39 protein-coding genes are annotated in these 42,941 nt (G+C 72.8%); 18 read left to right on the forward strand and 21 right to left on the reverse strand.

Annotated features, from left to right (window positions below; all coding sequences use genetic code 11):
* Positions 1–126: 126 nt before the first annotated feature.
* The gene (locus EF918_RS05370) at positions 127–801 is read left to right on the forward strand and encodes a hypothetical protein (protein ID WP_125641565.1); all 675 of its coding nucleotides are present in this window, start codon (positions 127–129) and stop codon (positions 799–801) included.
* Positions 802–882: 81 nt separating this feature from the next.
* Here EF918_RS05370 and nucS read toward each other — a convergent pair whose 3' ends face one another.
* Positions 883–1,554, reverse strand: a complete 672-nt coding sequence (nucS, locus tag EF918_RS05375) for an endonuclease NucS (protein ID WP_125641568.1) — start codon at positions 1,552–1,554, stop codon at positions 883–885.
* 233 nt (positions 1,555–1,787) lie between these two features.
* On the opposite strand from nucS, the gene EF918_RS05380 reads away from it, so the two are divergent.
* Positions 1,788–2,180, forward strand: coding sequence for an SCO5389 family protein (locus tag EF918_RS05380; RefSeq protein ID WP_125641572.1), 393 nt, complete (start codon positions 1,788–1,790; stop codon positions 2,178–2,180).
* A 138-nt stretch (positions 2,181–2,318) separates the two neighbouring features.
* Here the strand turns inward: EF918_RS05380 and EF918_RS05385 are convergent, their stop codons facing one another.
* Complete coding sequence (locus EF918_RS05385; RefSeq protein WP_125641575.1) at positions 2,319–3,350, reverse strand: LLM class flavin-dependent oxidoreductase; 1,032 nt, start codon at positions 3,348–3,350, stop codon at positions 2,319–2,321.
* A gap of 244 nt (positions 3,351–3,594) precedes the next feature.
* Between EF918_RS05385 and EF918_RS05390 the strand changes: the two genes are divergently transcribed.
* The gene (locus tag EF918_RS05390) at positions 3,595–3,924 is read left to right on the forward strand and encodes an ATP/GTP-binding protein (protein WP_125641578.1); all 330 of its coding nucleotides are present in this window, start codon (positions 3,595–3,597) and stop codon (positions 3,922–3,924) included.
* A 28-nt stretch (positions 3,925–3,952) separates the two neighbouring features.
* Here EF918_RS05390 and EF918_RS05395 read toward each other — a convergent pair whose 3' ends face one another.
* From EF918_RS05395 to mce, 7 genes are all read right to left on the reverse strand, one after another.
* A complete protein-coding gene (locus EF918_RS05395) occupies positions 3,953–4,831 on the reverse strand; it encodes an ABC transporter permease (RefSeq protein WP_260609831.1) in 879 nt (292 codons plus the stop codon).
* On the reverse strand, positions 4,828–5,943 hold the full coding sequence (locus EF918_RS05400; protein WP_125641581.1) for an ABC transporter ATP-binding protein: 1,116 nt from the start codon (positions 5,941–5,943) through the stop codon (positions 4,828–4,830). The genes EF918_RS05395 and EF918_RS05400 overlap by 4 nt, the downstream gene beginning before the upstream one ends.
* Positions 5,944–6,078: 135 nt before the next feature.
* Positions 6,079–6,858, reverse strand: a complete 780-nt coding sequence (locus tag EF918_RS05405; protein ID WP_125641584.1) for an ABC transporter permease subunit — start codon at positions 6,856–6,858, stop codon at positions 6,079–6,081.
* Between the two features lie 2 nt (positions 6,859–6,860).
* A complete protein-coding gene (locus EF918_RS05410; RefSeq protein ID WP_125641587.1) occupies positions 6,861–7,862 on the reverse strand; it encodes an ABC transporter ATP-binding protein in 1,002 nt (333 codons plus the stop codon).
* A gap of 104 nt (positions 7,863–7,966) precedes the next feature.
* Positions 7,967–8,905: a cellulose-binding protein gene (locus EF918_RS05415; RefSeq protein ID WP_125641590.1), complete on the reverse strand. Its 939-nt coding sequence runs from the start codon at positions 8,903–8,905 to the stop codon at positions 7,967–7,969.
* A 196-nt stretch (positions 8,906–9,101) separates the two neighbouring features.
* Complete coding sequence (gene scy / locus EF918_RS05420; RefSeq protein ID WP_125641593.1) at positions 9,102–13,451, reverse strand: polarized growth protein Scy; 4,350 nt, start codon at positions 13,449–13,451, stop codon at positions 9,102–9,104.
* A 182-nt stretch (positions 13,452–13,633) separates the two neighbouring features.
* Positions 13,634–14,062 carry a methylmalonyl-CoA epimerase gene (gene mce / locus EF918_RS05425; protein WP_125641596.1) on the reverse strand — a complete coding sequence of 143 codons (429 nt, stop codon included), beginning with the start codon at positions 14,060–14,062 and terminating at the stop codon, positions 13,634–13,636.
* 135 nt (positions 14,063–14,197) lie between these two features.
* Here mce and EF918_RS05430 point away from each other — a divergent pair, with 135 nt between their 5' ends.
* Both EF918_RS05430 and meaB read left to right on the forward strand, forming a co-directional pair.
* Positions 14,198–15,400, forward strand: coding sequence for an acetyl-CoA C-acetyltransferase (locus tag EF918_RS05430; protein ID WP_125641599.1), 1,203 nt, complete (start codon positions 14,198–14,200; stop codon positions 15,398–15,400).
* 58 nt (positions 15,401–15,458) lie between these two features.
* Positions 15,459–16,418: a methylmalonyl Co-A mutase-associated GTPase MeaB gene (meaB, locus tag EF918_RS05435; RefSeq protein WP_125641602.1), complete on the forward strand. Its 960-nt coding sequence runs from the start codon at positions 15,459–15,461 to the stop codon at positions 16,416–16,418.
* 308 nt (positions 16,419–16,726) lie between these two features.
* Here the strand turns inward: meaB and EF918_RS05440 are convergent, their stop codons facing one another.
* The 4 genes from EF918_RS05440 to EF918_RS05455 are packed head-to-tail and all read right to left on the reverse strand — an operon-like array spanning position 16,727 to position 19,392.
* Entirely contained in the window at positions 16,727–17,230 is a 504-nt protein-coding gene (locus EF918_RS05440; protein ID WP_125641682.1) for a MarR family winged helix-turn-helix transcriptional regulator, read from the reverse strand.
* A gap of 49 nt (positions 17,231–17,279) precedes the next feature.
* Positions 17,280–18,107, reverse strand: coding sequence for an AIM24 family protein (locus EF918_RS05445; protein ID WP_125641605.1), 828 nt, complete (start codon positions 18,105–18,107; stop codon positions 17,280–17,282).
* Positions 18,104–18,754, reverse strand: coding sequence for an AIM24 family protein (locus EF918_RS05450; protein ID WP_125641608.1), 651 nt, complete (start codon positions 18,752–18,754; stop codon positions 18,104–18,106). Before EF918_RS05450 ends, EF918_RS05445 begins: the two co-directional genes overlap by 4 nt.
* Positions 18,754–19,392, reverse strand: a complete 639-nt coding sequence (locus EF918_RS05455) for an AIM24 family protein (protein ID WP_125641611.1) — start codon at positions 19,390–19,392, stop codon at positions 18,754–18,756. Before EF918_RS05455 ends, EF918_RS05450 begins: the two co-directional genes overlap by 1 nt.
* A gap of 137 nt (positions 19,393–19,529) precedes the next feature.
* Here EF918_RS05455 and EF918_RS05460 point away from each other — a divergent pair, with 137 nt between their 5' ends.
* The gene (locus tag EF918_RS05460) at positions 19,530–19,874 is read left to right on the forward strand and encodes a DUF3817 domain-containing protein (protein ID WP_125641614.1); all 345 of its coding nucleotides are present in this window, start codon (positions 19,530–19,532) and stop codon (positions 19,872–19,874) included.
* 143 nt (positions 19,875–20,017) lie between these two features.
* Positions 20,018–21,358, forward strand: coding sequence for a hypothetical protein (locus EF918_RS05465; RefSeq protein ID WP_260609832.1), 1,341 nt, complete (start codon positions 20,018–20,020; stop codon positions 21,356–21,358).
* Positions 21,359–21,384: 26 nt separating this feature from the next.
* Here the strand turns inward: EF918_RS05465 and EF918_RS05470 are convergent, their stop codons facing one another.
* Complete coding sequence (locus EF918_RS05470; protein WP_260609833.1) at positions 21,385–22,419, reverse strand: glycoside hydrolase family 6 protein; 1,035 nt, start codon at positions 22,417–22,419, stop codon at positions 21,385–21,387.
* A gap of 58 nt (positions 22,420–22,477) precedes the next feature.
* Positions 22,478–23,476 (reverse strand): DUF5937 family protein, encoded by a 999-nt coding sequence (locus EF918_RS05475; RefSeq protein ID WP_125641621.1) that lies wholly within the window; start codon positions 23,474–23,476, stop codon positions 22,478–22,480.
* Positions 23,477–23,558: 82 nt separating this feature from the next.
* On the opposite strand from EF918_RS05475, the gene EF918_RS05480 reads away from it, so the two are divergent.
* The 4 genes from EF918_RS05480 to EF918_RS05495 all read left to right on the forward strand — a co-directional run bounded on the left by EF918_RS05480 (position 23,559) and on the right by EF918_RS05495 (position 27,495).
* Positions 23,559–24,791: an MFS transporter gene (locus EF918_RS05480; protein ID WP_125641624.1), complete on the forward strand. Its 1,233-nt coding sequence runs from the start codon at positions 23,559–23,561 to the stop codon at positions 24,789–24,791.
* A 21-nt stretch (positions 24,792–24,812) separates the two neighbouring features.
* Entirely contained in the window at positions 24,813–25,322 is a 510-nt protein-coding gene (locus EF918_RS05485) for a MarR family winged helix-turn-helix transcriptional regulator (RefSeq protein WP_125641628.1), read from the forward strand.
* Between the two features lie 43 nt (positions 25,323–25,365).
* On the forward strand, positions 25,366–25,698 hold the full coding sequence (locus tag EF918_RS05490) for a DUF3817 domain-containing protein (RefSeq protein WP_125641631.1): 333 nt from the start codon (positions 25,366–25,368) through the stop codon (positions 25,696–25,698).
* 96 nt (positions 25,699–25,794) lie between these two features.
* Positions 25,795–27,495: a methylmalonyl-CoA mutase gene (locus EF918_RS05495; protein WP_125641635.1), complete on the forward strand. Its 1,701-nt coding sequence runs from the start codon at positions 25,795–25,797 to the stop codon at positions 27,493–27,495.
* Positions 27,496–27,573: 78 nt separating this feature from the next.
* Here the strand turns inward: EF918_RS05495 and EF918_RS05500 are convergent, their stop codons facing one another.
* Positions 27,574–28,212, reverse strand: a complete 639-nt coding sequence (locus EF918_RS05500; RefSeq protein WP_125641638.1) for a TetR/AcrR family transcriptional regulator — start codon at positions 28,210–28,212, stop codon at positions 27,574–27,576.
* A 250-nt stretch (positions 28,213–28,462) separates the two neighbouring features.
* On the opposite strand from EF918_RS05500, the gene EF918_RS05505 reads away from it, so the two are divergent.
* The 4 genes from EF918_RS05505 (at position 28,463) to EF918_RS05525 (ending at position 32,608) form a co-directional block, all read left to right on the forward strand.
* A complete protein-coding gene (locus tag EF918_RS05505) occupies positions 28,463–29,434 on the forward strand; it encodes a tetratricopeptide repeat protein (protein WP_125641641.1) in 972 nt (323 codons plus the stop codon).
* Positions 29,435–30,013: 579 nt separating this feature from the next.
* Complete coding sequence (locus EF918_RS05515) at positions 30,014–30,655, forward strand: DUF6230 family protein (RefSeq protein WP_125641644.1); 642 nt, start codon at positions 30,014–30,016, stop codon at positions 30,653–30,655.
* 110 nt (positions 30,656–30,765) lie between these two features.
* Complete coding sequence (locus EF918_RS05520) at positions 30,766–31,299, forward strand: DUF6114 domain-containing protein (RefSeq protein WP_125641647.1); 534 nt, start codon at positions 30,766–30,768, stop codon at positions 31,297–31,299.
* Entirely contained in the window at positions 31,289–32,608 is a 1,320-nt protein-coding gene (locus tag EF918_RS05525; RefSeq protein WP_125641650.1) for a hypothetical protein, read from the forward strand. The genes EF918_RS05520 and EF918_RS05525 overlap by 11 nt, the downstream gene beginning before the upstream one ends.
* Positions 32,609–32,680: 72 nt before the next feature.
* Here the strand turns inward: EF918_RS05525 and pyk are convergent, their stop codons facing one another.
* The 3 genes from pyk to pta all read right to left on the reverse strand — a co-directional run bounded on the left by pyk (position 32,681) and on the right by pta (position 37,494).
* Complete coding sequence (gene pyk, locus EF918_RS05530) at positions 32,681–34,111, reverse strand: pyruvate kinase (protein WP_125641653.1); 1,431 nt, start codon at positions 34,109–34,111, stop codon at positions 32,681–32,683.
* A 62-nt stretch (positions 34,112–34,173) separates the two neighbouring features.
* Positions 34,174–35,379, reverse strand: coding sequence for an acetate kinase (locus EF918_RS05535; protein ID WP_125641656.1), 1,206 nt, complete (start codon positions 35,377–35,379; stop codon positions 34,174–34,176).
* Between the two features lie 33 nt (positions 35,380–35,412).
* The gene (pta, locus tag EF918_RS05540) at positions 35,413–37,494 is read right to left on the reverse strand and encodes a phosphate acetyltransferase (protein ID WP_125641659.1); all 2,082 of its coding nucleotides are present in this window, start codon (positions 37,492–37,494) and stop codon (positions 35,413–35,415) included.
* 280 nt (positions 37,495–37,774) lie between these two features.
* Here pta and EF918_RS05545 point away from each other — a divergent pair, with 280 nt between their 5' ends.
* Positions 37,775–38,800, forward strand: a complete 1,026-nt coding sequence (locus EF918_RS05545; protein ID WP_125641662.1) for an ATP-dependent 6-phosphofructokinase — start codon at positions 37,775–37,777, stop codon at positions 38,798–38,800.
* Positions 38,801–38,888: 88 nt separating this feature from the next.
* Here the strand turns inward: EF918_RS05545 and EF918_RS05550 are convergent, their stop codons facing one another.
* Entirely contained in the window at positions 38,889–39,584 is a 696-nt protein-coding gene (locus tag EF918_RS05550) for a helix-turn-helix domain-containing protein (protein WP_125641665.1), read from the reverse strand.
* A 308-nt stretch (positions 39,585–39,892) separates the two neighbouring features.
* Between EF918_RS05550 and EF918_RS05555 the strand changes: the two genes are divergently transcribed.
* Entirely contained in the window at positions 39,893–40,285 is a 393-nt protein-coding gene (locus EF918_RS05555; RefSeq protein ID WP_125641668.1) for a MerR family transcriptional regulator, read from the forward strand.
* Between the two features lie 21 nt (positions 40,286–40,306).
* Entirely contained in the window at positions 40,307–40,651 is a 345-nt protein-coding gene (locus EF918_RS05560; RefSeq protein WP_125641671.1) for a co-chaperone YbbN, read from the forward strand.
* On the opposite strand, the gene glgB is transcribed toward EF918_RS05560, so the two are convergent.
* The gene (glgB, locus tag EF918_RS05565; protein WP_125641674.1) at positions 40,641–42,917 is read right to left on the reverse strand and encodes a 1,4-alpha-glucan branching enzyme; all 2,277 of its coding nucleotides are present in this window, start codon (positions 42,915–42,917) and stop codon (positions 40,641–40,643) included. The genes EF918_RS05560 and glgB overlap by 11 nt on opposite strands.
* Between the last annotated feature and the right edge of the window lie 24 nt (positions 42,918–42,941).

Consider the following 42,941-nt stretch of genomic DNA (forward strand, 5'->3'; position numbering starts at 1 on the left):
GGCCCCCACGGGCCGAATCACCTGAGTAACAGCCTCCCCGGCCTGCCCGCCCCCGGCCGCGCTGCCTCCGGCAGCGCGGCCGGGGGCGGGCAGGCCGGGGAGGCTGTTACTCAGGTGATTCGGCCCGTGGGGGCCGGCGGCACCGATCCGCAGACCTTGTCCCAGGTGTTCGAGGACGTGTTCCCGGCGGCCGGGACGCCCGCGCCGCGTGCAGCGGCGCCGGCCGCGGCCCCGGCTTCGGCCGACGGGCACGGTGGCCGGTCGGTGGCGGCGGCGTGGGCCGCGGGGCGCCGGCGCCCCGCCCTGCTGGCCGCCGGCGGAGCCCTGGTGGCCGTCGTGCTCGGCACGGTGGCCGCCCTGGCCATGTCCTCCGACGACGACCCCGGCGCCCCGGCCACCTCCCCGACCCCCGGCTCCTCCCGCCCGGACGCGGTCCCCGGAGGGAACGATCCTGCACAGGACCCGGCCACCCCGCCGGGCACCGGCGGCGCCACGGCCCCGCCCGAGGGCGACCGGCCCTCCGGCCCCGGCGGCACGGCCACGGCCCCGACGTCCACGGCCGGCAGCCCCGGTGCGGGCGCCGGCCCCGGCACCGGCGGCCCCACCCGGCGCCCGACGACGAAGCCCGCGTCCCCGGGCACGTCCCCGTCGGCCCCGAAGCCCTCGGAGTCCTCGGCCGACCCCGGCCCGAGCCCGAGCCCGACCCAGAGCCAGGGGGGCTCGCCCTCGCAGTCCCCGGGCACGCCGACCGTCTCCGCGGGGCAGCCGCAGGGCCCGTCCGGCACCGCCACCAGCGGCTGAACGCACGCGGGGCCGGCCCCTGGGAAAGGGACCGGCCCCGTCATGCGTCACGGCCGCGCACGGCCGCAGCGAACGCTCGGCCTAGAACAGCCTCAGCTTGTCGTCCTCGATGCCGCGCAGCGCGTCGTAGTCCAGGACCACGCACTCCATGCCCCGGTCCGTCGCCAGCACCCGCGCCTGCGGCTTGATCTCCTGGGCCGCGAACACGCCCTTGACCGGCGCCAGGTGCGGATCGCGGTTGAGCAGCTCCAGGTACCGGGTCAGCTGCTCCACGCCGTCGATCTCACCGCGCCGCTTGATCTCGACGGCCACGGTCCCGCCGTCGGCGTCGCGGCACAGGATGTCGACCGGGCCGATCGCCGTCATGTACTCGCGGCGGATCAGCGTGTACCCCTCACCGAGCGTCTCGATGCGGTCGGCCAGCAGTTCCTGCAGGTGCGCCTCGACGCCGTCCTTGATCAGGCCGGGGTCGACGCCCAGCTCGTGGGAGGAGTCGTGGAGCACTTCCTCCATCGTGATGATGAGCTTCTCGCCCGCCTTGTTGACGACCGTCCACACCCCGGCCTCGTCCCCGGCCCCCTCCTTGAGGGTGCACGGCGGGGACATCCAGTTGAGGGGCTTGTACGCCCGGTCGTCCGCGTGGATCGAGACACTGCCGTCGGCCTTCACGAGGATCAGACGGGGTGCGGAGGGCAGATGGGCGGTGAGCCGGCCCGCGTAGTCGACGGAGCAGCGGGCGATGACGAGACGCATGGTCGGCAACGCTACTCGACCGACCCCCCTCCACGCGATTCGCCCCCGAAAGCCCCGTTCGCCGATGGCGCGTTGTATGCGCATTCTCCTGGTGCCGTACCCATGGGGCGCCTACCGTGTTAGCAGGAGGTTGTCGAACGCGCACACTGCGTTGCCGCGTGTGGTGCGGCCTCCTTCCCTGCCCGTAAGACTCCGGCAACCCAAAAGCCGCCGGGGTCGCGAGAGGAGAACCCATGTCGCTCGACGTCTCACCGGCCCTACTCGAACAGGCCGAGCGAGGCGAGGTCGACGAAGCCGCCTTCGTCGACTGCGTCCGGACCTCCCTGCCTTACGCCTGGGAGATGATCAGCTCGTTGGTGGCCCAGCTCAAGGTCGACGGCGGAGAGTTCGCCGACAACCAGACGCCGCCCCCCAACGAGCAGGCGCGCGGCCAGCTGCTGCGTGCACTGGCGAGTGACGCCATCCGCGGTGCCCTCCAGCGGCACTTCGGCGTCCGGCTCGCCTTCCAGAACTGCCACCGCGTCGCGGTGTTCCCGCTGGACCCGTCCGCCGACGACCGGCTCGCCAAGTTCACCTCGATCCGGGGACAGCTGCTCAACCAGTCCCCGGAACTGCGGGACTGCTGACCCCCGCTGCCCGCCGGGGCTCTGCTGCCGCTCCGCGTCGCGCGAGGTGCGACGGGACACCGGAGCGGCGGCCAGCGGCGGGCACGGCCAGGCTCCCGGCCGGGCGCCGGCCGCGGCCGGGGCGTCGGCGCCAGGGCGTCAGCCGAGGCGGGGCAGGACCTCGGCGCCCAGCCGTCGTACGTTCTCCTCGGTCGCCGCGAGGTCGCCGGAGCCCTCGGTCAGCAGCGCGAAGCGGGTGATCCCGGTCCGCTCGGCCGTGACCGCCAGCCGGTCCGCGGCCAGCCGGGGGGTGCCCACCGGGTGCAGCGAGCACAGCAGTTCGGTGTACGCGACCGGGTCCCGCATCGCACGGTGCCGGCCGTCCACCGTCACATGGGCGTCCAGCCCCTGTTTCAGCCAGCCGGGGAGCGCCTTCAGGAGGGATTCGCGGGCGTCGGCCGTGCGGTCGGCGAGCTGGCAGACGCCCGCGGAGACATGACCGGCCTCCGCCACCAGGGACGGCGGATGGCCGGCCGCCCGCGCGGTCTCCCGCCACAGCGCGACCATCGAGGCCTTCTCCTCGTCCCCGCAGTGCATGCCCAGCAGCATCGGCAGCCCGCGCTCGGCCGCCAGCCGCACCGACGTCGGGGTGGTGCACGCCACCACCACCTCGGGGGCCGCCGCGTCCGCGTCCAGCGCCTCCGAGGCACGCGGTACGACGGCCACCTCGCGGAAGGCGAAGTGCTCCCCGGCGGCCCCCACCCGGGGCTCGGACAGCCAGCGCGTGATCAGCTCCAGGGCCTCGGGGAAGGAGTGCTCGTACGCCTCCAGCCCGCCGCCGAACACCTCCAGGTCCACCCAGGGCCCGCCCCGCCCCACCCCGAGGGTGAACCGGCCGCCGGAGGTCAGGTGCAGCAGCGCCGCCTGCTCCGCCAGGGCCACCGGGTGGGTGTTGGGCACCACGCTCACGGCCGTGCCCACCCGCAGCCGCCGGGTCCGCCCCAGCAGCAGGGCGGCCAGGGTCACCGCCGACGGGCAGACCCCGTACGGCACGAAGTGGTGCTCGGCCAGCCAGACCGAGTCCAGCCCGGACTCCTCGGCCACCTCGGCGGTCCGTACCGCCCGGTGCAGTGCCTCCCCGGCACCCTGGCCCGGGAACTGGGCCGCCAGTACAAACGCTCCTACGCGCATCGCTCCTCGCCTCCTCGCGGCTGACGCGGCCTCCCCCAGGTGGACCGATGTGTCCTGAGTCCGATCGTCGGGTCTTCTGCTGGCAACAACGTCTGACACGTGCCAAAGGCACGGCCTGATATGAAAGTTATTGAGATTGTCGGGGAATCCGTCGCGGCCACCTGTGACCACCCTGCGGGTACCCAGGTGTGCGGCGCGTAGTCTGGGAGAAAATTCCTTGCCCCCGCCGATCCGTGAGGTATACGTGTCCCCGCGTCACAACCGCCCCAAGGGCGGCGACCACCCGGCCGACCGCCGAGGCGACGGCGGGCCGGACCGCTACGGCCTGGAACGCACCGAGGAGTACCTCGGCGAGGAGTGGACGGTCCGGCACGTCTCCGGCGCCGGCGCGGCCGGCAAGCGCTACCGCTGCCCCGGCTGCGACCAGGAGATCCCGCCGGCCACCCCGCACGTGGTGGCCTGGCCCCAGTACGGCGGCGTGGACGACCGCCGGCACTGGCACAAGGCCTGCTGGAACGCCAAGGACCGCCGCACCACGCGGGTGCAGCGGTCCCGTAACGCGCCCCGGCACTAGGAGTCCCGAGTCCCGGGGGAGGGGCCGGTCAGACGTCGCGGCGGCCCACCGCCAGGTACGAGCCCGCCACCGCCGCGCCCGTCACGAGGAACAGCAGGGCGAAGTGGACCCAGGCCGGGGGGATGCTGCCGGTGTCGGCGTCGGGCAGACCGAAGAGCTGCATCAGCGCCACGGGGGAGTTGTACCGGATCAGGGCCGAGCCGACCGGCTGGGTGGCCTCCCACATGGAGAGCATCCCGCCGGTGAACGGCGGCACGGTGACGACGCCGATCATCACCGCGATCCCGCCCGCGGAGTGCCGTACGAGGGCCCCGACCGCCAGCGCCAGAACGCCGAGCAGGGTGACGTAGAAGCTGCCGGCGAGTCCGCCGAGCAGCTCGCGGGGGATGTCGTGCGGGCCGGCGTCGGGCCGGTGGTGCACGATCGCCCCGGCCAGCGCGACGAAGGTCACGGAGGCCGCGATCGCGACGAAGCTGACCCCGGCGACCACCAGGTACTTCGCGGTCAGCACCCGGTGGCGGTCGGGGGCGGCGGTGAAGGTGGTGCGGATCAGCCCGGTGCCGTGCTCCGACGTCATGGTCAGCACGCCCAGGACCATCACCGCGAGCTGCCCGACCAGCAGCCCGAACAGCGCGGGCGCGGTGTAGGGGGTCCCGCGGAAGTTCTCCCCGGAGGTCTGCGAGACGGCGGCCAGCCCGATCCCGACCACCAGCAGCACCAGCGAGCCGAGGGTCAGCACGGTCGAGCGCACCGAAGCCATCTTGGTCCACTCGGAGGCGATGGCGTGGCCCAGGTGCGGCCGCGGGGTCGGCAGCGGCGAGGTGTACGCCACCGGGGCGGCTGCGGACGGCGTGGCCCCGGACGACGCGGCCGCGGTGCGCGCGGGCTGCGGGGTCGGTGCGGTCATCGGGCGTCCTCGGAGTCGTTCGCGGGACCGGCCAGGTCGGCCGGGCGGCTGGGCATCAGGAAGGGGCGGTCGGCGCCCGGGGGCGGGGGAGCGTAGAAGGCGGCGGCGGTCGGGCCCGACACCGCGTGCGCGCTCTCGTCCTCCCAGGCGGGGACGGTCAGCGGCTCGGGTGCGAACAGTTCGGCGCGGGGGTCGTCGGTGGAGGTGTACTCGACCGAGCTCTGGGTGAGCCGCATGTACGCCTCCTCCAGCGAGGCCCGGTGCGGGGAGAGCTCCCACAGCCGGACGCCGGCCTCGTGGGCGAGGTCCGAGACCTGCGGCAGGGTGAGGCCCGTCACCCGCAGGGCGCCGTCGGGCTCCTTGAGCACCCGGCCCCCAGCCTTCACGAGGGTCTCACCCAGCGCTTGTGCGCCATGACGATCGGTGTCGGCCACGCGGACCCGAGCGAATCCGGCCGAGTTGTGGGCGATGAACTCCTGCACGCCCATGTCGGCCAGCAGCCGGCCCCGCCCGATCACGATCAGGTGGTCGGCGGTCAGGGCCATCTCGCTCATCAGGTGCGAGGAGACGAACACGGTCCGGCCCTCGGAGGCCAGCCGGCGCATGAGGTTGCGCACCCACAGGATGCCCTCGGGGTCCAGCCCGTTGACGGGCTCGTCGAACAGCAGCACCTGGGGGTCGCCGAGCAGGGCGGCGGCGATGCCCAGCCGCTGGCCCATGCCGAGGGAGAAGGCCTTGGTCCGCATCCGGGCCACGTCCTGGAGGCCGACCACCCCGAGCACCTCGTCGACCCGCTTCTCCGGGATCCCGGAGAGCTGGGCGAGGGCCAGCAGATGGGTCCGGGCCCGCCGGCCGCCGTGCACGGCCTTGGCGTCCAGCAGGGCGCCGACGTGCCGCTGGGCGTTGGGCAGCTCCCGGAACGGCGAGCCGTTGATCGTGACATGACCGGCGGTGGGACGGTCCAGGCCGAGGATCATCCGCATGGTGGTGGACTTCCCGGAGCCGTTGGGCCCCAGGAAGCCGGTGACATGACCGGGCCTGACCTGGAAGGACAGCTGGTCGACGGCGGTCTTGGCGCCGTAGCGCTTGGTCAGGCCGACTGCCTCGATCATCCTCTGCCCCTTGCGATACGGACGCATTTCGTCCGGGTAAGGCTTAAGAGGATATCGAGCGTCGTTCGGTTCCGTCCCGGGCCGAACCCTGAGCCACCCCTGAGCCCGACCCGGGGATCCCCCTCAGGGTCCGTCTCAGGCGTCGCGCTGCTTGAGCACCAGGTAGCCGCCGAGCACGGCCGCGACGACCCACAGGACCATGATCCCGAGGCCGCCCCACGGGCCGTAGGGGGCCGGGTCGCTGCCCATGGCCTCCGGAACCGTCTGCATGATCATCGACCCGGCCCGGTCGGGGAACCACTGGGCCACCTTCCGGGTCGCCTCCACGTTGCCGAGGATGGTCGAGATCAGGAAGAAGAACGGCATCAGGATGCCGAGCGAGAGCATCGAGCTGCGCAGCATCGTCGCCACGCCCATCGAGAACAGGGCGATCAGGGCCATGTAGAGACCGGCGCCGATCACGGCCCGCAGGACGTTCGGCCCGTCGATGCCGATGCTGTGGTCGCCCAGGATCGCCTGGCCCAGGAAGAAGGACAGGAAGCTGGTGACCAGACCCACCACCAGCGCCAGCACGGTGGCGACCAGCAGCTTCCCGGCCAGGAAGGTGGCCCGGCGGGGTACGGCGGCCAGCGAGGTGCGGACCATGCCGGTGCTGTACTCGCTGCCGACCACCAGCACACCGAAAACGATCATCGCGAGCTGGCCGAGGCTCATCCCGGCGAAGCTGGCGAGGGTCGGGTCGAAGGTGGCCTTCTGGACGTCGGGCATGGAGTCGAAGGTGGAGTTGAACACCGCGCACAGCCCGGCGCTGATGCCCACGGTGACGACCAGGGCGGCGACCAGCGTCCAGATCGTCGAGGCCACGGTACGGATCTTGGTCCACTCGGACCGGAGGACGGCGGGGAAGGTGGACATGGCTAGTTACCGCCCTTGTGCGTCGCGTCGAAGCCTGCTCCCCACGCCGGGACGTCGGCCGGCCGGGCCGGGTTGTCCGGGGCTCCCGGGTGGCCGATGGCGTGGGCGTGGTACTCGACCGCGTCCGCCGTCATACGCATGAAGGCTTCCTCCAGTGACGCCCGTTGCGGGCTCAGTTCGTGCAGCACGATGCGGTGTTCCGCGGCCAGTTCGCCGAGCCGCTCGGCGCCGACCCCGTCGACCTCCAGCGCGCCCGCGCCCGGGACCTCGACCGCGGTGATGCCCTGGGCGTGCAGGAGGTCCTTGAGCTGTTCCTGCTGCGGTGAGCGGAGTCGTACATATGCCCGGGAGTTTTGGTGAATGAAATCAGACATCGAGGTGTCGGCAAGGAGCTTCCCTTGACCGATCACGATCAAATGGTCGGCGGTCAATGCCATTTCGCTCATCAAGTGGGAGGACACGAAGATCGTCCGTCCCTCTCCGGCCAGCCCCTTCATCAGATTGCGGATCCAGAGAATTCCCTCCGGGTCCAGGCCGTTGACCGGTTCGTCGAACATGAGGATCTCCGGATCACCGAGCAGTGCGGCGGCGATTCCCAGCCGCTGCCCCATGCCCAGGGAGAAACCTTTCGACTTCTTCTTCGCCACCGCCGACAGCCCGACGAGGTCCAGGACCTCGCCGACCCGCCGCTCCGGGATCCGGTTCGACTGGGCCAGGCACAGAAGGTTGTTGTACGCGCTGCGCCCGCCGTGCATGGCCTTGGCGTCCAGCAGCGCACCGATGTGCTTCAGCGGTTCCGGCAGGTCCCGGTAGTGCTTGCCGTCGATCCGGACCGTGCCGCTGGTCGGGTTGTCGAGGTCGAGCATCATGCGCATGGTCGTGGACTTGCCCGCCCCGTTGGGGCCGAGGAAGCCGGTGACCACCCCCGGCCTGACCTGGAAGCTGAGGTGGTCCACGGCGATCTTGTCGCCGAAACGTTTGGTGAGGGCCTCGAGCTCGATCATACGGGCCACGCTAGAACGCCCGAGGGCCCTACGTCACCTCGAAAGGTGGCGCAGGGCCCTCGGCCACGGGGGTGGTGGTGCCGGCGTGCGCGCCGGGAGCGGGACTAGCGGGTCTGCTGGGCCGGAACGCCGCGGGTGACCGGCTCGTCGTCCAGGTTCGGGGTGGCCGCGGCCACCGCGGCACCGGTCAGGGTCGCCAGCATCTCGCGGACGTTGGTGAGCTGGGCGTTGATGGAGTCCCGACGGTTGGTCAGCGCCGCCAGCTCGCGCTCGGACTCGCTGCGGATGCGGTCCGCCTTGGCGTTGGCGTCGGCCACGATGTCCTCGGCCTGGCGCTGCGCGGTCTCCACCGTCTGGCGGGCGCGGCGCTCGGCGTCGGTGCGCAGCTTCTCCGCCTCCAGGCGCAGCTGCTCGGCCCGGTGCTCGATCTCGGCCAGCCGCTTCTCGGCCTTGGCCTGGCGGGAGGCGAGGTCGCGCTCGGACTGCTCGCGACGCTTGGCGAGGTTGGTCTCGAAGTCCGCGGCGGCCTGGGCGGCCTTGGCGCGGGTCTCCTCGAACAGGGCGTCGGCCTCCTCGCGCTTGGAGGCGGCGTCCTTCTGGGCCTCCGCACGCAGGGTCGCGGCGTCGCCCTTGGCCTTCTCGACGATCCGGACGCCCTCGTCCTCCGCCTTGGCCTTGCGGTCGGCGGCGAAGCTCTCGGCGTCGTTGCGCACCTGCTGGGCCGCCGACTCGGCGAGCTCGCGGTGCTGCTCGGCCGCGCGCCGGGCCTCCTCGCGCAGGTCCTTGGCCTCCTCCTCGGCGAGCCGCAGGATCTTCTCGACCCGGGCGCCGAGACCGGCGTACGACGGCTCGGCGTCGGAGACCTGGGCCTGGGCGTTCTGCGTCTCGAGGTGGAGCTCCTCGATGCGCTTCTCCAGCGAGTTGATACGGGACAGGGCGCTGTCACGGTCGGCGACGAGCTTGGTAATGCGGTCGTCCACCTGACCGCGGTCGTAACCACGCCGCACGAGCTCGAAGCCGAAGGGGGAGGATGTGTCGCTCATGGGGTTCCTGTCGAAGTGAGACCGATGAGGTGCTACGTGAGGTGTTAAGGGGAATCCTAGGCGCCGGAGCGGCGTGTCATCGAGTCAATCCGCGTTTGCTCCGGACAATGACACCCCTTTTGAGTGGCAAGGCGACGGAATGCTTCTCACTCCTTCGCCTGAACCTTCATCAGGAGCACACATCCGCACGCGCCGACTAGCCCTCCGACGCCTTCCCACCCGGACGAGTGGAACCCGCGCTCGCACCGGCCTTGACGCCCCCCGCGCCCTGGCCGCCGATCGAAGGCCGTCCGCCGCCCGAAGGCGCCTCGAATGATTCCAACGCCTCAAGCACGTCCTGGACACGGGAGATCTCCGCCTGGATGTCCTCGCGCCGGCGCACCAGGACCTCCAGGTCCTTGCGGCCCTCCTCGACCAGCCGCTCGGCCTCCGCCTTGGCCTCGGCGAGCACCTGCTCCGCCTGCCGGGACAGCTCGGCCTTCTTCTGCTCGGCCTCCTTGAGCAGCGTCTCGGCCTTGCGGACCGCGGCGATGCGCACCTTGCTGGCCTCGCTGCTCGCGTCCGACACCAGTGCCTTGGCCTTCGCCTCGGCCTCGGCGCTCTGCTCGGTCGCGGCCTTCACCAGCTTGTCCACGCGCTCCCCGGCGGACTTCATCTGCTCCGCCGTCTCCCGGCGGGCCCGCTCGTGCAGCTCCTCGATCTCGGACTCCACCCGGCCGCGCAGCTCCTCGGCCCGCTCCCTTATGGCGGCCGCGTCCGAGCGGGCGCCGACCAGCAGCTCGTCCGCGTCCGTACGGGCCTTCTCCACCAGCGAGTTGCCCTCCACGGTCGCCTCCGAGCGGATCCGCGCCGCCTCCTTGCGCGCCGCGTCCACCATCGCGTCCGCCTGCTCCTCGGCCTGGGTCGTGGCCGCCAGCGCCTGCTTCGCCGCGTCCGAGGTGAGCTTCTCGGCCTCGGCGGTCGCCTCCGTGATGAGCCGGTCCACCTGCTCCGCGGCCTCCGTGCGGCGCTTGTTGGCCGCCTCCCGGGCCTCGTCCAGCAGTCGCTCGGACTCCTCGCGGGCCTCCGTGCGCAGACGCTCGGCCTCGGCCGCCGCCTCCGCCTCGACCCGCTCGGCCTCGGCCCGGGTGCGGGCGGCGTGCTCCTGCGCCGAGGACAGCGCCTCGGCCGCCTCCGCGCGCAGCCGCTCGGCCTCGGCCGCGGCCTCGCCGACCGTGCGCTCGTTGTCCTTACGGGTCTGCTCGCCGAGCTTGTCCGCCTCCGAGGTGGCCTCGGCGATGAGCCGGTCGGCCTGCTCGGCGGCCTCGGTGCGCAGCCGGTTGGCCTCGGCGCGCGCCTCGTCCAGCGTCTGCTCGGACTCCCGCTCCGCGCCGGCCAGCGTCTCGTTCGCCGCCGCGGTGACGCGTTCCGCCTCCGCGGTCGCCTCACCGATGATCCGGCCGCCCTCGGCCCGGGCCGCGTCCAGCGCCTCGGCGGCCTCGGTGCGCAGCCGCTCGGCCTCGGCCGCGGCCTCGCCGACCGTGCGTTCGTTGGCCGCGCGGGTCTCGACGGTCATCCGCTCGGTCTCGGCGGTGGCCTCGCCGATCAGGCGCGCGCCCTCGGCGCGGGCCTCGTCCAGGGTCCGCTCCGCGTCGCGCTCGGCGTCGGCCAGCGTCTGCGCCGCCCGCGCGGTCAGCGCCTCGGCCTCGGCCCGGGCCTCGCCGACCGTGGCCTCGTTGGCGGCCCGGGTCTCCTCGACGAGCCGCTCGGCCTCGGCCGTGGCCTCCTCGCGGATGCGTACGCCCTCGGCGCGGGACTCCTCCAGGGAGACCGCGGCCTCGGACCTTATGCGGTTGGCGTCCTCGCGGGCGTCGGCCCGGGTGCGCGCCGCGTCCCGCTCGGCGGCGGCCAGCGCGTCGGTCGCCTCGGTGCGCACCCGCTGCGCGTACTCCGCGGTGTCGCTGCGGGTCTGCTCGGCCTCGGTGATCGCGTCCGCGACCGTCCGCTCGGCCAGCGCCTTGGCCGCGTCGGTCTCGGCCCGCGCCTCGGTCCGGATGCGGTTGGCGTCCTCGGTGGCCCGCTCCCGCTCGGCGTAGGCGTCGGCCCGGACCCGGTCCGCCTCCTCCTGCGCCTCGGTCCGCGTCCGCTCCGCCGCGTGCTCGGCGGCGCTGCGCAGGCCGGTGATCTCCTCCTCGGCCTCCTCGCGCAGCCCGGCCACGGAGTCCCGTACCGCCTGCGCGGTGGCCTCGGCCGCTGCGACCAGCTCGGCCGCGCGCGACTCCGCCTCCTCGGTGAGCCGGGCGGCCTCGGCCTGCGCCTCCTCCGAGCGGCGGCGGGCCGCCGCCAGCAGCTCCTCGCTCTGCTCGCGGGCCTGCGCCCGCTCGTTGTCGGCGTCGGTGCGCGCCGAGGCCAGGGTCTCCTCGGCCTCCCGGCGGCGCCGCGCGGCCTCCTCCTGGGCGGCGGCCAGCGCCTCCGCGGCCTCCTCGGCGACCCGCTCGGCCGCCGCCTTGGCCTCGGCGCGCAGCCGGTCCGCGGTCTCCTGCGCCTCGGTACGGACCCGCTCGGCCTCGGTCTCGGCCTCGGTGCGCAGCCGTACGGCGACCTGCTCGGCCTCGGCCCGGGCCCGGCCGGCGTCGTCGGCCGCGTCCGTGCGCAGCCGGGTGGCCTCCGCCTCGGCCTGGGCCTGGAGCGTACGGATGCGCTCGGCGGCCTCGGCGCGCAGCCGGTCGTTCTCCTCCGTGGTCTCCTTGCGGACGGCCTCGGCCGCCGCGCGGGCGTCGCGCAGCGTCTGCTCCGCCGTGGCCAGCCGGCCCTCGGCGTCCTGGTGCAGCCGGGCGAGCTCCGCCTCGGCCTCGGCGCGCTTGGCGGCGAGCGCCTGCTCGGTCTCCTCGCGGCGGGCCCGGGCCGCGGCGTCCGCCTCGGCACGCAGGGCCTGCGCGGCCTCCTCGGCCTCGGCGCGCAGCCGCTCGGCCTCGGCGCGGGTGCGCTCCAGGGTCTCCTCGGCCTGGGCGCGCAGGGTCGTGGCCCGCTCGATGGCCTCGGCGCGGACCCGCTCGCTCTCGGCGCCGGCCCCGGCGCGCAGCTCGTCGGCGTCCGACTTGGCCTTGGTCAGCAGCTCCTCGGCGGTCTTGGCCGCCTCCTCGATCTGCTGCACGGCCTCGCGACGGGCCTCGCCGCGGATCCGCTCGCCCTCGGCGACGGCCTCCGAGCGCAGCTGCTCGGCCTCGCCGCGCAGCCGCCGGGCCTCCTCCTGGAGCTCGACCGTGCGGGCCCGGTACTCCTCGGTGTCGTCCTTGGCCGCGCCCTTGAGCTGCTCGGCCGTGGCCGCCGCCTGGGCGCGCAGCCGCTCGGCCTCCGCCTCGGCCTCGCGGCGGATCCGCTCGGCCTCCTCGGAGGCGGCCCGGGTGGTGGCCCGGGCGTCCTCGGAGGCCTTGTTCAGTACTTCCTCGGCGGTCCGGGCGGCCTTGGCGAGCTGGGCGGCGGTGTCCTCGGCCGCGGCCGTACGGGCCTGCTCGTCGGCCGCGGTACGGATCCGCTCGGCCTCGGCCCGGGCGTCGGCCAGGGCGTGCTCGGCCTCGGCCTTGAGGGCCTCGGCCTCCTTGGTGGCCTCGGTGACCAGCCGGGCGACCTGCTCCTTGGCGGTGCGGGTGCGCTGCTCGTTGACGGACTCGGCGGAGGCGAGCTGGCGGGCCGCGCTCTCCTTGGCCTCGGCGAGCACCCGCTCGGCCTCGGCCCGGGCGTCGCGCAGGGCGGCCTCGGCCTCGGTGACCCGCTGCTCGGCCACCCGGCCGAGGTCCAGGGTCTGCTGCCGGGTCTGCTCGGCCTCGGCGGCGGTGGACGTGCGCAGCCGCTCGGCGTGCTCGGTGGCCTCCTGCGCCTGGCTGGAGGCGGCGGTCAGGAGCCGCTCGGCCTCCTTGCGGGCGCGCAGCAGGGTCGCCTCGGCCTCGGCGCGGGCGCCCTCGGAGGCCTCGGCCATCCGGCGCCGGGTCTCCTCGGCGACCCGTGCGGCCTCGGCCCGGGCGGCGTTCAGCGACTGCTCGGCCTCGGCGCGGGACTCCTCCATCAGGCGGCGGGCCTGGGCCTCGGTCCGGGCGCGCAGCTGCTCGGCCCAGGCCACGTTCTCGTTGACGTGGGCCTCGACGGTCTGGCGGCGCTCGTTGAGCTCCTGGTCCAGCCGCTGGCGGCGGTTGACCGCCTCGGCGTGCAGCTCGGCCTGCAGGCGCGCCTGGTGCTCGGCGTGCTCCTGGAGGATGCGCTGGGTCTGGGCCCGGGCCTCGCGCAGTTCGCGTTCGGCGTCGGAACGCATCTGGTCGGCCTGGACCTGTGCGTTGCGCAGCAACTGCTCGGCCTGGTAGCCGAGGTCCTGGTTGTCGTAGGCAGGGCGGGACGCGAGCGCGCGACGCACCTCGTGGAGCTTGGCCCGCAGCACCTCGACCTGGTAGCCCAGGTCCTCGGCGTGCTGGACGGCCTTCTCGCGCTCCTTCTTCAGCCGCTCCATCTCGGCCTCGAAGCGCGAGAGATGGTCGGCCTCAGCCTGATGAGTCTCCTGGCTTTCGTAGCCCCGCACTGCGCGGTCCCGTCCGTCCCCTGGTCGCAAGCTCACTCCCAAAAGAGCACCGTCCGCCCGCTGAACGGCGCCCCCGGGGAAATGGTGTCAGACGCCGGGGCGCGGATCTCAGGCCCCGACCCCTTCCGCACCGAACCCCGGCCGAGCCAGACGCCACTCTACCGGCCGGGGGACAGGGGCGGTCAGTGCTCCGGGTTCGAGGTGACCAGTTCGGTCAGGACACCGTGGCAGTCCTTGGGGTGGAGGAAGGTGATCCGGGAGCCCATCGAGCCCCGGCGGGGCTCGTCGTACAGGACGCGGACCCCCTTGCCGCGGATCGCGTCGGCCTCCGCGTCGACGTCGGCGGTGCCGAAGGCGATGTGGTGGACACCCTCGCCGTTCTTGGCCAGCCACTTGGCCACGGTGGAGTCCTCGCGGGTGGGCTCCAGGAGCTGGAGGTAGGAGGCGCCGCCGTCCGAGGTCTCGTTGATCTTGAGCATGGCCTCGCGCACGCCCTGCTCCTCGTTGACCTCGGTGTGGAACACCTCGAAGCCGTAGGTGGCACGGTAGAACTCGACAGTCTTGTCGAGGTCGAAGCACGCGATCCCGATGTGGTCGATTCTTGTCAGCATGGGAGTAGTGCACTGCCACCGAGGGCGGTTACGCAACGTGCGCGCGATCACACCGGCTGGCCGGTGACCGCCGCGGTACCGCTCAGTACATTGACGTAAACCCTCGTTCACTCCTCATCCAAGGGGCTGTGCCTCATGTCCGGAACGAACAACACCACTTCAGTGATCGTCGCAGGCGCCCGCACGCCCATGGGACGACTGCTGGGCTCGCTGAAGTCCTTCTCGGGCGCCGACCTCGGCGGTTTCGCCATCAAGTCCGCGCTGGACCGGGCCGGGATCTCCGGCGACCAGGTGCAGTACGTGATCATGGGCCAGGTCCTCCAGGCCGGTGCCGGCCAGATCCCCGCCCGCCAGGCCGCCGTCAAGGCCGGCATCCCGATGAGCGTGCCCGCGCTGACCATCAACAAGGTCTGCCTCTCGGGCCTCGACGCCATCGCCCTCGCCGACCAGCTCATCCGCGCCGGAGAGTTCGACATCGTGGTCGCCGGCGGCCAGGAGTCGATGACCAACGCCCCGCACCTGCTGCCCAAGTCCCGCGAGGGCTACAAGTACGGCGCCGTCGAGATGCTCGACGCCATGGCCTACGACGGCCTCACGGACGCCTTCGAGGGCATCGCCATGGGCGAGTCCACCGAGAAGCACAACACCCGCCTGGGCATCGAGCGCGCCCCGCAGGACGAGTTCGCCGCGCTCTCGCACCAGCGGGCCGCCGCCGCCCAGAAGAACGGTGTGTTCGAGGCCGAGATCACCCCGGTCGAGATCCCGCAGCGCAAGGGCGAGCCGGTCGTCTTCGCGGTGGACGAGGGCGTGCGCCCGGAGACCACCGTGGAGTCCCTGGGCAAGCTGCGCCCGGCCTTCGCCAAGGACGGCACGATCACCGCCGGCACCTCCTCGCAGATCTCCGACGGCGCCGCCGCCGTGGTCGTGATGAGCAAGGCCAAGGCCGAGGAGCTGGGCCTGGAGTGGATCGCCGAGATCGGCGCCCACGGCAACGTGGCCGGCCCGGACAACTCGCTGCAGTCGCAGCCGTCCAACGCCATCCGGCACGCCCTGACCAAGGAGGGCCTGGACGTCGCGGACCTGGACCTGATCGAGATCAACGAGGCCTTCGCCGCGGTCGCCGTCCAGTCAATGAAGGACCTGGGCGTGACCCCGGAAAAGGTGAACGTCAACGGTGGCGCGATCGCCCTGGGCCACCCGATCGGCATGTCCGGCGCCCGTGTGGTGCTGCACCTGGCCCTGGAGCTCAAGCGCCGCGGCGGCGGGGTCGGCGCGGCCGCGCTGTGCGGCGGCGGCGGCCAGGGCGACGCGCTGATCGTGCGCGTGCCCAAGGCCTGAGGCCGCGAGGCGTAGCGGTACCGGAAGCGACCCGAAGCGAACGAGGAGCGCAGCACGTATGACGGTGGACGTCCCCCAGCTGGTGGAGCAGGCCCGCGAGGGCAGGCCGCGGGCGGTGGCCCGGCTGATCTCACTGGTCGAGGGGGCGTCCCCGCACCTGCGCGAGGTGATGGCCGCGCTCGCCCCGCTGACCGGCGGGGCGTACGTGGTGGGCCTGACCGGTTCGCCGGGCGTGGGCAAGTCCACCTCGACCTCGGCGCTGGTGACCGCGTACCGCCGGGCGGGCAAGCGGGTCGGCGTGCTCGCCGTCGACCCGTCCTCGCCGTTCTCGGGCGGGGCCCTGCTCGGTGACCGGGTCCGGATGTCCGACCACGCCTCGGACCCGGGCGTCTACATCCGTTCCATGGCCACCCGCGGCCACCTGGGCGGGCTGTCCTGGGCGGCCCCGCAGGCCATCCGGGTGCTGGACGCGGCCGGCTGCGACGTGATCCTGGTCGAGACGGTCGGCGTCGGCCAGTCCGAGGTGGAGATCGCGGCGCAGGCGGACACCTGTGTGGTGCTGCTGGCGCCGGGCATGGGCGACGGGATCCAGGCCGCCAAGGCGGGCATCCTGGAGATCGGCGACGTCTACGTGGTGAACAAGGCCGACCGGGACGGCGCGGACGCCACGGCCCGGGAGCTGAACCACATGCTGGGCCTGGGCGAGGCCCGGGCCGCCGGCGACTGGCGCCCGCCGATCATCAAGACTGTGGCGGCCCGCGCCGAGGGCGTGGACGAGGTGGTCGAGGCCCTGGAGAAGCACCGGGCCTGGATGGACGAGCACGGGGTCCTGGCGCAGCGGCGTACCGCCCGGGCGGCGCGCGAGGTGGAGACCATCGCGGTCACGGCCCTGCGCGCCCGCATCGCCGACCTGCGCGGCGACGCCCACCTGCCGGCCCTGGCCGGCCGGGTCGCGGCGGGCGACCTGGACCCGTACGCAGCCGCCGACGCCCTGCTGTCCTCCTTGACGGAGTCCTAGCGCGAACACCGGCGGGGGCTGGAGGGGTGCGGCGCCGCCGCACGATCCGGCCCCCGCCGGCGTTCGAGGCGCTGGGGGGCACCCCCGGCGGTAGCCGGGGGCGGAGCCTCCCGGAGCTCAGGGCCTGGCCCAGGCCCGCGAAGTCCCGGCCACCCCGTGCAGGCTAGGCGTTGGGCCGCTTCCCGTGGTTCGCGCCCTTCTTCTTGCGGGCCCGCCGCTTGTTTCCACGCTTCGACATGATGCGATCTCCCTCGAACGGGGACATTCCGGGCACCGTCAGTCTAGGGCGCGGGCCCCGAACCGGCCCGTCACCCGCGTCCGCGCTGGTCGCGCAGGTGCTCCGCGACCGGTCGCAAGGACCCGTGCAGCGCGGCCAGCGCCTCCGGCGGCAGCAGGTCGATGAAGTGCCGGCGGACGGACGCGACGTGGTGCGGCGCCACCTTCCGCATGGTCTCCATGCCCTCGTCCGTCAGTACCGCGTACAGGCCCCGGCGGTCGGACTCGCAGTTCACCCGGGTGACGAGTCCGGCCGTCTCCATCCGGGTGATCTGGTGGGACAGCCGGCTCTTGGACTGGAGCGTGGCGGTCGCCAGGTCGCTCATCCGCATCCGGTGGTCCTCGGACTCCGAGAGGTTCACCAGGATCTCGTAGTCGTTCATGGTGAGTCCGAAGGGCTGGAGATCCTTTTCCAGCTGGTGCATCAGGAGTCTGCTGACGTCGAGGTGGGTGCGCCAGGCGCACTGCTCGGCATCGGTCAGCCAGGGGGTCCCGTCGGACGGGGTCCGAGGGTTCGTGGCCGTGTCGGTCTCCATGGTCTCCATGAATGAACTCTACCTAAAAAGTTGAATGTCGTACAATTTTTTACAGGCCCAGTCGTCGTTGCAGGTCACCGAGCTGCCCCGGCATCCTCGGCACCCCGAGCTGTCCCAGCGGACCCTGCCCCTGCCCCCCGTGACCGCCGTGCACACCGGCCCCCGGCACTCCCGGCTCCGCGCCGACCGCGCCGACCGGCTGCTCGGCCATCAGCAGCTCCGTGGACTGGAGCAGCACCGTGCCCGCGCCGACGAACTCGAACTGGTGCTCCTCGCCCGAGGCACCGCCGATCCCGGTGAGGTGCCGCAGGCCGCCCATCACCCCGGTCATGTAGCCGTGGTCGTAGTGATGGCAGGGGGAGGGGCAGTCCGCCCAGCCCACCAGCGCCTGCGGGTCCACCCGCAGCGGCGGCTCCATGAAGACCACCGGTCCGTTGGACGCGGCCACGAACTTCCCGGTTCCGATCAGGGTCAGGAAGCCCGGGACGATCGACTGCTTCAGGGCCAGTGACGGCTGGTAGGCCAGCAGGTTGCCCGAACGGATCGTCAGGTTGCCGTTGTCCAGGTCGTAGGAGTTCACGTCGAAGGCACGGTCGGCGAGAAGCATCTTCCCCTGCCCTTCCGCCACCACCCAGTCGCTCGCGTGCAGCGGCGAGTGGAAGCTCGTCCGCAGCAGCCGCTCGAAACGCCCGTGTCCGATGCCGTTGAACTCGATCTGCCCGTAGTAGGCGATCATCTTGCCCTTCTGGAGGAACCACTGGCTCCCCTTGAGCTCCACGCAGAAGGTGTAGGCGTTGACGTTGTCGTCGGACGGAAGGGTGTAGGGGTCGAAGACCGTGGGCGCGCCGGCGCCGCCCGGGACGGGTCCAAAGGTCACAGCTTCTCCTCCGAGGCCTGTACGTACACGGCTCCCTGTCCCGACAGCTCCAGCTGGAACGCCTCGCCCGAGCCGCGCCCCACCATGTCCCGCCAGCCGAGCGCGGTGGAGAGCTTGTTGCGCACGTCACCGTGATGGGCGACGTACGCCTGCGGGTCCACGTGGACGGGCCGGTTCGGCGTGATGGGGAGCTCGACGACCCCGCCGTGCGCCATGACCGCCACCGCGCCGTGGCCCTTGAGGGTCGTGGTGAACAGCCCCTGGCCGGTCACCTGGCCGCGCACCATGCCCATGACCCCGCCCTGCGCGCCCATGAACATCGTGCCCTGCTGGAGCGTGCCGTCGAAGGCCAGCAGCCGGTCGGCCTCCACGTAGAGGGTGTCGCCCTGGAGGTTGATCACCTGGATGTGGTGCCCGCCGTGCCCGAACATCACGGTGCCGCTGCCCTCGACCGTCATCAGCGGGGTCTGCTCGTTGGCGATCCGGCGTCCGATCATGCCCATGACGCCGCCCTGGCCGCCGGTGATGTTCGGCGTGAAGGACACGTCACCGCGGTAGGCGAGCATCGCGCCCCGCTGGCTGTACAGCCGCTGGCCCGGTACCACCTGGGCCTCGATCATTTTTGAGTTGATCTCGCGGAACGGCATCAGATGTCGCCCCCGATGGTGTTGCGCTCGCTGGGTTGGACGTACACCAGTCCCTCGCCCTCGAACCGGATCTGGAAGGCCTCGCCCGACCCTTCGCCGAGGAACGTGCGGAAGGTGACGCCGGACTGGAAGTGCTGCTGGAGGTTGCCCGTGTGCGCGATGTACGCACCCGGGTCGACGGAGAGCGGGTACTGCGCGCTCACCCGCATCACCACGGCGGGGCCGTCGGACATGATCGCCGCCTGGCCGGTGCCCTCGACGGTCGTGGTGAACAGGCCGTTGCCGGTCGCGCCGCCGCGCAGGCCCGTGAACGTCGTGCCGGTGCGCAGCCCGCCGTCGGTGCACAGCAGGTTGCTGGACTCGACGTAGAGCTTCTCGCCGTGCAGGTTCACCAGGTTGATCTCGCTGGCGCGGTCGGCGAAGTAGCAGGTCCCCTGCCCCCGTACCTCCATCACGGTCATCTGTTCACCGGTCAGCCGACGGGTGACCATCCCGCGCAGGCCCTCACCGCCGCCGGTCATCTTCTTGAACGACATCTGGCCGTCGTAGGCCACCATCGAGCCGTTCTTGGCCTTGACGGTGTCGCCTGACAGGTCTACGGCCAGCACTTTGCTGCCTTGGAGTCGGAACTGAGCCACGGGATGACGTTATCGGCAGCGGGCGGGGACGAACAGGGCCTCCCGCCCCTGGCGTCCGGGGGCGCCCCCGGGTCAAGATCGAGCAAAGCGGCTGCGACACTGGTACGGATCCCAGCCGCCACCAGCGAAGGTTCCCCGTGGACATCAAGACCGCTTCCGCCCTCCACCGGCTGCGCCTCGTCTCCGTTCCGGAGGCGCTGTCGTTCCCGGCCCTGCTGATCTTCGGCTCCCTGCTGAGCCGGATCTCGGACATCAACCTCGTGATGCCCCTGGGCGCCCTGCACGGCGTGCTGTTCGTCCTCTACGTGCTCTTCCTGCTGGACGTGTGGAACAAGGCGAAGTGGCCCCTGAAGAAGGTCGCCCTCTTCCTCCTCCTCGCCGTCGTCCCCTTCGGCGGCCTCTACGGCGACAAGATCCTCAAGCGCGACGAGGCCGACAGCGTCATCGCCGCCCGAGCCCGCCGAGAAGAGGCCGCGGCCTGACCGCCGGCCTCTCGCCCCTGTGGCTCCACGGGGTCGCCGCCAACGCGGCGGCCCCGTCCGACGTCCTGCTGCGGCTGCTGCACCCCGGGGCCGGTGGCGCCCGGCGGGCCCTGTGCGCGGAACGCGCGCTGCCCGAGGAGGTCGTGGACGCGGTGGTCGCGCACCCGGAGCCGCGGGTGCGCCGGGCCCTCGCCCGCAACGGGCACGTGCCGCCCGCCCAGCGGGGCCGCCTGGCGGCGGACCCGCTCGCCATGGTCCGCGCGGAGCTCGCGGCCGGGCCCCGTCCCCGCCCCCGCCGGATGCCGCCGCTGCCCGACGAGGTCCTGGTCGCCCTGCTGACCGCCGTCGACGACGAGGCCGACGTGCTCACGGCGGACGAGATCGCCCAGCAGCTCCTCGTCTCCGGCCAGTTGCCCGCCTCCTTCCGGCACCGGGCGCTCCGGCACGAGCACCCGGCCGTACGGATCTGCGGGGCGGCCCTGTGGGAGCGGCTCACCCCCGCCGAGCGCGGGGCCCTGCGCACCGACCCCGATCCCCGGGTCCGCGAGGTCGCACGGCACTGCGCCCGGCAGGAGGACCCCGCCGCCATGGAGGCGGACCTGCCGGAGGAGGACTGCCACGCCCGCGCCGGGATCCTGACCAACTTCGCGGTGTCGCACACCGTGGCCGAGGCCTGCCTCGCCACCGGGCGGAACCTGGAGGGCCTGGCCGCCAACCGGCACACGCCGGCCCACGCCGTCGCCCGGCTCGCCCGGGCCGCCGACCCCGAGGTCCGCGCGCGCGTCGCCGCCCGCGCCGACCTCGCCCCCACCGTGTGGGCGGAGCTGGCCGAGGACCCCGACGAGCGGGTCCGTACCCGCGCCCGGATACAGCCGCTGCCCCGCACCCGGGCCGAGTGCGCCGCCGTCGACCGGGTGCTGGCCTGCCACGGCCACGACTGCGACTGCCCCGTCGTGGAGCCGTACGAGCAGCCGGACCCGGACTGGTACCGCGCCTGTGCGGTGTCCCCGGAGGTGGTGCTGCGCCGGGTGGCCGCGAGCTGCCCCACGCTGCCCGCCGGCCTCGTGGCGCGACTGGCCGAGGACCCGGACGACGAGGTCCGCCACAGGCTGGCCTGCCACCACCCGTCGGCGCCGCCCGCGACCGTCCTCGACACCTTCGTCGCCCGCCCCCGGCAACGCCCGCACCTGCTGGCGCAGTCCCGGCTGCCGCGGACCGGACTGGCCCATCTGCTCGGGCACGAGGACCCGCAGGTGCGTGCGTGGGCGGCGGGCGACCCGAGCCTCGGGCGGGCGCCGGTGGCCCTGTTGGCCGACCCGGACGCGCACGTACGCCGGGCGGCCGCGGCCAACCCCCTGTTCACCGGGGCCGTCCTGGACGCGCTGCTCCAGGACCCGGCCACGGCGCAGGGCGCGGCGGCCAATCCGGGGCTGCCCGCCGTACGGCTGCACGCACTGCTGGACCGGGCGGGGCTGCCCCGCTGATCGTCGGGCGGGGCCGCGCGGCGGGGTCAGTGGGGTGTGCGGCGGGCCAGGCCCAGGGCGTACGACGGCCAGAAGGTGCCTGTCGGGGGGCCGCCGTGGCAGGGGCCGTCGGAGTCGCCGGGGTGGGCGATCCACAGGTAGGCGTCGGCCAGGGGGTCGCCCGTGCGGTCCGTGGGCGGGGTGCCCAGGGCGCGGCCCGGCGGGTTGCAGGAGGTGCGGGCGGGGTCGCCGGGGAGCGGGCCGGCGCCGTTGCGGCCGGTGTCCACGACGTAGTGCCGGCCCCCGGTGGCCTTCGACAGGCGGGTGCCGAACTCCCGGGCCTCGGTGTCGGTGCGGAAGCCGCGCACGTTGAGCGCGAAGCCGTCGGCGCGGGCCAGGCCCGCCCGCTCCAGCGCGGCCGCCAGTTCCTTCACGTCCCGGCCGGGGGCCGGATCCCCGGCGTCCAGGTAGACCTTGGTGTTCCGGTTCCGGCCCAGCCGGTCGACGGCCGCCGACAGCAGGCGTACGCGTTCCTCGCGCCGGCCGGGGGTCAGGCAGCCGTCCGACAGGAGCTGCGGCACCGCGCCGGGCTCCAGGACCACCAGGGCCCGGGCGTCGCCGACGGCGTCGGCGAACGCGTCCAGCCAGCGGCGGTAGGCCGCCGCGTCCGCGGCGCCGCCGGTCCGCGGCCGGGCGCCGCAGTCGCGGTGGGGGAGCTGGTGGACCGTCAGCACCACCGTCCGCTTCGCGGCCGCCGCCCCGCGCACGGCCCGGCGGACCTCCGGTCCGGGATCCCCGGCCGGGGCCCACAGGGCGGTGGGCCGCTCCGAGATCCGGCGCAGCACCTGGGCGTCACCGGTACGGCCCTGGTCCTCCCAGGCCGCCACCTGCCGGGCGGCCGGCCCGGCCGGGTCCACCCAGAACGGCGCCTCGGGCGCCGCGGCCGCCGGGTCCGCGGCCGCCGCGGCCGCCCCGCCGCGGGGCGGCGCAGGGGGTCCCGGCGCGGCGGAACACGCGGTCAGGGCCAGCAGGACGGCGGCCGGGACGAGGAGACGCCAGGGGCGGGGACCGGGGGCTCGCACCGGATCATCCTGACATGACGGATATGTCATGGCGTGTCACCACACCGTGCCGGCGGGGCTACGCCAGGCCGCCGTCGCCCGTGGCCAGGGCGATGCCCAGGGGGGTGCGTTCGTAGAGGACCTGGTGGCCGCGCCGGTGGGGCTGGAGGAGGCCGGCGCCGTGCAGGGCCTTCAGGTGCGCGGAGACCGAGGAGGGCGCCCGCCCGAGCCGGTGCGCGAGGGCCGTGGTGGACGCCGGCTCGTCCAGGGCGCACAGGACCTCCGCCCGCCCCCGGCCCAGCAGCCGTGCGACGGCCTGCGGGGCCGGGCCGGCCGAACCGCTCCACAGCGCCCCGATCCCGCGCGCCGGGTAGACGACGGTCGGCTGCCACGGCGGCTCGAACCCGCCCGCCACGTTCGGCCAGATGAAGGCGCTCGGCACCAGCAGCAGGCCCTGCCCACCGAGATGGCGGTCGTGGTGCGAGGGCCGGTCGACGACCAGGGTGTCGGTCTCCGCGTCCCAGCGCAGCGACGGGTGCAGCCCGTCGAACAGCTCCGCGAGCCCGCCCGCCGCCAGCCGGCGCGCGTGGAAGAGGACGTCCGCCTCCAGCAGGGCGCGCAGCCGCGGCCAGTGCGGCGCCACCAGCACCTGCCAGGCCTGGTCCAGCAGGTCGGCCAGCAGCTCCACGGCCCGCTCGGGGTCGGACAGCAGCAGTTGCCCGGTCTCGCCGGCGGTGGCCCCCGGCGTATCGGCCAGGGACCGGCGGATCTCGTCGTGCGCCGCCCACGGGTCCGCCGAACGGACCCGCTCCAGCTCCTGCGCGAAGGTACTGCCGGGGCCGAGCGGGGGCGCGCCGAGGAAGTCGCAGCTGTGCCCGCGCGCAGGCATCAGCGCCCACAGCGGCCGCAGGTCGAGCCGGTCCGCGGCGGCCCGGATCTGCCGCAGCCAGGGCAGGTGGTAGCCCTGCCGGTGCGGACGCAGGAGCGTACGCACCGCGCCCTGGGTCTCCCAGAGCGGCGAGACGGCGAACCGGCACCGCAGGAGGTCGCCCGGCCCGAACCGGTGGTGCAGGGGCATCCGGCGACCCTAACCGGTCGCGGGAGATTCGTGCTCCGCCGAATCCCTGGGCGGGCCCGTGCCCGCCCGGCACGCTCCTGGCATGCCCCGTGACACCTATGCCGCGGTGTTCCGCGTCACCGAGTTCCGCGCGGTGTTCGCCGCACACCTCCTGTCCGTGCTCGGGCTCGTCGTCGCCGAGCTCGCGCTCACCGTCCTCGTGTACCGGCTCACCGGCTCCCCGCTGATGAGCGCGCTCACCTTCGCCCTCGGCTTCCTGCCGTACCTCCTGGGCGGCACCCTGCTCGCACCGCTGGCCGACCGCCGCCCGGCCCGCCGGGTGCTCGTCGTCTGCGACCTGGTGTGCGCCGTCTGCGCCGCCGCCATGGTGCTGCCCGGCACCCCCGTGGCCGTCCTGCTGGCCCTGCGCTGCGTGCTGGCCCTGATCGGACCCCTGTTCCAGGGCACCCGCAACGCCTCCCTCGCCGACGTCCTCGGCCCGGGCGAGCGGTACGTCCTCGGCCGCTCGCTGCTGCGCATGGTCTCCCAGAGCGCCCAACTGACCGGCTTCGGCCTCGGCGGGGTGCTGCTCGCCCTGGTCTCCCCGCGCAGCGCCCTCGCCGTCACCGCCGCCGGCTTCGCCGGCTCCGCCCTGCTGCTGCGGTACGGCACCCGCAGGCGTCCCGCCCGGGCCGCCGGCGACCGCAGCTCCCTGCCGGCCGGGCTGCGCGCGGTCCTCGGCGACCGCCGGACCCGGTCGCTGATGCTGCTGTTCTGGCTGCCGTCGCTGTTCCTGGTGGTGCCCGAGGCCCTCATGGCCCCCTACGTCGACGGGCTCGGCGCCGGCACCACCGCCCTCGGCCTGCTGATGTGCGCGCTGCCCGTCGGCACCGTCGCCGGGGAGCTGTGGGCCGGTTCCGCGCTCAGCGCCCGGGCCCGGTCGCGGCTCGTCGGCCCGCTGGCCGTCGCCGGCTTCCTGCCGCTGCTCGGCTACGCCCTCCGGCCGGGCCTGGCGCTGCTGGCCGGGCTCCTGCTGCTGGCCGGGCTCGCCCACGCCTACACCCTGGGCCTGGACCAGTGGTTCGTGGAGGTGGTGCCCGAGGAACTGCGCGGCCGGGCCATGACCCTGCTGAGCACCGGGCTGATGACGCTCCAGGGCGTCGGCATGGCGCTGGCGGGGCTGGCCGCCGAGTTCCTGCCGCTGCACCAGGTGGTGGCCGGGGCGGCGGTGCTGGGCGCGTCGTGCGTGCTGGTGCTGCTGGCCGACCTGAGGGCGGCGGACGCGGCTGCCGCCCCGCGGGGGCCGAGGACTGAGACGGGCCTGTCCGCCAAATGACCGACAGGTAAGGTCGGGTCCGTGCCCAAGCCCCTCAGCCTTCCCTTCGACCCCATCGCCCGCGCCGACGAACTCTGGCAGCAGCGCTGGGGGCCGGTGCCCTCGATGGCCGCGATCACCTCGATCATGCGCGCGCACCAGATCCTGCTCGGCGAGGTGGACGCGGTGGTCAAGCCGTACGGGCTGACCTTCGCCCGCTACGAGGCGCTGGTGCTGCTGACCTTCTCCAAGTCGGGCGAGCTGCCGATGTCGAAGATCGGCGAGCGGCTGATGGTGCACCCGACCTCGGTGACCAACACCGTGGACCGGCTGGTGCGGTCCGGCCTGGTGGCCAAGCGCCCCAACCCCAACGACGGCCGCGGCACCCTGGCCTCGATCACCGACAAGGGCCGCGAGGTGGTCGAGGCGGCCACCCGCGACCTGATGGCCATGGACTTCGGGCTGGGCGCGTACGACGCCGAGGAATGCGCCGAGATCTTCGCGATGCTGCGGCCCCTGCGGATCTCCTCCGGCGACTTCGAGGAGAAGTAGCCCCCGTCAAGATCGAGCAAAACGGACGGTTACGCTCGTGGGCATGAAATCCAGCGTGCTGACCCGCTACCGCGTCATGGCCTATGCGACCGCCGTCATGCTCCTCGTCCTGTGCGCGTGCATGGTGGCCAAGTACGGCTTCGACAAGGGCGCCGACCTGACCTTCGTGGTCTCGCAGATCCACGGCGTGCTCTTCATGATCTACCTGGTCTTCGCCTTCGACCTGAGCTCGAAGGCCAAGTGGCCGTTCGGCCGGATGCTGTGGGTCATGCTGTCCGGGACCATCCCGCTGGCCGCCTTCTTCGTCGAGCGCCGGGTGCGCGCCGAGGTCGAGCCGCTGATCACCGAGCCGCGCCCGGCGCCCGCCCGGGCCTAGGCGCGACGGCCGTACCGGTGGTACCACCAGCCCCGGGGGTGACTCCCCGGGGTTTGCCATCGACATTTACTAGGACGTCCTAGTAAATTCGAAGGCATGGACGCTGACGCCATCGAGGAGGGCCGCCGCCGCTGGCAGGCCCGTTATGACAAGGCCCGCAAGCGCGACGCCGACTTCACCACGCTCTCCGGCGATGCCGTCGACCCGGTCTACGGACCCCGGCCCGGCGACGTCTACGAGGGCTTCGAGCGGATCGGCTGGCCGGGCGAGTACCCCTACACCCGCGGTCTGCACCCCACCGGCTACCGCGGCCGGACCTGGACGATCCGGCAGTTCGCCGGCTTCGGCAACGCCGAGCAGACCAACGAGCGCTACAAGATGATCCTGGCCGCCGGCGGTGGTGGGCTCTCGGTCGCCTTCGACATGCCCACCCTGATGGGCCGCGACTCCGACGACCCGCGCTCCCTCGGCGAGGTCGGCCACTGCGGTGTCGCCATCGACTCCGCCGCCGACATGGAGATCCTCTTCAAGGACATCCCGCTGGGCGACGTCACCACGTCGATGACCATCTCCGGGCCGGCCGTGCCGGTCTTCTGCATGTACCTGGTCGCCGCCGAGCGCCAGGGCGTCGACCCGGCCGTGCTCAACGGCACGCTCCAGACCGACATCTTCAAGGAGTACATCGCGCAGAAGGAGTGGATCTTCGATCCCGAGCCCCATCTGCGCCTCATCGGCGACCTGATGGAGTACTGCGCCCGCGGCATCCCCGCGTACAAGCCGCTGTCGGTCTCCGGCTACCACATCCGCGAGGCGGGCGCGACGGCCGCGCAGGAGCTGGCGTACACCCTCGCCGACGGCTTCGGCTACGTGGAGCTGGGCCTGTCCCGCGGCCTGGACGTGGACGTCTTCGCGCCCGGCCTGTCCTTCTTCTTCGACGCCCACGTCGACTTCTTCGAGGAGATCGCCAAGTTCCGCGCCGCCCGGCGGATCTGGGCGCGCTGGATGAAGGAGGTCTACGGTGCGCAGACCGACAAGGCGCAGTGGCTGCGCTTCCACACCCAGACCGCCGGTGTCTCGCTGACCGCGCAGCAGCCGTACAACAACGTCGTACGGACCGCCGTGGAAGCCCTGGCGGCGGTGCTCGGCGGCACCAACTCCCTGCACACCAACGCCCTCGACGAGACCCTCGCCCTGCCCAGCGAGCAGGCCGCCGAAATCGCGCTGCGCACCCAGCAGGTGCTGATGGAGGAGACCGGCGTCGCCAACGTCGCGGACCCGCTGGGCGGTTCCTGGTACGTGGAGCAGCTCACGGACCGGATCGAGGCCGACGCCGAGAAGATCTTCGACCAGATCAAGGAGCGCGGCCTGCGCGCCCACCCCGACGGCCGGCACCCGATCGGCCCGATCACCTCGGGCATCCTGCGCGGGATCGAGGACGGCTGGTTCACCGGTGAGATCGCCGAGTCGGCCTTCCAGTACCAGCGGTCGCTGGAGAAGGGCGACAAGCGGGTCGTCGGCGTCAACGTCCACCACGGTTCGGTCACCGGCGACCTGGAGATCCTGCGGGTCAGCCACGAGGTGGAGTGGGAGCAGGTCCGGGTGCTCGGCGACCGCAAGGGCCGCCGGGACGACGCCAAGGTCCGGGCCGCCCTGGAGGCCATGCTCGCAGCGGCCCGGGACGGGTCGAACATGATCCCGGCCATGCTGGACGCCGTACGCGCCGAGGCCACGCTGGGCGAGATCTGCAACACCCTGCGGGACGAGTGGGGCACGTACACGGAGCCCGCCGGGTTCTGACGGCCCGGACGGGTCCGCACGGACCCGGGAGGTACGACGGCGGGGCCGGTCACCAGGTGGCCGGCCCCGCCGTCGTGTTCATGCCGCGGGGCCCTGGAGCCCGTGCATCAGCAGGGCGGTGAAGGTGGCCACCCACAGCTCGTCCACCGGCTCGGCGCTCACCAGGGCGCGGTGGACGACCGTGCCCGCAATGACGTCGAAGATCAGGTCGGTGGTGCGGCCCGCGAGGTCCCCGTCCGCGTCGTACGGCAGTTCGCCGCGGGCCTGGGCGCGTTCGCGGCCGAGTACGACGAGACGTTTCTGCCGGTCCACGATCGCCGACCGGATCCGGTCGCGCAGGGCCTCGTCCCGGGTGGACTCGGCCACCACCGCCATCAGCGCGGTCCGCGCCTCGGGGCGCCGCAGCAGTTCCGCGAACTGCAGGACCACGTACTCGACGTCGGCCTCCAGCGAACCCCGGTCGGGCAGCTCCAGGGTGTCGAACAGCTCGGCGACGGCGTCCACGACCAGCTCGTTCTTGCCCGCCCATCGGCGGTAGAGGGTGGTCTTGGCGACCCCGGCCCGGGCCGAGACGTCGCCCATGGTCAGCTTGGACCAGCCCAGTTCGCACAGCGCGTCCCGGGTCGCGGCCAGGATCGCGGCGTCCGCCTCGGCGCTGCGCGGGCGGCCGGTGCGGCCGGAAGTGGAGCCCGCTGTTCCGGAACGTGCGTGTCGCATTGGGCGACCATACCGGTCAGTAGCCTGCCGTCCCGTGACCCACGGCACTGTGGGCGAGATCACGGAGCGCCCGGGCGCCGGGAGAGTTACGCTACGGCTCGTAGCGTAAGAGCGACAACCACGCAGCAGCTACGGGCGTCAGGTGGGGACCCGACGCCGACAGCACACGACACCGGACCGGACCGGCCGGTGAACGAGCATTTCAGGCGATCTTTTTCGTCGGCGCGCGCAAACGGGGGAGGATGTACGCATGCAGCCCAGAAACATGTCCATGAGCGGCGTCGTCGACCTCGCCGCGGTGAAGGCGGCCGGCGAGGCCAAGGCCAAGGCCGAGCAGGCGCGCGCCGAGGCCGCCCGGCAGGGCGGCGGCGCCGCGGGCGCCGTGCCGCCCGGCGCGCTGGTCCTCACCCTCGACGAGGCGGGTTTCGAAGACGCGCTCCAGATGTCCGCCGAGGTTCCGGTGGTCATCCCCTTCTGGTCCGAGCGGTCCCCGGCGAGCGTGGAGCTCACCGGACTCCTGGAGCGGCTCGCCGTCGAGGCGGGCGGCCGGTACGTGGTGGCCAAGGTCGACGTGGACGCCAGCCCCCTGCTCGTCCAGCAGTTCGGCCTCCAGGCCGTCCCGGCGGTCTTCGCCGTGGTCGCCGGGCAGGCGCTCCCGCTGTTCCAGGGCGCCGCGCCCGAGGACCAGGTCCGTGACACCCTCGACCAGCTCGTGCAGATCGCCGAGCAGCGCTTCGGCATCACCGGTCTGGTCGTGGACACCGCCGCCGAGGCCGGGGCGCCGGCCGCCGCCGCACCCGCCGGGCCGTACGACGCCCTGCTGGAGGCGGCGATGAGCGCGCTGGACGCCGGCGACCTGGCCGGGGCCCTCCAGGCGTACAAGAACGTGCTGGCCGACGACCCCGGCCACGCCGAGGCCAAACTGGGCCTGGCGCAGGCCGAGTTGCTCGCGCGCGTGCAGGGCGTGGACCCGCAGGCCGTGCGGACCGCGGCCGCCGCCGACCCCAAGGACGTGCAGGCCCAGCTCGCGGCCGCGGACCTGGACCTGGTGGGCGGTCACGTCGAGGACGCCTTCGGGCGGCTGGTGGACACCGTGCGCGTCACGTTCGGTGACGACCGGGACACCGTGCGGCTGCGCCTGCTGGAGCTGTTCGAGATCGTCGGCTCCGAGGACCCGCGGGTCGTCAAGGCGCGCACGGCCCTCGCGCGGGTGCTGTTCTAGGGCCCGCGGGAGCGTCGGCGGGCGACCGTCGATGTGTTGACACGGAGATAAACAGCGGCCGCCCTTTACCAAAACTTGGTAATCGCGGCCGCTGTTACTCGCAGTAAATCGAACCCAAGGATCTGTCGGGTTCCTCCCTCATTCCCCCGATCTGTCGTGGCCCGGGGTGACACCCTCCGTGCCCGAGTCCGGGCGCTCGGTCGGGCTCTGGTTATCCAGCCGTTACCCGCCAGTAACGAACCCCCTTGTGCCCCGGCCCCGAATGGACCACGATCGGCCACGCTCGGTCCGTCCCGCAGAGCCGCTCACCCGGAGCCGCGGACGGGTCCCCACCGGGCCGGTCGGTGGCCATGGGCACCGGCCGTGGACAGGGGGGTCTCTGCCGCCACCGGCAGGGCCTGTCCTCCAGGTTGCGCGGACGCGTGGCCCAGTGGTTGTCGCTCGGGGGTGATCGCCGGTGTACCTGACGCGGATCCGCGCCATGGCCGCCGACGCTCCTTCCCGAGGACGTAGCACTTCTCCCATCCCAGGACGGGCAGGGCCCGGACCGGAGATGTACGTCCGAGAAGGAGGAACAACATGAATTCCCAGGTTCGTGGCGGGACCAGATGGAAGCGCTTCGCGCTCGTCATGGTGCCGAGCATCGCGGCGACCGCCGCGGTCGGTGTGGGTCTGGCGCAGGGTGCCCTCGCGGCGTCCTTCAGCGTCTCCGGCCAGGACTTCAAGGTGCGCGCCGACGAGCTCGTCGGTCAGGACCTGATCCAGTACGGCGGCATCGCCGAGGGACACAGCCTCAAGGGTGACCCGCAGCACCACCCGGTCACCATCTCCGGCTTCCGCGAGGCCAAGATCACCAACATGTGCCAGTCGCTGGTCACCCCGGTGCCCGGCCTCGGCAACATCACCCTGAAGCTGCAGACGGGCCACAAGGGCCGTCCGGCGGTCGCCCAGAACATCTACCTGGACGTCGCCGAGCTCGACGCGGACGCCAAGTTCGAGCAGCTCGACATCGGTGTCGCGGTCGGCGACCAGAGCAACCCGACCAAGCCGCAGCCCGGCACGGTCGCGAGCCCGTTCGCCTTCTCGCAGCGCGCCAAGACGGCGACGCTGACGAACGTGCGCCAGAAGGCCTGGGCGACGACGGCGGGCACCTTCACCCTGCCCGACCTCAAGCTGCGCCTGCTCAGCGGCGACCAGCCGTGCTACGAGGACGAGAAGTAGTCCGTCCCCGTGTTGCTCGACCGGCCGGGCGGGCGGCACTGTCGTCCGTCCGCCCGTCCGGGCGCGACACGAAGTTCTTTCGAACCACCGTTTCCAGGGAGCTGTTGTCCATGAACCCCCAGGCCCCGGTTAACGCCGCTGACGACCACTGGCTCACCGTGGCGTACTACGCCTTCCACTCCTGGTCGGGCAAGCGGCCGTTCTGGGCCGGGCTGTTCACCATGCTGGCCGGTGCGCCGATCATCTACTTCCCGTTCGGCGACACGCGCCTGGCCAACGTCTCGGTGACGCTGGCCACCACGACCGGATCCGGCTCGCTGATCATCGGGATCCTGCTGATCACCCTGGGTCTGACGCTCTGGTTCCAGCAGGGCGTACGGGTCTTCGCCGGCGTCGCCGCGATCCTGCTCGGGCTGGTCTCCCTGCCGTTGTCCAACCTCGGCGGCTGGTTCCTGGGACTGATCTGCGCACTGGTCGGCGGCAGCCTCGCCCTGGCCTGGGCACCGGGTGTGCCCGCGGCGCAGGAGTCCGACCCGCAGGCCCTGGCGGCCACCGCGGCGGTCCCCGCCCCGCGGGAGACGGAGACCGGCTACCCGACCGAGACGACTGCCCACGCCGACGGCGGGAGGAACAGTGCGGGGTGACCAGACGCAGGCGGCCGACGCGGCCCCTGGGGACGAGTCCCGTGGTACGAAGGGCCCGCGCCACGCGGCGCCCAGGAAGTCGCTGCTGACGAAGTTCCACATACCCGTCGGCAGGACCATGGCCCTGGCGGCGATGCCCACGGCCGTGTTCGTCGGGATGGGCATGGCCCCCAAGCTGGCCGCCGCCGACGACAAGGAGATCCCGTTCCTGCCCGGGCCGTGCGTGACGCGCTCCGACGGCCCGACCGGCTCGGCCTCTCCCTCGCCCTCGGCGTCGCCGTCCGCCACCGCGTCGCCCGGCGCCTCGCCGGGTACGTCGCCCTCGCCCGGGGCGTCCCCCAAGGCCTCGGCCTCGGCCTCGCCCAAGCCCGCGGTGACCCCGCCGGCCACGAAGCCGAACGCCCCGGCCACCGCCTCCGCGCAGCAGCAGGCCGCCCCGGCGCCGTCGACCACGGCGGCCGCGGCGAAGAAGACCGATCCGCTGGACCCGCTGGGCGTCGGTGACGCCCTCAAGGACCTGTTCGGCGGGCTCGGCAAGGCCGCCGCACCGGGCGCGACGCCGAGCACCGCCCCGTCCACGGCCCCCGCGCCCGCGCCCTCCGGCACGGCCGCACCCGCGCCCGGCACCGCCGCCCCGAAGCCCGCGGACCCGGCGGCGGACGCGATCCGCGAGGCGGCCAGGAAGGCCGGCGTCGAGGTCAAGGAGCTGCCGCAGGACGTCAAGGACACGGCCGACAAGCCCAAGGACGAGACGGGCGTGGCGGACGACGAGGCGACCGGCGACAAGGACAAGGACGCGGCGGGCCCCGACGGCAAGCAGCCCTTCCCCTGCCCGACCCTGGACGCGAAGGCCCTCGCCGACGCCAAGCTGGAGCCGGGCATCCCGGCCCTGCCCGACGAGCCGTGGTACCTGGACAGCAGCATGCTGACCCTGTACGGCCTGGACTACGAGGGCATCGTCGAGGTCAGGACCGGCTCCGGCAAGGTCAAGAAGGTCCTGAAGTTCACCGCGGACTCCCTGGACATCAAGGACCTGTACCAGACCGTCGGCAAGGGGCAGAACATCGCCCACCTGAAGTCCCGCCCCGGCTCGACGTCCAAGATCCGTGGCGGCAAGGTGACGATGTACACCGAGTCGCTCAAGGGCAACCTGTTCGGTCTGATCCCGATCGAGTTCAGCCCGACCAGCCCGCCGCCGCTGAACGTGCCCTTCGCGTTCTTCACCCAGGTCAAGGTCGTCCAGGCCGGCCAGTTCGGCGGCACGCTGACGGTCCCGGGCCTGAAGAACTACATCGGTCCGCCGGAGTAGGACCCCGCGACGACAGGAGCGGCCCGCACCCCCTCGGGGTGCGGGCCGCTCCCGCTGTGCGGCGGGGGTGGATCAGTCCTGCGACGCGCCACCGAGGTGGTGGACGCGGACCATGTTGGTCGTGCCCGGGACGCCGGGGGGCGAGCCGGCCGTGATGACCACGGTGTCGCCGGCGTTGTAGCGGCTGAGCTTGACCAGCTCGGCGTCGACCAGCTCGACCATGGCGTCGGTGTTGTTCACGTGCGGGACGACGTACGAGTCCACGCCCCAGCTCAGGGTGAGCTGGTTGCGGGTGTTGACGTCCGTGGTGAAGGCCACGATCGGCTGGACCGCGCGGTAGCGGGACAGCCGGCGGGCGGTGTCACCGGACTGGGTGAAGGCGATCAGCGCCTTGCCGTCGAGGAAGTCGGCGATCTCGCAGGCGGCGCGGGCCACGGAACCGCCCTGGGTGCGCGGCTTCTTGCCCGGGACCAGCGGCTGGAGGCCCTTGGAGAGCAGCTCCTCCTCGGCCGCGGCGACGATCTTCGACATCGTCTTGACGGTCTCGATCGGGTACTGGCCCACCGAGGACTCGGCCGACAGCATGACCGCGTCGGCGCCGTCCAGGATGGCGTTGGCGACGTCGGAGGCCTCGGCGCGGGTGGGCCGGGAGTTGGTGATCATCGACTCCATCATCTGGGTGGCGACGATGACCGGCTTGGCGTTGCGGCGGCACATCTCGATGAGGCGCTTCTGCACCATCGGGACCTTTTCGAGCGGGTACTCGACGGCCAGGTCACCGCGGGCCACCATGACCGCGTCGAAGGCGTCGACCACGGCCTCCATGTTGTCGACGGCCTGCGGCTTCTCCACCTTGGCGATGACGGGGACCCGGCGGCCCTCCTCGTCCATGACCCGGTGGACGTCCTTGACGTCGTTGGCGTCGCGGACGAAGGACAGGGCGACCATGTCGCAGCCCATCCGCAGGGCGAAGCGCAGGTCCTCCTTGTCCTTCTCGGACAGGGCCGGGACGTTCACCGCGGCGCCGGGCAGGTTGATGCCCTTGTGGTCCGAGATGACACCGCCCTCGATGACGATGGTCCGCACGCGCGGGCCGTCGACCTCGGTGACCCGCAGCTCGACGTTGCCGTCGTTGATCAGGATCTGGTCGCCCTTGGCGACGTCGCCGGGCAGGCCCTTGTACGTGGTGCCGCAGATGGACTTGTCGCCCGGGACGTCCTCGGTGGTGATGGTGAACTCGTCCCCGCGGACCAGCTCGACCGGGCCCTCGGCGAAGGTCTCCAGGCGGATCTTCGGACCCTGGAGGTCGGCGAGGACACCCACCGCGCGGCCGGTGTCCTCCGAGGCCTTGCGGACGCGGTCGTACCGCTCCTGGTGCTCTGCCTGGGATCCGTGGCTGAAGTTGAAACGGGCCACGTTCATGCCTGCCTCGATGAGCGCTTTCAGCTGCTCATAGGAGTCGACGGCGGGGCCCAGGGTGCAGACGATTTTGGAACGGCGCATGGAGCGGATCCTATCCGTTTGTTTCGTAGCGGAATATTCCGTCTGGTGGAAAGTCCAAGTGACTAGCGAGTAACCAGCTCATAGGCCTGAGCGGCGATCTCCAGCTCCTCGTCCGTGGGCACCACCGCCACCGCCACCCGGGCGTACTCGGGGGAGATCAGCCGCGGCTCGCCCGAGCGCTCCGCGTTCGCCCGGTGGTCCAGCGCCAGGCCGAGTTCCTCCAGGCCCGCCACGGCGGCCTCGCGCACCGGGGCCGCGTTCTCGCCCACGCCCGCCGTGAACACCACCGCGTCCACCCGGCCCAGCACGGCCGTGTAGGCGCCGATGTACTTCTTCAGCCGGTGCACGTACGTGGCGAACGCCCGCCCGGCCGCCTCGTCGCCCTCGCCGGCCCGGCGCAGCACCTCGCGCATGTCGTTGTCGCCGCACATGCCCAGCAGACCGCTCTTCTTGTTCAGCAGCGAGTCGATCTCGTCCACCGACATCCCGCCGACCCGGGCCAGGTGGAAGATCACCGCCGGGTCCAGGTCGCCCGAGCGGGTCCCCATGACCAGGCCCTCCAGCGGGGTCAGGCCCATCGAGGTGTCCACGCACACCCCGCCGCGCACGGCCGAGGCCGAGGCGCCGTTGCCCAGGTGCAGCACGATCACGTTGACCTCCTCCGGCGCCTTGCCCAGCAGCCGGGCCGTGGCCCGGGAGACATAGGCGTGGGAGGTGCCGTGGAAGCCGTAGCGCCGGACCGAGAAGCGCTCGGCGACCTCGGCGTCGATCGCGTACTGGGCCACGTGGTCCGCCATGGTCGCGTGGAAGGCCGTGTCGAAGACGGCCACCTGCGGGATGTCCGCGCGCAGCGCGCGGGCCACCTCGATGCCGGTCACGTTCGCCGGGTTGTGCAGCGGGGCCAGCGGCACCAGGCTGCGGATCTCGGCCAGGACCTCGTCGTCGATGACCGTGGGCGCCGTGAACCGGGTGCCGCCGTGCACCACCCGGTGACCGACCGCGGCCAGCTCCGGCGAGTCCAGCCCCAGGCCGTCGGCGGCCAGCTCGGCCGCCACGGCCTTCAGCGCGGCCTCGTGGTCGGCGATCGGGCCGAGCTGCTCGCGCCTGTCGCCGCCGGTGGCCAGCGGCTCGTGCACCAGCCGCGAGGTCTCCTCGCCGATCCGCTCGACCAGCCCGACGGCCAGCCGGCTGCGGTCCGCCATGTCGAGCAGCTGGTACTTGACCGACGAGGAGCCGGAGTTGAGGACGAGTACGCGCGATGCGGTCACGATCGGGTCTTTCCTTCGGTGGGGGAGGAGGGGCTACTGCGCGGCGGCCGGGTTCTGGGCCTGGATGGCGGTGATCGCCACCGTGGTGACGATGTCCTGGACCAGTGCGCCGCGGGACAGGTCGTTGACCGGCTTGCGCAGGCCCTGCAGCACCGGGCCGACCGCCACGGCGCCCGCCGAGCGCTGGACCGCCTTGTAGGTGTTGTTGCCGGTGTTGAGGTCCGGGAAGATCAGCACCGTCGCCCGGCCGGCCACGTCGGAGCCGGGCAGCTTGGTCGCGGCCACGGACGGCTCGACGGCGGCGTCGTACTGGATCGGGCCCTCGACGGCCAGGTCCGGACGCTGCTGCCGGACGATCTCGGTGGCCTTGCGGACCTTGTCCACGTCGGCACCGGACCCGGAGGTGCCGGTCGAGTACGACAGCATCGCGATCCGCGGCTCGACGCCGAAGGCGGCGGCGGTGGCGGCGGACTGGACGGCGATGTCGGCCAGCTGCTCGGCGTTCGGATCGGGGTTGACCGCGCAGTCGCCGTAGACCAGCACCCGGTCGGCCAGGCACATGAAGAAGACGGAGGAGACGATCGAGGCCTGCGGCTTGGTCTTGATGATCTCGAAGGCCGGGCGGATGGTGGCCGCGGTGGAGTGCACCGACCCGGAGACCATGCCGTCGGCCAGGCCCTCCTGGACCATCAGCGTGCCGAAGTAGTTGACGTCGGTGACCACGTCGTTGGCCAGCTCGACGGTCATGCCCTTGTGGGCGCGGGCCTTGGCGTAGTACTCGGCGAACCGTTCCCGCAGGGGCGAGGTCGCCGGGTCGATGATCTGCGCCCCGCCGATGTCGATGCCGAGGTCGGCGGCCTTCTTCAGGACCACCTGCTCCTCGCCCAGGAGGGTGAGCTCGCAGACCCCCCGGCGCAGCACCACGTCGGCGGCGCGCAGCACCCGCTCCTCGGTGCCCTCGGGCAGCACCACCCGGCGCCGGTCGGCGCGGGCCCGCTCCAGCAGCTCGTGCTCGAACATCATCGGCGTGACCCGCTCGGAGCGGGTCACCGACAGCAGGCCGCGCAGCTCGGGGGTGTCCACGTGCCGCTCGAACAGGCCGAGCGCGGTCTCCAGCTTGCGCGGGGTGGCCGAGTTCAGCCGGCTCTGCAGCGCGAACAGTTCGCCGGCCGTCGGGAAGCTGTTGCCGGCCACGGAGACCACCGGGGTGCCCGGGGCCAGCTTCGCGGCCATCTCCAGGATGCGCGGGGCCGGGCGCTCGTTCAGGGTGAGCAGCACACCGGCGATCGCGGGGGTGCCGGAGGCGTGCGCGGCCAGGGCGCCCACCACCAGGTCCGAGCGGTCGCCGGGGGTCACCACCAGGCAGCCCGGGGTCAGGGCGTTGAGGAAGTTCGGGAGCATGGCGCCGCCGAAGACGAAGTCCAGCGCGTCCCGCGCGAGCCCGGCCTCGTCGCCGAGCAGCACCTCACCGCCGAGGGCCCGGGTGATCTCGGCGACCGTCGGGGCCGACAGCGACTTGTCGTCGGGGAGCACGTAGCAGGGGACCGGGAGGCGGGCCGCCAGCCGCTCGGCTATGACGTCCCGGTCCTCCTTGGCCACCCGGTTGACCACCATCGCCACGACCTCGCAGCCCAGGCTCTCGTAGGCGCGGTAGGCGTTGCGGGCCTCGGCCCGCACCGACTCGGCGGTCTGCTTGGTGCCGCCGACCACGGGGACGACGACCGCGCCCAGCTCGTTGGCCAGGCGGGCGTTCAGCGCCAGCTCGTCGGGGAGGTTGGTGTCGGCGTAGTCGGTGCCGAGGACCAGCATGACGTCGTAGGCGCGGGCCGCCCGGTGGTAGCGGTCGACCAGCCGGGAGACCAGCTCGTCGGTGCCCTTCTCGGCCAGGACCACCGAGGCCTCGTGGTACTCCATGCCGACGGCGGACGCGGCGTCCTGATCCAGCCGGTACCGGGCCTTGAGCAGGTCGAAGAGCCGGTCCGGTGCGTCGTGGAGCAGGGGCCGGTAGACCCCGACCCGGCCCGTCTGCCGGGTCAGCAGCTCCATGATCCCCAGCTCGACGACCTGGCGGCCGTCCCCCCGGTCGATCCCGGTGACGTACACGCTGCGCGTCACGTGGCTCTCCGTCCCTCTTCGTGAGTCGATTTCCCCCGATAAGGTGGGCTTGACCCCTTGACAATACCTTGGCGTGTGGGTAAAGCGCCCGTCAGTAGAAGGCCTCGGGAGGGGGGTCCAAAGGCCCTGGGTGCGGAGCAGTGCAGAGCGCGCCTCCCCGGTGACGCGTGGAACAATCGGACAGGCTGCGCCATTACGGCCTTCACGAGTACGTCCATGCGTACGCCCGTACGTCCGCACCCGTACGGAGGGTACGACCAGGAGCAGGAGACACAGCACGATGCGTATCGGAGTTCTCACCGCAGGCGGCGACTGCCCAGGACTGAACGCTGTCATCCGGTCCGTCGTGCACCGCGCGCTGGTCGGTCACGGGGACGAGGTCATCGGCTTCGAGGACGGCTTCAAGGGGCTCCTCGACGGTCACTACCGGCCCTTGGACATCAACTCGGTGAGCGGCATCCTGGCCCGCGGCGGCACCATCCTGGGCTCCGCCCGCATGGAGCGCGCCCGGCTGCGGGAGGCCGCCGACAACTGCGCCGCCCTCAAGGAGCGCTACGGCCTCGACGCCCTGATCCCGATCGGCGGCGAGGGCACCCTGACGGCCGCCCGGATGCTCTCCGACGCCGGCATGCCCGTGGTCGGCGTGCCCAAGACCATCGACAACGACATCTCCGCCACCGACCGCACCTTCGGCTTCGACACCGCCGTCACGGTGGCCACCGAGGCCATAGACCGCCTCAAGACCACCGCGGAGTCCCACCAGCGCGTCATGGTCGTCGAGGTGATGGGCCGGCACGCCGGCTGGATCGCCCTGGAGTCCGGCATGGCCGGCGGCGCCCACGGCATCTGCCTGCCGGAACGTCCCTTCCAGGTCGACGACCTGGTCAAGATGGTGGAGGAGCGTTTCTCCCGCGGCAAGAAGTTCGCGGTCGTCTGCGTCGCCGAGGGCGCGCACCCGGCCGAGGGCTCGATGCCGTACGAGAAGGGCGCCATCGACCAGTACGGTCACGAGCGCTTCGCCGGCATCGGCAACCGCCTGGCCGTCGAGCTGGAGCGCCGCCTGGGCAAGGAGGCCCGCCCGGTCATCCTCGGCCACGTCCAGCGCGGCGGTGTCCCCACCGCCTACGACCGGGTGCTCGCCACCCGCTTCGGCTGGCACGCCGTCGAGGCCGTCCACCGCGGCGACTTCGGCCGGATGACGGCCCTGCGCGGCACCGACATCGTGATGGCCCCGCTGGCCTCGGCGACCGCGGAGCTCAAGACCGTGCCCGAGAACCGGATGTACGAGGCCGAGTCGGTCTTCTGAGCCGGTTCCGCCCGGCGCCGGTCGTCCGGCCGGTACGGCGGGGACGTTCGTCCCCGCCGTACCGGCCGGACGGCAGGTCCTTTCCGGGTCATCCGGTCCCGCGGGCGAGCGCCCAGAACCGGTCGACGATCTCCGCGAGGAACTCCCGGCCCGCGTCCCCGCTGTTCGCCCCGCCCTGGCCGCTTCCGCTGCCCCAGCTCAAGGTGGCGACCATCCGCGACTGGTAGTCGTCGTAGAGCTGCTCCAGCACCCACTCCAGATGGGCCTTCGGCACCGGGATCAGCTTGGTGAGCGGCTTGAGGTACGCCTGCCAGCGCGTGGTCACCGCGTTGCGCAGCACCTCCGCCAGCTCCTCCTGCTTGCCCGTGGCCGCCACGAACTGCGGCAGGCTCAGCTTCAGCAGGGTGGCCAGCGCGGCCGACTGGCGCTCGTTGCCCTTCCAGCGGCCGGTGTCCTCCATCTTCTGGTACGACCCCGGGTCCAGCCCCACCCGCCGGGCGAGCTCCTCGGCCGTCAGGCCCCGGGCGATGCGGTGCTCCCGCAGGGTCACCGGTTCGGCGAGCAGCTCCCCGGGCGCGCACCACAGCACGCCGGCGAGGGCGGTCAGCTCCGCCGGGGCGGGGGTGGCCTCGCCCCGCTCCCAGGCCATGACGGTCTCGGGGGCGACGAGGAGTCCGTACTGGGCGCGCAGACCGTAGGCGACGTGACCGGGCGCCATGCCGAGGGCCGCGCGCAGGCGGCGGGCGGCGGAGGCATTGAAGGGGGGACTTGAGTGCACGGGCACACGGTAGAAGTGGCTGGGGTCCGACGACTACGGTCTGTTCGAACCAACTCACAACTCGTAGGAATCTCCGACCGAGTTCGGTGATTTGCGCCGGTTTACCGGCGACCGTCCGGTAATCGGTGAAAGAGAAGATCCACTGCCCGGCGTGCGGTTCGGGCCACCGTCATGATCCCTTCCCCACAGGTCCTCGCGCCACACCCTGAACCGTTCCTTCCGCCCCTGCGTGACCCAGTGCGAGGGGCCCTCGCCTCACGGGGGTGGCGAGGGCTCCTTGCCTTGACGTCGGCGTCAAGGAATACGGTCGTCCCATGCGAATCGGCGAGCTGGCCCGCCGGGCCGGGACCACGACCCGGACCCTGCGCTACTACGAGGCGCGCGGGCTGCTCACGGCCCGCCGCACCGACAACGGCTACCGCAGCTACGACGAGGAGGACCTGGCGCTGCTGCGCCAGATCCGCACCCTCCAGGACTTCGGCTTCGACCTGGAGGAGACCCGCCCGTTCGTGGACTGCCTGCGCGCCGGCCACCCGGCCGGCGACCGCTGCCCGGCCTCGCTGGCCGTCTACCGGCGCAAGCTCGTCGAGCTCGACGAGCTGCTCGGCCGGCTGGCCGACGTACGCGAGCAGGTGGCGCGGCAGCTCGCCGAGGCCGAGGAGGCCGCCGGAGCGGCGGCCGTGCCCCGGTGCGAGATGACCGGCTGACGACACGAGGAGAGTACGACGATGCGTGCCCAGGGAGTCCCCGAGGTGACCGACGCGACCTTCGCGGCGGAGGTGCTCGCCGAGCGGGACCGTCCGGTCCTGGTCGAGTTCACCGCCGACTGGTGCGGCCCCTGCCGGCAGCTCGCGCCGGTGCTGTCCGCGCTCGCCGCCGACCAGGCCGACCGGCTCAAGATCGTCCAGATCGACGTGGACCACAACCCCGAGGTCACCCTGCGCCACGGGGTGCTGTCCGCGCCGACCATGATCGTGTTCCAGGGCGGCGAGCCGGTGCGGTCCATGGTCGGCACCCGCACCAAGCACCGGCTGCTCGCCGAACTGGAGGAGATCCTCCCGGTCAGGGCCTGAACCACAGCGTGCTCAGCGGCGGCAGGGTCAGCCGCAGACTGAGCGGCCGGCCCTGCGCCGGCTCCCGCTCCGGCCGCAGCGGCTGCGCGTTGCGCACGCCGCTGCCGCCGTAGCGCTCCTCGTCGCTGTTGAGCACCTCCCGCCACAGCGCGACGCCCTCGGGCACCCCGACCCGGTACTGCCGGCGCACCACCGGGGAGAAGTTGCAGACCGCCAGCAGCGGCGAGCCGTCCGCCGCGTACCGCAGGAAGGCGTAGACGTTGTCCTCCGCCGCGTCCGCCTCCACCCAAGCGAACCCTTCCGGCACCGAGTCCCGCTCCCACAGCGCGGGCGCCGCCACGTACGCCCGGTTCAGGTCCCGCACCAGCTCCCGCACCCCCCGGTGGTCGTCCGCCGCCGTGTAACTGCTGTCCAGCAGCCACCAGTCGGGCCCGTGGGACTCCGACCACTCGGCGCCCTGCGCGAACTCCTGGCCCATGAACAGCAGCTGCTTGCCCGGGTGGGCCCACATGAAGCCCAGGTACGCGCGGTGCGTGGCCCGCTGCTGCCACCAGTCGCCGGGAACCTTCGACACCAGCGCGCGCTTGCCGTGCACCACCTCGTCGTGCGAGATCGGCAGCACGTAGTTCTCGCTGTACGCGTAGACCATCCCGAAGGTCATGTCGTGGTGGTGGAACTTGCGGTGCACCGGCTCCTTCGACAGGTAGCGCAGGGTGTCGTGCATCCAGCCCATGTTCCACTTCAGCCCGAAGCCCAGCCCGCCGGAGTCGGTGGGGCGGGTCACCCCGTCCCAGGCGGTGGACTCCTCGGCCACGGTCACCACGCCCGGGCAGCGCCGGTAGACGGTGGCGTTCATCTCCTGCAGGAACCGCACCGCGTCCAGGTTCTCCCGCCCGCCGTGCTCGTTGGGCACCCACTCGCCCTCGCCGCGCGAGTAGTCGAGGTAGAGCATCGAGGCCACCGCGTCCACCCGGATGCCGTCCACGTGGAACTCCTGGCACCAGTAGACGGCGTTGGCCACCAGGAAGTTGCGCACCTCCTTGCGCCCGTAGTCGAACTCCAGCGTCCCCCAGTCCGGGTGCGCGGACCGCCGCGGGTCCTCGTGCTCGTACAGCGGCCGCCCGTCGAACTCCGCCAGCGCCCACTCGTCGCGCGGGAAGTGCGCCGGCACCCAGTCGACGATCACCCCGATCCCGGCCCGGTGCAGCGAGTCCACCAGGAAGCGGAAGTCGTCCGGGCTGCCCATCCGGGAGGTCGGCGCGTAGAAGCCGGTCACCTGGTAGCCCCAGGAACCCCCGAACGGATGCTCGGCGACCGGCATGAACTCCACGTGCGTGAAGCCCAGGTCCTTCACGTACGACGGGAGCTGCTCGGCCAGCTGCCGGTAGCTCAGGCCCGGCCGCCACGAGCCCAGGTGCAGCTCGTACACCGAGAACGGCGCCTGGTGCGCGGGCCGGCGGCCGCGCGCGGCCATCCACTCCTCGTCCTGCCACACGTGGTGCGAGGCCGTCACCACCGAGGCGGTGGACGGCGGCACCTCGGTGGCCCGGGCCATCGGGTCCGCGCGCAGCGTGTGGCTGCCGTCCGGCCGGGCGATGTCGAACTTGTACAGGGCGCCCTCGCCGACGCCCGGCAGGAACAGCTCCCACACCCCGCTCGCGCCGAGCGAACGCATCGGGTGCGCGACCGGGTCCCAGCAGGAGAAGTCACCGGTGACCCGGACCCCCTGCGCGTTGGGCGCCCACACCGTGAACCGGGTGCCGCTCACCCCCTGGTGCTCCATCGGCCGGGCGCCCAGCGCCGTCCACAGCTCCTCGTGCCGGCCCTCGCCGATCAGGTGCAGGTCCAGCTCGCCCACCGCCGGCAGGAACCGGTAGGGGTCGTGGATCTCCGTCTCGTCGCCGTCGTACGCCACCAGCAGCCGGTAGTCCGGGACGGTGCGCAGCGGGAACAGCCCGGAGAACAGCCCGTCGCCGTCGTCGTGCAGCTCGGCCCGCAGCCCCTTGGCGACCACCGTGACGGTCCTGGCGTACGGCCGCAGCACCCGGAACGCCACCCCGCCGCGCAGGGTCCGGGCGCCCAGGACCGCGTGCGGATCGTGGTGCCGGCCCTCCAGCAGCCGGGCCCGTTCCTCCGGGTGCAGGGCGGGCGCGGGCCGGACCCCGCCCGCGGGGGCGGCCCGCCGGGCCCGGGGGGTCCGCTTGGCGCGCGCCTCGGCGGCGGGTGCTTCGTCGGTGACGGTCGTGGACGGCTGGGCGGCGCTCACGGGTGCGGCCTCCTTGGCGGCTGG

Origin of the sequence: Streptomyces sp. WAC06614, from assembly GCF_003949795.1 — a bacterium.
In the GTDB taxonomy this organism is placed as follows: Bacteria; Actinomycetota; Actinomycetes; order Streptomycetales; family Streptomycetaceae; genus Streptomyces.

What these genes read in the sequence shown, in the direction of transcription:
- EF918_RS05505 (WP_125641641.1), top strand. Translation starts at nt 28,463, where the DNA reads ATGCAGCCCAGAAACATGTCCATGAGCGGCGTCGTCGACCTCGCCGCG.
- EF918_RS05560 (WP_125641671.1), top strand. Translation starts at nt 40,307, where the DNA reads ATGCGTGCCCAGGGAGTCCCCGAGGTGACCGACGCGACCTTCGCGGCG.
- pyk (WP_125641653.1), bottom strand. Translation starts at nt 34,111, where the DNA reads ATGCGCCGTTCCAAAATCGTCTGCACCCTGGGCCCCGCCGTCGACTCC.
- EF918_RS05440 (WP_125641682.1), bottom strand. Translation starts at nt 17,230, where the DNA reads ATGGAGACCGACACGGCCACGAACCCTCGGACCCCGTCCGACGGGACC.
- EF918_RS05500 (WP_125641638.1), bottom strand. Translation starts at nt 28,212, where the DNA reads ATGCGACACGCACGTTCCGGAACAGCGGGCTCCACTTCCGGCCGCACC.
- EF918_RS05400 (WP_125641581.1), bottom strand. Translation starts at nt 5,943, where the DNA reads ATGATCGAGGCAGTCGGCCTGACCAAGCGCTACGGCGCCAAGACCGCC.
- EF918_RS05450 (WP_125641608.1), bottom strand. Translation starts at nt 18,754, where the DNA reads ATGCCGTTCCGCGAGATCAACTCAAAAATGATCGAGGCCCAGGTGGTA.
- EF918_RS05395 (WP_260609831.1), bottom strand. Translation starts at nt 4,831, where the DNA reads ATGACCGCACCGACCCCGCAGCCCGCGCGCACCGCGGCCGCGTCGTCC.
- nucS (WP_125641568.1), bottom strand. Translation starts at nt 1,554, where the DNA reads ATGCGTCTCGTCATCGCCCGCTGCTCCGTCGACTACGCGGGCCGGCTC.
- EF918_RS05410 (WP_125641587.1), bottom strand. Translation starts at nt 7,862, where the DNA reads ATGATCGAGCTCGAGGCCCTCACCAAACGTTTCGGCGACAAGATCGCC.
- EF918_RS05495 (WP_125641635.1), top strand. Translation starts at nt 25,795, where the DNA reads ATGGACGCTGACGCCATCGAGGAGGGCCGCCGCCGCTGGCAGGCCCGT.
- EF918_RS05515 (WP_125641644.1), top strand. Translation starts at nt 30,014, where the DNA reads ATGAATTCCCAGGTTCGTGGCGGGACCAGATGGAAGCGCTTCGCGCTC.
- EF918_RS05480 (WP_125641624.1), top strand. Translation starts at nt 23,559, where the DNA reads ATGCCCCGTGACACCTATGCCGCGGTGTTCCGCGTCACCGAGTTCCGC.
- EF918_RS05415 (WP_125641590.1), bottom strand. Translation starts at nt 8,905, where the DNA reads ATGAGCGACACATCCTCCCCCTTCGGCTTCGAGCTCGTGCGGCGTGGT.
- EF918_RS05520 (WP_125641647.1), top strand. Translation starts at nt 30,766, where the DNA reads ATGAACCCCCAGGCCCCGGTTAACGCCGCTGACGACCACTGGCTCACC.
- EF918_RS05385 (WP_125641575.1), bottom strand. Translation starts at nt 3,350, where the DNA reads ATGCGCGTAGGAGCGTTTGTACTGGCGGCCCAGTTCCCGGGCCAGGGT.
- EF918_RS05555 (WP_125641668.1), top strand. Translation starts at nt 39,893, where the DNA reads ATGCGAATCGGCGAGCTGGCCCGCCGGGCCGGGACCACGACCCGGACC.
- EF918_RS05405 (WP_125641584.1), bottom strand. Translation starts at nt 6,858, where the DNA reads ATGTCCACCTTCCCCGCCGTCCTCCGGTCCGAGTGGACCAAGATCCGT.
- EF918_RS05380 (WP_125641572.1), top strand. Translation starts at nt 1,788, where the DNA reads ATGTCGCTCGACGTCTCACCGGCCCTACTCGAACAGGCCGAGCGAGGC.
- EF918_RS05490 (WP_125641631.1), top strand. Translation starts at nt 25,366, where the DNA reads ATGAAATCCAGCGTGCTGACCCGCTACCGCGTCATGGCCTATGCGACC.
- mce (WP_125641596.1), bottom strand. Translation starts at nt 14,062, where the DNA reads ATGCTGACAAGAATCGACCACATCGGGATCGCGTGCTTCGACCTCGAC.
- EF918_RS05475 (WP_125641621.1), bottom strand. Translation starts at nt 23,476, where the DNA reads ATGCCCCTGCACCACCGGTTCGGGCCGGGCGACCTCCTGCGGTGCCGG.
- EF918_RS05545 (WP_125641662.1), top strand. Translation starts at nt 37,775, where the DNA reads ATGCGTATCGGAGTTCTCACCGCAGGCGGCGACTGCCCAGGACTGAAC.
- EF918_RS05430 (WP_125641599.1), top strand. Translation starts at nt 14,198, where the DNA reads ATGTCCGGAACGAACAACACCACTTCAGTGATCGTCGCAGGCGCCCGC.
- meaB (WP_125641602.1), top strand. Translation starts at nt 15,459, where the DNA reads ATGACGGTGGACGTCCCCCAGCTGGTGGAGCAGGCCCGCGAGGGCAGG.